The sequence below is a fragment of the Bacillus sp. FSL K6-1338 genome (assembly GCF_038006965.1).
Classification (GTDB): domain Bacteria; phylum Bacillota; class Bacilli; order Bacillales; family Bacillaceae_G; genus Bacillus_A; species Bacillus_A thuringiensis_S.
This window is the reverse complement of the sequence record NZ_JBBOWI010000001.1, coordinates 3,529,759-3,587,429: the sequence shown is the minus strand read 5'-3', so window position 1 is coordinate 3,587,429 and position 57,671 is coordinate 3,529,759. Positions and strand designations below refer to the sequence as shown.

Here is a 57,671-nt window from a genome sequence, read left to right as displayed (position 1 = left end):
ATAAGATATGAAGTAAGGTAGTGCTACAAATAACATACCCCCTACTAAATTTCCAAAGAAAACAAAAATAAAGTTTGGAAAATATTCAGCCCAAGTGAAATGACCGGCAAAAATCGCAGCTGGGATGACAAACATATTGGCTACAACGTGTTGAAATCCAATTGCAACAAAAGTCATAACTGGGAACCAAATACCGATAATCTTTCCGATAAATTCTTTACTTCCCATACTGAGCCAAACAGCTAAACAAACGAGCCAATTACATCCGATTGCAGAAATAAATGCTTGCAATGGTGTATCTTGTAGTTTCGCTTGAGCGATAGAAATAGTTTTCGCTAAAAAAGCTCCTTCAGTTAAGCCGACGATATGACCGAAAAAATAGGCTACGAATACAGCTCCTATGAAATTGCTAAATGTAACAATAACTAAATTTCGTATGAAATAAAATAAAGTAATTTTCTTTTGGAACCAGGCCATAGAAACTGTCATCATGTTACCAGTAACTAGTTCACCGCCTGCAAGAATAACGAGAATAAGACCAATAGGGAATACAGCAGCGCCTAGAAAACTAGAAAATGATCCCCAATATTTTGGCATTGTCCCAATAACATGATATCTAGTAAATACCCTAATGAGATAAAAGCACCACCAAAAAAACCAAGAATTAGTATAGGGAGCAATGATAAATGACCTTTTTTCCTTCCTGAATTCGCAGCAAGTTTCGTAATTTCTTCTGGTGTAAATACAGACATGAATAACCCCTCCGTAATAAAATGATGGAATGAATAGAAAAAATTCAAAAATCTACGTATTATAAAAATATGTTATGACTTCTGTATAAAATTGTCAAAGTGAATAGAGAGGGAACGACATATTGATAACATTGTTCATGTTGTCACATTAATGTAACAATAAGGATTTAAAGTGTTTCTAGAGGTGAAAACATGAATACGAATCATGTAAAAAAAGAACGAAAAAAATCAATCGTAAAGATATTTATTATTATTTTTATAAGTATATTAATGATACCAGTAAGTTTGTATTATTATGCGACAGAAATAGAACGAAAATTAGTAACAGTTACGTGGAATGAAATAGAAGCTTCTGCAATTCCTAAAGAATTTAATAATAAAAAAATATTACAGTTTTCAGATGTACATTTAGGACCAGAGTTTACACTGAAACAACTTGAACATTTAGTGGAGAAGATGAATGGATTACATCCAGATATAGTAGTTTTTACTGGAGATTTAATAGATAAATTTGGGTCTTATAGTGCGGAAAGAGAAGAAGCGAAGGCTATTTTGCAGAAAATTTACGCTCCCTTAGGGAAATATGCTGTGTTTGGGAATCATGATAGGGGCGGGGGCGGTAGTTTATTTTACAAAAAATATATGGAGGAAGCTGGTTTTTCTGTATTAGTAAATGAAGTGCAGAAAATTAAAGTGGAAAACGGCAAATATATTACAATATCAGGTTTGGATGATTTTCTATTAGGGAAGCCGCAAATAGATTCAACTTTAAAAAACTTGAAACAAAATGATTTCAACATGTTATTAGTACATGAGCCGGATGTTGTAACCAAAATCAATCGTTACCCAGTTGATCTTCAACTGTCAGGACATAGTCACGGAGGACAAGTCCAAATTCCTTTTGTAGGTCCGTTAATTACTACCAAACTAGCTGAGAACTATGTTGAAGGTATGTATGAAGTAGAGGGGAAGAGTAAGCCGTTATATTTATATGTAAATCGTGGCATTGGGACTACTAGGATGCCTGTTAGATTTTGGAGTGTACCTGAACTTTCAATTTTTGTGTTGAAGCAAAATAGTGACTAGAATAGTAGGAGGACTTTTAGAGAAAGTTCTCTTTTTTTAATAGTTAAATACTGAATATTATGTAAGTTTTGTTTAAAGTGTTAAATAAAGAAAGGGGAATTTCTAGGATAGAAACATGGCATAAAGAATTGGAAAGTTTATATAATCAAATAGTTTCATGACGAAGAGATTTTCATCAATATCCAGAGCTAGCGTTTCAAGAAATAGAAACGCCGAGAAAAATAGCTGAAATCTTAAAAAGTTTTCATATTGATGTGAAAACAAATATCGGGAGCAGAGGAGTAATCGGCGTAATTGAAGGTGGAAGACCTGGGAAGACGATAGCGCTACGTGCTGATTTTGATGAACAAGCAATGTTAATTGGTGGTAAATTACTTTTAAGTCTTGTGAATAGTTATGTAAGAGATGAAAAAGAATCTCTTCATCATGTAGAAGTGAAAAAGTAATTTACATAAATAAAAAACAACAATAGGTTATGTAACCTATTGTTGTTTTTTATTATTTTTGCAAGGAAAGATTATCAAAATATGTTCTGTAAGTATTAGAGAATTCAAAGTTGTTTTTTGCATCCCAATTAATAGACCAAGACATTAGGCCGCGGAATGCAGGATAGCCACTCTGATTTGAAAGTTTATACTTTCCTCCGAAAGGAATGCCCTTAATGATATAATCTAAAGCTTTTTTCATTTCAGTTGGAGAAATGTACCCGCCACTTGGAGCGGCCGCTGGAGCTGCAGGAAGTCCAATTATGACTTGATCCGAACGAAGAGCTGGGAAAATGTTATTTGCATTACCACCTACAGGAAAACCATGTAAGAGCATATCCGCCATAGCGACTTCGTAGTCTGCAGTACCTTGATTGTAGTTATTACCGTCCATTCCAATCCCGCTACCAGCATTGTAGTGTTGAACGTGAATGTATGTTAGTTTATCTTTCACTCCATAAATAATTGGTAAATATGCACCCCAGATGCTTCCGTATGCGCTATAACCGCCTTGAACATAAGCTGTTTCAGGAGCCATGCTTAATAGAAAATCTGGACCATAATGATCTGAGATTGTTCGAATAGCTGATATAAGATTTACGATTTGAGGAGTAGTTGGGTTTTTGAAATTAGTGTCATTTCCGTTTAAGTAAATACCCGATTCAAGGTCAATATCTATTCCATCAAAAGCATATTTATCAATCAGAGATTGTATGGAATTAATAAAACGTTGCTTAGCGGCATTGTCAGGGAGTAAAACGACCCCATTTTGTCCACCTATTGAAAGAACTACTTTCTTTCCTTTACTTTTTAAATAAGAAATATCTGATTTGAATTCTGCATCTGTACCATATACAGGGGAAAATTCAACAGTGGAACGATCACCACCAGTTTCACCGAAAGATACATTGATTACATCCCATTTTGGTGAAACGTCTCTTAATTTAATAATGCCAGTACCGTTATCGAAGTTATGCCAGTATCCAACGAGTAATTTTGAACCTAAATTGTTTGCTGCTTGTGTTTGGAGAGGGGATAACGGTAGTAGTAAGAACATTACTAAAATACAACAAAAAAATTTGAACTTGTTTAACATATTAACACTCCTATACAAAAAGTTGTCTAGATGTATAATCTTGTTTATTTAATGATATCTGAAAATTCTTTCTTTTGTAAGAGGACTATAATTTTCTCAACAATTGTGTATGGGAAAGTATTAAACCTAATGAAATAATTTTTGAAGGAGATTGAATTGCAATTGTTAAATTCAGAATATTTTGATATATTTTAAAGTATAGGACAAAATCTTTCGCACAGTACTCTTACATAAATTTCAAAATTTAGTTTGGAAGGGGATGTACAAGAGTTGGATAAAAATCTTAAGAAAGACCTCAAAATACGCCACATTACAATGATCTCAATTGGTGGCGTAATAGGAGCTGGTTTGTTTGTTGGAAGTGGTGCGGTTGTGCATTCGGCAGGACCTGGTTCTATCGTTTCATATGCATTAGCAGGGCTTCTAGTTATTTTCGTTATGAGAATGCTGGGGGAAATGGCAGCTATTAATCCGACAAGTGGTTCATTTGCAACATATGCAAGAGAAGCAATTGGTCCATGGGCAGGTTATACAATTGGGTGGCTATATTGGTTTTTCTGGGTAATTGTTATTGCAATAGAAGCTACAGCAGGTGCTGGTATTATTCAATACTGGATTCAGGAAATCCCACTCTGGTTATTAAGCTTAATATTAACGATTTTATTAACGTTGACGAATGTTTTCTCGGTGAAATCATTTGGAGAATTTGAATATTGGTTTTCATTTATTAAAGTAATAAGTATTGTTTTGTTCCTTTGCTTAGGTCTTGCTGTTATTTTAGGATTTGTACCAGGAACGGAAGCACCTGGCACTTCGAATTTAGTAGGGCAAGGAGGATTTATGCCAAATGGTATAAGTTCGGTGTTACTTGGAATTACCGTCGTTATATTTTCATTTATGGGATCAGAGATTGTTGCTGTAGCCGCTGGAGAGTCTGCCGAACCTGTAAAAGCAGTAAAAACAGCAACAAATAGTGTGATTTGGCGTATTCTCGTATTTTTCATTGGATCGATCGCTGTAGTTGTTACACTCCTTCCGTGGAATTCAGCGAACATACTAAAAAGCCCATTTGTGGCGGTATTGGAACATATAGGGATACCAGCGGCAGCACAAATTATGAATTTTATCGTTTTAACAGCTGTACTTTCTTGTTTAAATTCGGGTTTATATACGAACTCAAGAATGCTTTTTTCAATGGCAGAAAGAGGAGATGCACCAAAGGCATTTTTGAAATTGAATAGTAGTGGTGTTCCGGTTCGGGCGGTTTTATTTGGAACTTTCTTTGCTTACATTGGAGTTGTTTTTAGTTACATATCTCCAGATAAAGTATTTTTATTTTTAGTGAATGCATCTGGCGGTATTGCATTACTCGTTTATCTCGTTATAGCAATTTCACATTTCAAGATACGTAAAAAAATGAGGAAAGCAGAACAACAAAATTTGAAAGTGAAGATGTGGCTTTTTCCATATGTAACATATGTTACAATTGCTGCGATTATAGCAGTTTTAGTTGCAATGATCGCAATTGAATCTTTACGTTCACAGGCACTATTAATGATACTTGTTACTCTTCTTATAATAATTTCTTATTTTATTTTTAATAGAAATAAAAATAGTACAGTATTGAATTCCGAAAGTAAAAATGAGGAATCTGTTCGATTCTAATTTCTTGTTTTAGAAGAGAGTTACACCCAATCATTGCTATAAAAGAATCATATATAATCATAGAAACAAGTAATTACTATTGTCATAGTGAATATAAACTTTTTTCTTGACTTTTTATACGAAGGCGAGCAGAATGGTAAAAAAGGAAGGGGGGGATGATGTTGGAAGAGTACGTATTAGAGCTGTATAACTTGTTATATACGACAGAATGGCAAGATATTGTTTCGTTTCTAGGAATAGTATTTTGCATGAAAATTGTAATTGTATATATGGAAGAGCAAGGTATGTTCTATTCCTTCTCATCTCCGTTCGATGTGCAGCGCGAGCCGTTGCTAAACTATGCCAATGTGAATTACGAACAATTTCCTTTTGTACTATTCTTTATGATTCGATTTATAACAGCAATTGTAAAGAAGAAGGAAAGTGATGATGAAGAGTGCCACGCAACTTGTAAGGTAGCTAACGTTTTTTAAGCTAAATACAAGGAGGAGATTTATATGTGGTTTCGATTTCTTATGATTGGTTTCTTTTCATTAACAGCAATTTCATTAATGGGATATCAAGTGTCTGAAATTTTTCAAGCATATAGCGATACATTTTTTAACAAAAATTAATCGCGTTGCTATTTGAATAATAAAGCGATAAAATCCTTCTTAAGAAGTTTTATTAAGAAGGATTTTTTTCTTTGTCTTGTCTTGCTGTGTCAAACTATTGTCACATTTACACTGTGAATAATATGTTAAAATAGTGAGGTTATGTATACATACTCGAAGGAAGAGGGAGTGACCATTTTGGTGGATCAATCAACAAATCAGAAAAGCTATGCTCCTATTGTGATAACGCTTTCTGTAATTGTAAATGCGATTATTTTATTTTTGTTCTTTGGACCTGTTGGCTATGAAGGAGAAGTACATTTTGATGTAACAATTTTACCAATGTTAAATGCGATTTTTAATAGCTTTACGTTCGTATTCTTATTAGCAGCTTTATACTCTATTATTAAAAAGAATGTGAAAATGCACCGTGGTTTTATCCTCGCAGCATTTACAACGACGTTGCTATTTTGTGTTTCTTATTTATCGTATCATTACTTGGCGCCAGCAACACATTTTGGCGGAGAAGGATTCATTAAATATGTGTATTTCATCATTTTAATTACACATATTATCCTAGCAGCAATTATTGTACCACTTGCATTGTTTGCACTTGTATTTGGTTTTACAAATCAATTAACACGTCACCGTAAAATTGTACGTTGGACGATGCCAATTTGGTTATATGTAAGTTTATCTGGTGTTATTGTTTACTTAATGATCTCACCTTATTATCAATAAAAGTCTCAGCCCTTAGGCTGGGGCTTTTTTGTTAAGCAAATCTTTTTGTGAAATGAAAAAAATATGGTATACAAAAGTATAGTTGCTTTTCATATAGAAGGGATGGTAAAGAAATATGCAAAATTTTGTATTTCGTAATCCAACGAAACTTATTTTCGGTAAAAATCAATTAGAACAGTTAAAAACTGAAATTCCACAGTTTGGTAAGAAGGTTCTTCTCGTATATGGAGGAGGCAGTATTAAAAGAAACGGTATTTATGATAATGTAATTTCTATTTTAAACGATATTAATGCAGAAGTATTTGAATTGACGGGTGTTGAACCGAATCCTCGTGTATCAACTGTAAAGAAAGGGATTCAAATTTGTAAAGATAATGGAGTTGAATTTATTTTAGCAGTTGGTGGAGGAAGTGTAATCGACTGTACGAAAGCGATTGCTGCTGGTAGCAAATATGATGGAGATGTATGGGATATTGTAACGAAAAAAGCATTTGCTAGTGAGGCATTACCATTTGGCACTGTACTTACTCTTGCTGCGACAGGTTCTGAAATGAATGCAGGCTCGGTAATTACAAATTGGGAAACGAATGAAAAGTATGGATGGGGAAGCCCAGTTACATTCCCGCAGTTTTCAATTTTAGATCCAGTTCATACTGCATCTGTACCGAGAGATCAAACGATTTATGGTATGGTAGATATTATGTCACATGTATTAGAACAATATTTCCATCATGGAACGAATACAGAACTACAAGACCGTTATTGTGAATCTGTTTTAAGAACAGTCATTGAAACAGCACCTAAGCTTTTAAGTGATTTAGAAAATTATGAGCATAGGGAAACAATTTTATATTGCGGAACGATGGCGTTAAATGGCATTTTAGCGATGGGAGTAAGAGGTGACTGGGCAACTCATAATATTGAACATGCAGTTTCTGCTGTTCATGATATACCGCATGGAGGTGGGCTTGCGATTTTATTCCCGAACTGGATGAAACATGTTGTAGAGGAAAATGTAAGTCGTTTTAAACAGTTCGCTATTCGTGTATTTGATATAGAAACAGATGGCAAAACAGATAAAGAAGTGGCGTTAGAAGGAATTGAGGCACTGCGTCAATTTTGGACTTCAATTGAAGCACCAGCAACATTAGCTGATTACGGTATTGGAGAAAATGAAATTGATATAATGGCTAATAAAGCGATGGTGTATGGTGAATTTGGTAACTTTAAAAAATTAAATAAAGATGATGTTCTAAGTATATATAAAGCTTCTTTATAAGTGAATTTAGAAAAGAAACCTATTTGATTGTTTGATCGAATAGGTTTCTTTTTTGCTTTTTATAAGCGTTTATGAATGTTTGTGATTATTTTTGACTGTTTATGGTTGATTTTTGTGACCGTTTTCATTATACTGTAATCAAAGAAGAGGTGAATAAAATGTTAACTCCTGAACGTCATCAAATGATATTGCAACTTGTAAAAGAACAGAAAGTTGTAAAATTACAGCAATTAGTTGAAAGAACAGAAAGCTCTGAGTCGACAATTCGCCGTGATTTAGCACAATTGGAAAAGCAAAGGTTATTAAAAAGAGTTCATGGTGGTGCCGCTGTTTTAACAGGAAAAGGGCAAGAACCAACGATGGTTGAAAAATCATCCAAAAACATTCAAATAAAACAACGAATTGCTAATTATGCGGCTAGCGTTGTTGAACAAGGTGATTGTATTTATTTAGATGCAGGGAGTACAACATTTGAAATGATTCCATTTTTAATCAATAAAGATGTTACTGTCGTTACGAATGGACTTATGCATATTGAAGCTTTAGTTGAAAATAATATTCGTGCGTATTTACTAGGCGGAATGATGAAGAGTAGGACGAAAGCTTTAATCGGTGCTATGGCACAGGAAAGTATGCAGAAGTATCGCTTTGATAAATGTTTTTTAGGTGCAAATGGTGTACATGAACAGCTTGGCTTTACAACGCCAGATCCAGAAGAAGCGCTCCTAAAACAAATGGCATTAACATTAGCAAACGAAGGATATTTCTTAATTGATGAAAGTAAGTTTTCAGAAGTTGCGTTTGCGAAAATTGCAAATGTTGAAGATGCAAATATTATTACAAACCATTTAGAAATTGATTTAGAAAAATATAAAAAACAAACCAATGTAATTGAGGCTGATAAACAATGATCTATACAGTTACTTTAAACCCATCTATTGATTATGTAGTGCAAGTTCCTTCTTTTGATTTAGGAACAATAAATCGAGCGGAGAAAGATATGAAGTTTCCTGGAGGAAAAGGAATTAATGTTTCTCGTGTTCTTCAGCGTTTAGGTGTTAAAAATATAGCACTTGGATTTACTGGTGGATTTACTGGTCAATTTATTAAAGAGGTATTACAGACGGAAGGTGTAACAACAAACTTCGTCCAAGTAGATGAAGATACTCGCATTAATGTGAAAATAAAAGGGAAAGAAGAAACAGAATTAAATGGCCAAGGTCCTATTGTAACAAAAGAGCAGTTCGAACAGTTAATGAAAAAAATTGAGAGTATGCAACCTGGAGATTGTGTTGTACTCGCTGGGAGTGTACCAGTCTCTATTCCAAGTACCTTTTACGAATCAATTGCTGCGTTTGGAGCTGAAAAAGGTATTCGTGTAGTAGTAGATGCAAGTGGAAGTGCACTGCAACATGTAATTAAAAATAAGCCGTTTTTAATTAAGCCAAACCACCATGAACTTGGTGAGTTGTTTGGAGTGGAGCTTTCAACAGTAGAAGACATTTTACCTTATGGAAGAAAATTAATTGAACAAGGTGTAAAACACGTTATCGTATCGATGGCTGGAGAGGGAGCTTTATTATTTACGGCAGAAGGTATATATGAAGCGACTGTTCCAAAAGGTGTTGTAATTAATTCAGTTGGGGCCGGAGATTCTCTTGTTGCAGGGTTTGTAGGCAAATATGAACAGACAAAAGATATTGAAAAGGCATTTCAATACGGCGTTGCAACAGGGAGTGCAACAGCATTTTCAGCTGATTTATGTAAGAAGGAAAAAGTAGAAGAATTATTGTCGCAAGTAATTGTAGCTAAGCGATAGGGGGAAGCAACATATGAAAATTACAGAACTATTAAAAAGGGATACAGTCATTATGGATATGACAGCTTCAAATAAAGAAGCTGTCATAGATGAATTAGTTGAGAAATTAAACGGGGCAAATCGTTTAAATAGTAAAACGGAATTTAAAGAAGCTATTTTAAAGCGGGAGTCCCAAAGTACGACTGGAATAGGGGAAGGTATTGCAATACCTCATGCGAAGACAAAGGCTGTTAAACAACCATCGATTTGTTTTGGTAGAAGTGTAAGCGGTATCAATTATGAGTCGCTTGATGGACAACCGGCACACTTATTCTTTATGATTGCTGCAAGTGAAGGAGCGAATAATACTCATTTAGAAACGTTGTCTCGTTTATCGACATTATTAATGGATGAAGGGTTTCGCAAGCAACTATTAGAAGCGAAGGATGAAAGTGAGCTTCTTCAACTATTTGATGAAAAAGAGAATGAAAAAGAAGAAGAGATTGAAGTTGCAAAACCAGAAGGAAATGAACCGTACGTACTTGCTGTTACAGCTTGCCCAACTGGAATCGCTCACACATATATGGCGGCGGATAGCTTAAAAGCAAAAGCGGCAGAGTTAGGAATAGCGATTAAAGTTGAAACGAACGGATCAACAGGTATTAAAAACGGTTTAACGAAAGAGGATATTGAACGTGCAACAGCTATTATTGTTGCGGCAGATAAACAAGTAGAAATGAATCGTTTTGCTGGTAAACATGTCATTCAAGTGCCAGTTGCTGATGGGATTAGAAAAACGGAAAATCTGCTTAAACGAGCTGTCAAACAAGATGCACCAATCTTTAAAGGTGTAAAAGAGGATGGGAAAACAGAAAGTATTGAGAGAGAAAAAGGATTAGGAATTTATAAGCATTTAATGAGCGGTGTAAGTAATATGCTTCCATTCGTTGTTGGTGGCGGGATTTTAATAGCGCTAGCATTTTCGTTTGGTGGTATAAAGGCGGAAGGTCCTTTAGCTGAATTGTTCATGTCAATTGGTGGAGGAAAAACAGGTGCGTTTTTATTCCTTGTACCAATTTTAGCTGGATTTATTGCAAGCTCTATTGCTGATCGTCCTGGTTTTATGCCTGGTGTTGTAGGTGGATTTTTAGCGGCGAATGCGAATGCTGGATTTTTAGGTGGATTAATTGCTGGTTTCTTAGCTGGATATGTTGTTTTAGGGTTAAAAAGATTATTTTCAGGACTACCAGTACAATTAGAAGGAATTAAACCTGTTTTGTTATATCCAGTCTTTGGATTATTGATTACAGGAGTTGTAATGCAAAAAGTAGTAATTCCGCCTGTAGTAGCATTAAATGAAATGTTGACAGGGTGGTTAAATGGTTTAAATGGTACGAATGCTATATTACTAGGTCTTATTTTAGGTGGTATGATGGCAATTGATATGGGTGGTCCAATTAATAAAGCGGCATTTACGTTTGGTATTGCTGCAATAGAAGCACAGAATTTTGGAGTGCACTCAGCAGTTATGGCTGGTGGTATGGTACCGCCACTTGCGATTGCATTCGCAACTACATTCTTTAAATCAAAGTTTACAGAAGCGGAACGTAAATCTGGTTTAACAAATTATATTATGGGAGCATCGTTCATTACAGAAGGTGCGATTCCGTTTGCAGCTGCAGATCCGGTTCGAGTAATCGTAAGTTGTGTTGTTGGTTCAAGTATTGCAGGTGCGTTATCTATGTTATTCCAAATTACATTACCGGCACCGCATGGTGGATTATTTGTAATAGCATTAGTAAATAAACCGTTACTATATATTTTCTCTATATTAATTGGAACGATTGTCTCGGCTATTATGCTAGGTGTTTGGAAAAAGAAAGTTCAATAACAAATGAAAAGAGAGCAGCTTTTAGTAGCTGCTTTCTTTTTATTACAAAAAAATAGGTTAGCAATGGAATATTGATGCTTTTTGGTAAAAGATGTAATGAATTTTGGGTTTTTTGTAACAAAAAAGTAACACTGTAATTTTTTCTGGAAAAAGTTCTTGTGCTCGTATGTAAAAAATATATGAAAACCATTGGAGATTGTATTAAAAATACATTTTATTAATATGGAAATTTATGTTACAGCTCATTAATCGTATATTACGAATGCTTTGTAATTGTGTGATTTCTAAAAATTCTAAAAATCTGTTGCTATAATGAAAATACGAAAACAAAGCAAATGGAGGCTATTCATGAAAAAATTATTAAGTATAGCAACAGCAGCAGTTTTTGGTCTTGGGATTTTTGCAGGTTCTGCTAAAGCGGAAACAATTGTAACAACAGACGTATTAAATGTTAGAGAAAACCCAAATGTAGAGTCAAAGCTTGTAGGTAAAGTGTTAAGTGGGAATACACTAGATGTTATAAATACAGAAAATGGATGGACAAAAATTAAGTTAAACGGTAAGGAAGCGTTTGTAAGTGCTGAGTTTACAAGGAGCACATATTATGTAACGGCGGGCGTATTAAATGTTCGTGCTGGAGCGAATACTGATTCTGAAATTTTAGGTAAACTTAATAAAGATGATGTGATTGAAACGACGAATCAAGTTCAAAATGAATGGTTACAATTCGACTACAATGGAAAAGTCGGATATGTTCACGTGCCATTTTTAACAGGAACGGCACCTGTAATTGAAAAGAAAGAAGTTGTAGCTCAAGAAGAAGCGCCGGTTAAAAATAATACAGCAGTTAAGAATAAAGAGTCTGTTAAGAGTAACGATTCTATTAAGAATGTAGAATCAAGTAAACCTGTGGTAAAAGAAAAGCCGGCTGCAAAACCAGTTGCGAAATCTACTGAAAAAAGTGCGCCTACTGGTGGTCGTGAAATTACAGTAGAAGCGACGGCATATACAGCAGATCCGAGTGAGAATGGTTCGTATGGTGGTCGTGTATTAACTGCAATGGGGCATGATTTGACAGCAAATCCAAATATGAAAGTAATTGCTGTTGATCCGAAAGTAATTCCGCTTGGCTCAAAAGTATGGGTAGAAGGATATGGAGAAGCGATTGCTGGAGACACTGGTGGTGCGATTAAAGGAAATCGTATTGATGTATTAGTCGGTTCAGATGGTAGTGCTAATAGCTGGGGGCGCAAATCTGTAAAAGTGAAAGTTATACAATAGGTTATCGATATTAATATAAAAAGCGGTTGCTTGAAATTATGTAAGCAACCGCTTTTTATGGATTATTGAAAGGGATAAATAGTTTTACCTGTAATAATTTTATATGCACTGCAAAATTGTGTTTGTATATATTCTGTATTTTTATTTTCTGGATGTGATGTTGTTTCATGGAGAGTAGAATGAAAAGCCCGTAGTAAACAATTTAGGGCGAAGTATAATTCCTCTTGTGAACAATTTTGTTCTTTTGTAGAAGTAGCTAAAATGAGGTCTTTTGTCAAAGATGAAAAATTGATGGTGGATTGTTTCATAGTTAACTCATCCTCTCGAAACTATTTTTATCATGTATATGCAGAATTGGACAAACTATGTTCTTTTTTATATGTAATTTCATGTACCGAAATGAAAGAACTTGCAATCATGCCGTTAAAATTGGTAAGATTGGGTATAATCAATAGATGGAGTATATTACATAAAGAGAGTTGAATGCTATGGGAGAAGTGCAACGTGAAAAAGTTGCTGTCATCATTGGACCAACAGCTGTTGGAAAGACGAAGTTAAGTATCGATCTTGCCAAAGCGTTGAACGGTGAAATTATTAGTGGTGATTCCATGCAAATCTATCGAACGATGGATATTGGAACTGCAAAGGTAACACAAGCAGAGATGGACGGAATTCCACATTATATGGTCGATATAAAAAATCCGGAAGATTCATTTTCTGTCGCGGAATTTCAAGAACGTGTTCGCAAACATATTCGAGAAATTACAGAACGTGGTAAATTACCAATTATAGTTGGTGGGACCGGTCTTTATATACAATCTGTTTTATTCGATTATCAGTTTACAGATGATGCTGGTGATGTGATATACCGAGAGCAAATGGAAAAGTTAGCTTTAGAACGCGGTGTGGAATATGTACATAAAAAATTGCAAGAAGTAGATCCAGAAAGTGCAGAGCGTATTCATGCAAATAATGTACGACGTGTCATTCGGGCGTTAGAAATTTTCCACACGACGGGTGAAAAAATGAGTGACCAAATTGAGAAACAAGAAAAAGAGTTACTCTATGATGTTTCATTAATTGGCTTGACAATGGATCGAGAAATGCTATACGATCGCATTAACTTACGAGTGGATTTGATGATGGAACAAGGCCTATTAGAGGAAGTAGAAGGGCTGTATAATAGAGGGATACGAGATTGTCAATCTATTCAAGCGATTGGATATAAAGAAATCTATGATTATTTTGAGAATCGAGCCTCTTTAGAAGATGCGGTATCACAATTAAAGACGAATTCGCGTCGTTATGCAAAGCGTCAATTAACGTGGTTCCGTAATAAAATGGATGTCACGTGGTTTGATGTTACAGACGGTGAAAAAACGTCAGAAATTTTACGATACATAGAAGGAAAGTTACAAGTAAAGTCGAATAATAGTAAGTAGAGAAAAAGAGGAGGATTCGACATGAAGCAATCAATCAATATTCAAGATCAGTTTTTAAATCAACTCCGTAAAGAAAATACGTTTGTTACGCTGTACTTATTAAATGGTTTCCAGCTTCGTGGACTAATTAAAGGATTTGATAATTTTACAGTCCTACTGGAAACAGAAGGTAAGCAACAGCTTATTTATAAACATGCAATTTCTACATTTGTACCACAAAAAAATGTTTCAATTGAATTAGAATAGTAATGAATTATTGTACATAACAAAAAAAAGAGCGAGTTTCTCGCTCTTTTTTTATTTGTCATAAACAATATATAGTGAAATTTAAGCGATTCTAAATACAGTAAGGCGGATGTTAGTATTTCCTGTCGCAGGAATCGTAATCTCATTAAGAGTAGATTGGACAGAAATTCTTGCACCAGCTACTAATGTTTCGATTGTAGTAAATGAAAGTGAGTCGCCTATTAAATTTGAAGAGAAATTATCAGTTGCGACTGCTCCATTAATCGAAATTCCTACTCCGAGTGGAGCGCATCCTGGCGCAGTTGTAGAAATGGATACGCTAATTACATAAATACCACCGTTGATAACAGTAACTGTATCTGTGCCGTTGAAGATAATATTGTTTACGTTAATTGCAGTACTAAAAATAAAGTTATTAAATTGCAGTACTGTTTGCTGAATATTGTTTGTTACAACAATTGTTGCTACAGGGAAGCTAGGTCCAGTTGGCCCAGTAGGTCCGGTAGGCCCACCAGAAGGTCCAGTAGGTCCAGTAACTCCTATACCAGTAGCGCCGGTAGCACCCGTTGGTCCTTGAATGCCTTGAGGTCCAGTGGCACCCGTAGCACCAGCAGGTCCTTGAAGACCTTGAGGTCCAGTAGCACCAGTAGCACCTGTGTTACCTTGAACACCTTGAGGTCCAGTAGCGCCGGTAGCACCCGTAGCACCTGTGTTACCTTGAACACCTTGAGGTCCAGTAGCACCGGTAGCGCCTGTGTTACCTTGAGGCCCCTGAGGTCCGGTAGCACCGGTAGCACCCGCAGGTCCTTGAGCGCCTGTATTGCCGGTAGCGCCTGTGTTACCTTGAGGCCCCTGAGGTCCAGTAGCGCCGGTAGCACCCGCAGGTCCTTGAGCGCCTGTATTGCCGGTAGCGCCTGTGTTACCTTGAGGCCCCTGAGGTCCAGTAGCGCCGGTAGCACCCGCAGGTCCTTGAGCGCCTGTATTGCCGGTAGCGCCTGTGTTACCTTGAGGTCCCTGAGGTCCAGTAGCGCCGGTAGCACCCGCAGGTCCTTGAGCGCCTGTATTGCCGGTAGCGCCTGTGTTACCTTGAGGCCCCTGAGGTCCAGTAGCGCCGGTAGCACCCGCAGGTCCTTGAGCGCCTGTATTGCCGGTAGCGCCTGTGTTACCTTGAGGTCCCTGAGGTCCAGTAGCGCCGGTAGCACCCGCAGGTCCTTGAGCGCCTGTATTGCCGGTAGCGCCTGTGTTACCTTGAGGCCCCTGAGGTCCAGTAGCGCCGGTAGCACCCGCAGGTCCTTGAGCGCCTGTATTGCCGGTAGCGCCTGTGTTACCTTGAGGCCCCTGAGGTCCAGTGCGCCGGTAGCACCCGCAGGTCCTTGAGCGCCTGTATTGCCGGTAGCGCCTGTGTTACCTTGAGGTCCAGTGGCACCAGTAGCGCCTGCTGGTCCAGTAGGCCCAGTAGGTCCGGTAGGTCCTTGAATGAACGAAGCAGAATTAACTAGAGCAGTTTGTAATGCTGCTATTAATTTAAGAAGCTCTTGAAGTGTGCAAGGGTCAATTCGGAATAATTTTGTAATGTATAGTAAATAGTTAATGAGATTTTGAAGCTCAATAAATACAGCGCTTGCTACAAAGGTTGGATTTCTTAATATAGTTATTAAGTTTTTAATAATAGCTAACCCTTGTGCTTTCAGGGAGGAAGTAGCGTCTAGTGAACAAATAAATTTACTTAGTAGGTTCAATGTATCGATTAGATCTTCAATGTTTTGGGGAGATGGATTTGCGAAAAGTTTTGGGATTATTTTTGTTAAATCAATAATAATCGCACGAAATGTTCTAAGTTGAGCTTTAGTAATTGGGATTGATGGAGTATTTGGGATTCGTCCGGCGCTACTTGGAAAGCATGGTTTGGAGAATTTGTTTTGACTGTCGTTATAACGAGACATTAAATCTCTCCTTTCTCATGAAAATGTGAACGAAACTCATCATAGTAGATGCAGAAATTAGTTAAATGGTCATAGTAAAATCGTTTGTTTAAAGAAAAAATAGAAAAAACGCCTTACAATAAGGCGTTTTTTCTATTTTCTGCGTATTGATAATATCGCTTTAATGAAATTTTTGATTTGAATCCAGCGAGTTTTATAATTTCTGATTCAGGAGTTTCTTTTTTTATTAAGTTTAAAATATAGGTGTTACGAAAATGTTGTCCTGAAATTCCTTTACGTAAATTGGCTCTAGCCACTTCGAGGCGAATCATTTTTTGTATAGCAATTTCCGTTAATGCCTTTGGTGCATCATTTTCATATACCCACCTGTATGTTCCGCGGTTAAAATCAAATGCGACAAACAATGAATCATCACTATGATACTTAGGACGAACTGGTTCTGGGATACTTTTGTAATAATTATATAGTTGTTTTTTGTCTTCTTTTGCTAATGTAATTGTTCTTTCTACACCTGCGGTTGCTGGGATTGACAATGTGTTAGTTTCAAAGTGAACGTGATGCATTGTTAATGCTGTAAGTTCCTGTAAGGATAAACCGTAGTCGATCAATAGATTTAAAATAGCAATATTGCGATCCATTAATAAAGGGCGCACAGGAAGTTGTTTTTCTGAAAGTCCTTCTAATGAAGTGACTATATACTTTAATCTTTTTTCTTCATCAGGTGAAATGAAATCTTCGTTACGAAGTGTACGGTCTGGTTGAATAGATATTTCCATATTCTTCAATGGATTGGGAATGTTTAGAAAGTGATGCATTCTATTTAATACAGTAAATACACGATGCATCGTTTTTTCTGAGTAATGTCGATTCGTTTTTAAATCGGAAAAGTAATCTTCGTAGTCTTTTGTACAAAGTGTAGCCCATATATTACTGGAAGGGAGCTTTTTGTTTTTTTCTAACCAATGTCCGAAGTCTTCAACGTCATAAACATAACGTTTAATAGTTGAGGGTTTTCGGCCTTTATTCAATAAAAAAATAGAAAAGGCTTGTATTGTATCATGGAATTCCGTTGTCTCCATAGTCCCACCACCTTAATTATTTCTTATATTATAGCAAACTTTTCTGAAAATAGGCATTTACAAGGGGGACAGGAATAATAATATTTGGTGAGTGGATAAAGTGAAACTATAATCAGTGGGGATTTTGTTCATCCTCTGCGATTATTAGTTGAACCAATCGGGCATTTACGGGCGGTTATCTCCCGCTTAAATACCAAGCGTTTGCTGAATGTCGAGGTGGGAGTCTTACTGCCCGCAAATAGCGGGATAAAATGAGGTGATTGTATGGAACAATCGATGCGAAAGAAAAACAACAATCAAATTAATATTGTGTTAAACCATCGAAAGAAAATTTCTTTGCCAGCCACAGAAAATAAAACGGTAATTTCAAATGAAACTACAATTAAACATGAAATGCTGCAGAGAATTGAAGAAGAGATGGGGAAGCTTGTTGGGATGGATGATATAAAAAAGATAATAAAAGAAATATATGCTTGGATTTATGTGAATAAAAAAAGACAAGAGAAGGGATTGAAGTCTGAGAAGCAAGTCCTTCATATGTTGTTTAAAGGGAATCCGGGTACAGGGAAGACAACTGTTGCTAGAATGATAGGGAAATTGCTGTTTGAGATGAATATTCTATCGAAAGGCCACTTGGTTGAAGCTGAACGTGCTGATCTTGTAGGAGAGTATATCGGCCATACAGCTCAAAAAACAAGAGACTTAATAAAAAAAGCAATGGGAGGTATTTTGTTTATTGATGAGGCTTATTCTTTAGCTCGAGGAGGAGAGAAGGACTTTGGAAAAGAAGCAATTGATACGCTTGTAAAACATATGGAAGATAAACAACATGGTTTTGTATTGATTTTAGCTGGATATTCAAGAGAGATGAATCACTTTCTTTCATTAAATCCAGGGCTGCAGTCTCGTTTTCCATTTATTATTGAATTTGCGGATTACTCGGTAAATCAGCTATTGGAAATTGGAAAGAGAATGTATGAAGATCGTGAATATCAGTTATCAAAAGAAGCTGAATGGAAATTTAGGGATCATTTACATGCGGTGAAGTATTCGTCGCAAATTACATCGTTTAGTAATGGGCGGTATGTACGGAATATTGTTGAAAAATCAATTCGTACACAGGCGATGCGGTTGTTGCAAGAAGATACGTATGATAAAAATGATTTAATTGGAATATCGAGTATGGATTTGATGCTCGAAGAGGAGACGCACAGTACATAAACTGTGCGTCTATTTTTGTGTATAAGTTCGTTTACTCTTTTTTTGCTTTTTCTTGGTGCGCTTTATGGAAGCGTTCCATTTTAGCGCTCTTTTCGTGTGCTGAATTAGGGTCGTGTCCAAATTGGTTTACTGAACTTTTTTGAGCTCCTTTATTAACGTGGTTTGTCATTTGTATTCACCTCACTTTAAAAATTAGTATAAACATTATATAAAGAAAAAATCGTTAGAAAAGAAAAACCTCTTTACGATATGTAAAGAGGTTAGATTGCTATTTATGCATTGAACGTTCTTTCGTTTCGATACGTCTGTGCGGTAAATGCCATTTGTAATGAATAGAAACCATGCGGAAGCAAACAATTAAAATGAATAAAATGTAAAGAGCCCAATCGCTAACAATAATTTGAGCGCCAATTAAGAAACCTGCTAAAATTGTCCAAAAGGCATATACTTCAGCTCGAAGAACGAGAGGTTTTCTGCGGGCTAAAAGGTCGCGAATGATACCGCCGCCGATACCAGTTAAAACAGCTGCCACGATTGTGGCGCTAATTGGTAAATTTAATTTTTGAGCATATAATGCTCCTTGTACAGCAAATGCTGATAAGCCGATAGCGTCAGTGATATTTTCCCACTTTTTCCAATGTCTAATTAACTTATTTGGAAAAAGAAAAATAATAGTCATTGATAAAAGTGCGATTTGGAATAACATGTCTTGTTGCCAAAACGCGACAATCGGATAACCGATTAATAAATTACGAAGGGCACCTCCCCCAAATGCGGTTGCCATTCCTAAAATATACACCCCGAAAATATCATAATCCTCTTCCATTGCAACAATGGCTCCGCTTAGTGCGAAAGCGATTGTGCCTATGATGCTAAAAATCTCCCATGCCATGAATTTTCTCCCCCGCTAACTAGATGAAATGTGCTTCCTCTGCTATTATATTAGAAGGTTTAAATTTCGAAAAGGATGAGTGAACATATTTGATGGAAGAAAAAGAAAAAGTCATATTAGTAGGCTGTCAATTGCCGCAAGATGATGATGAAAAATTTATGCATTCCATGAAAGAGCTTGCATCACTAGCTAAGACTGCGAGAGCGGAAGTGTTAGTTTCAACAACGCAAAAACGACCAAAGTTTCATCCGGCAACTTACATAGGTAAAGGGAAATTAGAAGAGCTTACAATGCTAACTGAAGAATTAGAGCCGGATGTTATTGTATTTAATAATGAATTAACGCCGAGTCAAATTCGGAATTTATCCTCAGTATTAGATGCGAGAGTAATTGATCGAACGCAACTAATACTAGATATTTTTGCGCAACGTGCGAAGTCGAGGGAAGGTAAGCTTCAAGTAGAATTAGCTCAGTTGCAATATACAATGCCACGTCTTATGGGTCAAGGGTTGTCTTTATCACGTCTTGGTGGTGGTATTGGAACGAGAGGACCGGGTGAGACGAAACTTGAGACGGATCGTCGTCATATTCGATCGCGTATTGATGAAATAAAGAAACAACTTGCAGTTGTTGTGGAACACCGAAAAAGATATCGTGAGAGAAGAAAAGACAATAAAGTATTTCAAGTTTCATTAATAGGCTATACAAATGCAGGGAAATCGACACTGTTTAATAGATTAACGGAAGCTAATACGTTTGAAGAAAACCTTCTGTTTGCAACACTAGACCCAACGACGAGGAAGATGCCGTTACCTTCTGGTTATACAGTATTACTAACTGATACTGTTGGTTTTATACAAGATTTACCCACTTCATTAATTGCTGCTTTTCGTTCAACACTGGAAGAAGCGGGGGAAGCAGATGTTATTTTACATGTAGTTGATTCTGCGGATCCTAACTACATAGGGCATGAAAGAACAGTAAAACGATTATTATCAGAACTTGAAATTAATCATATTCCTATTATTACGTTATATAATAAAAAAGATGAATTACATCAAAACTTTATTCCGTTTCCGAAAAGTGATTTCTTAATGACTAGTGCTTTTGAAGAAAGTGATTTATTGCGTATAAAAGAAGCGATAGAAATGAAAATGAAGAAAGAAATGGATCGTTATCGAGTAGAAATCCCTCCGAGTGAAGGTAAGTTATTAACGCTTTTAAAGACGGAAACGCTATTAGCAAAGATGGAGTTTCTGGAAGATAAATTTGTATATGATTGTGCAGGGTATATTTTTACTCATTCATCGCTTAATGTGCAATTAAAGAGATTTTTAGTGGAAGAAGGAGAAAATAAAAATGTTTGATCGTTTGAAAAATGGAGAAAAAATTGCTCCAATCGTAAAAGAAGTAGAGAGTCAGATTACAGAAGTACATAAACGTGCGGATGAAGTAATTGAAAGTAATCAGTTTCGTGTATTAGAAAGTTTTCGTAAACATAAAATTAGTGACTCGCATTTTATCCCGACGACAGGTTATGGTTATGATGATATTGGCCGTGATTCGTTAGAAAAAGTGTATGCTGATGTGTTTGGAGCGGAAGCTGGACTTGTTCGTCCGCAAATTATTTCAGGTACTCACGCTATTTCTACAGCGTTATTCGGTATTTTACGTCCAGGAGATGAGTTATTGTACATCACTGGAAAACCGTATGATACGTTAGAGGAAATCGTTGGCGTGCGTGGGAAAGGTGTAGGTTCATTTAAAGAATATAATATTGGTTACAATGCAGTTCCGCTAACTGAAGGTGGGCTTGTTGATTTTGAAGCTGTTGCAGCAGCGATTCATAGTAATACGAAAATGATCGGTATTCAGCGTTCGAAAGGTTATGCTACTCGTCCATCGTTTACTATTTCTCAAATTAAAGAGATGATCGCGTTTGTTAAAGAAATTAAACCTGATGTTGTTGTGTTTGTAGATAACTGTTATGGTGAGTTTATTGAAGAGCAAGAGCCGTGTCATGTTGGTGCAGATTTAATGGCGGGTTCGCTTATTAAAAACCCAGGCGGGGGAATTGTAAAAACTGGTGGTTACATTGTCGGTAAAGAACAGTATGTTGAAGCGTGTGCATATCGTTTAACATCTCCGGGAATTGGTGCGGAAGCTGGAGCGTCTTTATACAGTCTGCAAGAAATGTATCAAGGGTTCTTCTTAGCGCCACATGTTGCAGGACAAGCGCTGAAAGGTGCAATTTTTACAGCTGCGTTTTTAGAAAAGTTAGGAATGAACACGTCACCAGCGTGGAATGCACCAAGAACAGACTTAATTCAATCTGTTCAATTTGATGATAAAGACCGTATGATTGCCTTCTGCCAAGCGATTCAATATGCATCTCCAATTAATTCGCATTTTACTCCGTATGCAAACTATATGCCAGGTTATGAAGATGATGTAATTATGGCGGCGGGAACATTTATTCAAGGTGCAAGTATTGAATTGTCTGCTGATGGTCCGATTAGACCACCGTACGTTGCATATGTGCAAGGTGGATTAACGTATTCGCATGTTAAAATTGCGATTTGTTCTGCGATTGATGAATTGATTGAAAAGAATTTATTAACAATTTCTTAAAGGGGAGCTGTCGATATCGGCAGCTTTTTTCGTATAAAAGTAACGATTTATGCGATTAGAAAAAAGAATGAAAAAATTTATAAAAAAATCATGTAAGAAAAGCTAACATCTATTGACACTAAACATAACATGTTATAAAATGAGAAGCAGTTAAGGCGAAGGAGGAACTGAAAAATGAAAGAAGATAGACGTTCTGCCCCGCTGTTTCCAATTGGTATTGTTATGGATTTAACACAATTGTCTGCACGTCAAATTCGCTACTATGAAGAGCATAATCTTGTTTCTCCAACCCGTACAAAGGGGAATCGTAGATTATTTTCATTTAACGATGTAGATAAGTTGTTAGAGATTAAAGATTTGTTAGATCAAGGCTTGAATATGGCTGGTATTAAGCAAGTGTTACTAATGAAAGAAAATCAAACAGAAGCAGTGAAAGTAAAAGAAGAAACAAAAGAAATTTCAAAAACTGAGCTTCGCAAAATACTTCGAGATGAACTACAACATACAGGTAGATTCAATCGAACTTCATTGCGACAAGGTGACATTTCAAGATTTTTTCACTAAAGATAACTGATTCTGAAGGCGATTAGAGGGACTAAGGAGGAATTTATAATGTCTAGATACACAAAAGAAGATATTTTCCGTTTGGCGAAAGAAGAGAATGTAAAGTATATCCGTTTACAATTTACGGACCTTTTAGGGGTAATTAAAAACGTAGAGATTCCAGTGAGACAATTAACGAAAGCTCTTGATAACAAAATGATGTTTGATGGATCTTCGATTGAAGGTTTCGTACGTATTGAAGAATCTGATATGTATTTATATCCTGATTTAGACACTTGGGTAATTTTCCCTTGGACAGCTGAAAAAGGTAAAGTAGCTCGACTAATCTGTGATATTTACAATGCAGATGGCACTCCATTTGATGGAGACCCACGTAACAACTTAAAACGTGTGTTAAAAGAAATGGAAGCTTTAGGATTTTCAGACTTCAATCTTGGACCAGAGCCAGAATTCTTCCTATTTAAGGTTGATGAAAAAGGAAATCCAACATTAGAATTAAACGATAACGGTGGATACTTCGACCTTGCGCCGATGGATCTAGGGGAAAACTGTCGTCGTGATATCGTTCTTGAACTTGAAGAAATGGGATTTGAAATTGAAGCATCTCACCATGAGGTTGCTCCAGGGCAGCATGAAATTGACTTTAAATATGCAAATGCAATTCGCTCATGTGATGACATTCAAACATTCAAACTTGTTGTAAAAACAATTGCTCGTAAACATGGTTTACACGCAACATTTATGCCGAAACCACTATACGGTGTGAACGGTTCAGGTATGCACTGTAACTTATCATTATTTAAAAATGGTGAGAACGTATTCTTTGATGCAAACGGTGACTTACAACTAAGTGATGATGCTCGTCACTTCATCGCAGGTATTTTAAAACATGCACCAGCATTTACAGCGATAGCAAATCCAACTGTAAACTCATATAAACGTCTAGTACCTGGATATGAAGCGCCTTGTTACGTAGCATGGTCTGCACAAAACCGTAGCCCGTTAGTACGTATCCCTGCATCTCGTGGTATTAGTACACGCGTAGAAGTGCGTAGTGTTGACCCAGCCGCAAACCCATATTTAGTAATGGCTACATTATTAGCTGCAGGTCTTGATGGAATTAAAAACAAATTAACTCCACCAGCTGCAGTAGACCGTAACATCTATGTAATGACAAAAGAAGAGCGCGAAGAAGCAGGTATCGTTGACTTACCAGCAACATTAGCGCAAGCGTTAGTTACATTACAATCTAATGAAGTAGTATGCGGTGCACTAGGAGAACACTTACTTGAGCACTTCATCGAAGCGAAAGAGATTGAGTGGGATATCTTTAGAACACAAGTTCACCAATGGGAACGCGATCAATATATGTCTCTATACTAAGAGGCTTGAACCCTTGATACAACTCGTATCAAGGGTTTTTTAATTCCCTATTATTACAATTTTATATGGTTGCAAAATGAAAAACAGCCACATAAAAGCCAATAATTAATAACAAGTAGTGATATCATAGAAAAATATTATCAGATAAATGTAAGTTTTATATAATTTGTGAAATGAAAAAGCCTTGATACTACGGTATCAGGGCTTTTTTAGTGAAGTTATTGGATATGTTAACTACTAGATAATGGATTGTTTTTGGTTATTTTGAATCATGTTACTAAGAAAATCTTTTCAAAAGAATTGATCTTATCTTTTTTAATCACTTGTGCTATAACTTAATAATTCTTTACTGCCTTGTACAACGCGAGCGATGATTTTTATGTCCTCATCTGCAAGGCTATAAGTTTGTGGCTTGTGAATCAGATTATTACTCAATGATATTAACGTAATGATGCTCAGTTATAACACAGTCTTATTCAGAATTTCGTTAGTTCATTTTCTAAATTTAGGGAATAAATATAGTTTAGTACCTTGCAATAAATAATACTAAGTGGTATATTGTGGATAAAACAGGTACCGTGTATTGAACAGTACTAAGATAGGAAAGGAGGATGACACTTGAACGTTCAGTTTAAAAAAGGTGTGCTTGAACTTTGTGTATTAGCACTTGTAAAACGTAAAGATAGTTACGGTTATGAACTTGTTCAGCAAATTTCTAATAAATTTTTAATATCGGAAGGGTCAGTATATCCTTTGTTACGTCGTTTGACGAAAGAAGGGTATTTTCAAACGTATTTAAAGGAATCTACGGAAGGGCCACCTCGTAAATATTATCAATTAACAGAGCAAGGGGAGACGCAATTTCATTTGTTAGTAACAGAATGGCGTGATTTTGCGAAAGGGGTACAAGAAATTATTGAAGGGGTGGAATGGGATGAGTAAAGAAGGGTTTCTTAAAGAATTATCAAGTTATCTTAGAAAGTTACCAGAGGAAGAGAGGCAAGATATTTTATTGGATTATGAAGAGCACTTTCAGTTTGGATTAGAAGAGGGGAAAACTGAATCAGAAATAATTCAGGGCCTTGGTTCTCCGAAAGTAATCGCAAAAGAGTTACTTGCGATGTATCGCTTCGATGAAATGAAAAAAAATCCATCGACTTCAAATGTGACAAGAGCTGTTATGGCAGCGATTGGACTTAGTTTGTTTAATTTTATTATTGTGTTAGGCCCGTTAGTCGCAATTGTTGCTTTTATATTTTCTTTTTGGATTGGTGGCATTGCTAGTGTAGTAACACCATTTTTCGTTATTGGAAAAGTATTTATGGGTACTTTTATATGGTTGGATCTTTTCGTTAGTATAACGTTTGTTGGAGTAGGTTTGTTGTTATGTATTATCGCTTTTTATAGTACAAAGTGGTTTAAGAGATTGTGTGTACGATACGTAATATGGAACTTCAAAATGATAAAAGGAGAGTAAATGATGAAAAAACTATTTTTAATCGCTATCGCTTGTATCATTATTGGAGTAATAGGAATTTCCCAAACATATGAAAAAGCAGTACAAACTGCTGAAAAAGGCGATAAAGAAGATGTAATTAAAAACGAAACATTAAAAAATATAGAAGTTAAGTTAGATGCCGGAGATATTGTTATCCAAAAATCTCCTGACTCTTCTTTTTATGTAAAGCAATCAGGAGATGTACGTAAACAAGAGATTCGTATTGCAGAAGATGGTGACACATTAAAAATTATTGGGGAAAGAGAAAAAGGTGCTTCATTTGATTTTTCTTTTTACGATTTTAGGTTCCAAACGTCTAAATTGACTCTCCTTGTGCCCGAACGCTCTTATCAAGATGTAAAAGTAAATTCATCTGCTGGACAAATCGAAATGAGTGATGTGAAAAGTGATAGTGTAAGTGTTAGAACACTTGCTGGAGAAGTAGAGCTGAAACAAGTAACGTCTAAGAATGTGGAGGGATCTACAAAAGCTGGTGAGGTGAACTTTAAAAAAGTAATAGGGAAAGTGACCGCAAAAACAACAAGTGGGGAAATAAATATTCAAGATCATGATTCTAAGTATAATCTAGAAGCAAGTTCAACTGCGGGAGATATAGATATTACTTTATCGGAAAAACCACAAGATGCGGTAATTACTGGGCAAAGTGCTGCCGGAGATGTAACAATTTTTAATGAAGAAAATAATAACGTAACAATTGGAAATGGTAGTAAAAAGATTAGCGGTAAAACGGCTGCTGGAGATGTCACGATTGAAACTCGTTAATAAGAAATAGAGTGCATGGAAATCTATCAAAATACAAAAAGAAGATAATTACCGTATATAAATAAGGTAATTATCTTCTTTTTATTATTTTTAATGTAAATCACGATATACGCCAATTACTTTCCCGATAACTGACACTTGTTTTAAAATGATAGGTTCTAATGAAGAGTTTTCTGGTTGTAGACGGAAATGGTCTTTTTCTTTATAGAAACGTTTAACAGTTGCTTCGTTATCTTCTGTTAAAGCGACTACAATTTCACCATTATATGCAGACTGTTGTTGGCGAACAACAACTAAATCTCCATCGAAAATACCAGCTTCAATCATACTATCTCCAGAAATACGTAACATGAACACTTGGTCTGCTCCGGAAACAATGCTAGCTGGAAGTGGGAAATGTTCCTCTACGCTTTCGACCGCTGTAATTGGTAAACCAGCAGTAACTTTTCCGACAATTGGAACTTGAATAACAGATTGTGTTTCCGTATCCATTCGGTCTTCGCCTAAAATTTCAATGGCACGTGGTTTTGTTGGATCGCGTCGAATGTATCCTTTTTCTTCTAATCGTGATAAATGTCCGTGCACTGTAGAACTAGAAGCGAGGCCGACTGCTTGACCAATTTCACGTACGGAAGGTGGATATCCTTTTTCTTGTACTTTTAGCTTAATAAAGTCGAGAATGTCTTGCTGGCGTTTCGTTAACTTTTCCATGTTTTCTAACACCTCATTTTCTTTCATTTTTCTTATTAATAAGTATAACATGTGAAAAAATATTCTACAAACATAAGTTCGAACAAATGGCAGATTTATGTTACACTATAGGGAAATGATAGGGAGAAAGAGGGGTTCAAAATGAATGCAATTATTTATGCACGTGTGAGTACAACGAAAGAAGCGCAAGAAACATCATTATTACGTCAAAAAGATGAATTATTGCATTTAGCTGAGCGCTATCAAATGAATGTTACGAAGGTGATTGAAGAGCAGGCTAGTGGGTATACAATTGAACGTGACGGTATATTAGAGGTGTTAGATACAATTCGGGACGAACAAATTGATGTGTTACTTATACAAGATGAAACGCGCCTTGGTAGAGGGAATGCGAAGATTGCATTAATGCATTGTTTACATAAAGAAGGCATAAAAGTATATACACATACACATAATGGTGAATTACAATTGTCGGATTCTGATTCGATGGTATTAGATATTATTGGTATTGTTGAAGAATATCAAAGGAAGATTCATAACTTGAAAATTAAACGAGGTATGCAACGTGCAGTAGAAAAAGGTTATCGTCCAGAAAATAATTTAAAAAATCGTCATTTAAGTGTAGGAAGAGAGAAAAAAGAAGTGCCAATTGAGGAAATTGTACGTTTGCGAAAAAGTGAACTCACGTTTGAAGAAATTGCAGCAACACTACGTGGATTTGGTCATAATGTTTCAAAGGCGACTGTACATCGTAGATATGTAGAGTATACGAAGCAATTGCTTGATAAAGAAGAGTAACTATTGTATGATAATAATCAGTTTTGATTAGAAGGGGGATTCGAGATGATTAATCACGAACTCGTTGAACGCATTAACTTCTTAGCGAAAAAAGCAAAAGCTGAAGGTTTAACTGAAGAAGAGCAACGTGAGCGTCAATCGCTACGTGAACAATATTTAAAAGGATTTCGTCAAAATATGTTAAACGAACTTAAAGGTATTAAAGTTGTTAACGAAGAAGGTACAGATGTTACACCGACGAAATTAAAAGCTTTAAAAAAGCAAGATAATGCAAAATTAAATTAAAAGATGGGCGAAGCCCATCTTTTTTATTTGTAAAAATCCTTATTTAATAACTTTCCAGTTGTTATTAACGGTTGCTTCTATCGTTCTATGTTCCAATATATAATTAGCGATAAGTTCAGACATATCAGTGGGTATATCTTTTACTATCGGTTTGTTTTGAAACATAAAGAAATTTCCCCCGCCACTTGCACGATAATTATTCATTACAACGTCATATTCGTCATTCATATTAAGAGGAGCACTTTTATGCTGTAAAGATTCTACTCTTTCACCAATTGGTTTTGAAATGTTTAATACATATGAAATCCCTTCCCACATATCATAATTATAATGTTGTGGTTTTGGTTCTATGTAGGTAGGGCTTACGATGATGGATCCATCTGTTTTTAATGTGAAATAAGAAGCAGAGAGTTCAAGAGCATCTTTTATATCTGCTCCAGTTATTCTAATTACTTTTAATGTGTTTGGATAAATATAATTAGAAACGATGTCACGCATTGTTACATGTTCTGGGAAGCCTGGAGATGTATTATGGAACAAACTTGTACAAGAAATTGATACATTAGCTATATCCATCTGTATTTTATTTATGAACTCGATAAAAGGATGATCATGCAAACGAGTTTGCATAGCATCTGAAATTTTCATGTCCCCCTCAATAATTCCAATAGGTTGATCAAGCCACTTTTGTGTTTTCTCTTCGTAATCGGCTACCAATGAAAGTACATCTTGGTCCGCTTCAACCCCTTGTACAGATAATAATTCAGAAGAACTCTCTTTTTTCACCCATTTATGTTTCATTTTTTCGAATGTTACTTTTACTTTTCCAACTGAGTGTCCATTGCATCCGGTCTGTAAAATTGTTACACCGTTAGCCATTGTGTGAGAAATGTCTCGGTGTTGATGACCTGTTAGTAAAAGATCTATGCCTTCAATTTCCTGGCACATTGCATATCCTTGGTTTTCACCTGTTAACACTTCAGTCGGTTCCCCGGTTTGTAAATCACTTTCAAATCCACCGTGATAGGCTACGACTAATAAATCTGGTTTCTCGTGTTCGTGAATATAAGAAACCCATTTTTTTGTAGTCTCTAATGCATCTTCAAATAGTAAATCTTTAATATGATGGGCCTGTTCCCAATTTGGGATGTAATGTGTTGTTACCCCTAAAATAGCAATTTTTATATTTGATTCAATCTGTTTGATTATATAAGGTTTTCCGAAATAGGGTTTCTTTATGTTTTTATCTAAAATGTTTGCTGATAGGTACGGGAAGTTCGCAGTAGTCACAGCATTATTTAATATGTCCATCCCGTAATTAAATTCATGATTGCCGATAACTGCAGCATCATACTGTAGGTAATTCGCTAATAAGGACATTGGGTTTTTTTTGTTTTTTTCGTATGTAACATAATGATAAGTAAATGGTGTTCCTTGAATGAAGTCACCATTATCAATTAAAAGAACGTTTGTATTTTGGGAACGTTCTTTTTTTATAAGAGTAGAAATTTTAGCTAAACCAAGTTCTGCCGGGGAGTTATCTTGGTAGTAAATGGGATAAACAGTGCCATGTATATCGCTTGTTAATAAGATGTTTAAAGTTACAGTTTGATTTTGTTCCAATATGACTCACCTTTTCTATTGTTATCTTCCAATTCATCATATCAAATATGTGAAGTGAATTTTGATGTGAATGTATAGAATGTGTAAAGATTCTGTAAATAACAAATTGTGCATCAAAATATGTGATATATTTCTTCATGTTTACGGAAGCTTATTTCATAACAAGAAAAATGGAGGCATTAATATGTTGAAAAAAGTTTTTGCAATGAGTACAACAGTTGTACTAGCGGCGGGATTATTAAGTGGCTGCGGAGCGAAAGAATCAAGTGCAAGTAAAAATGAAGATACGAAAAAAGGTTATGTACCAAAGACCTTAAATGTTCAATTTGTTCCTTCTCAAAATGCGGATACTCTAGAGGCGAAGGCAAAACCATTGGAAAAGCTATTAAGCGATAAATTAAATATTCCGGTAAAAGTTAGTATTTCAACTAACTACAATACAATTGTAGAAGCGATGGCATCTAAACAAGTAGATGTAGGGTTTTTACCGCCAACAGCGTACGTGTTAGCACATGAAAAGAAGGCTGCTAATGTAATTTTGCAAGCACAACGTTTTGGAGTAGAGGATGAAACAGGAGCTCCTACAAAAGATTTAGTAGACTATTATAAATCTGAGTTTGTTGTTAAAAAAGACTCTAATATAAATAGTGTAAAAGATTTAAAAGGTAAAAAAATTGGTTATCAAGATGTAACATCATCAGCAGGATATGTATGGCCTGCAGCTGTTCTATTAAAAGAGGGAATTGATCCGCTAAAGGATGTGAAACCTGTTACATTAAAAGGCCATGATCAGTCACTTATTGCACTTTTAAATGGTGATGTAGATGCAGCTGTTGTATTCCAAGATGCTCGTAATATTGTAAAAAAAGATTATCCGAATATATTTGATCAAACGAAAATAGTGAAATTTACTGAGAAAATTCCGAACGATACAATTTCTGTACGCTCGGATTTAGATGCAGAGTGGAGTAAGAAATTACAAGATGCTTTCATTGAAATTGGAAAAAATGAGGAAGGCCGTAAAATCATTAAAGAAGTATATTCCCATGAAGGATATATTAAATCTGATGATAGTAAATTTGATATTGTTCGTGAATATGGAAAGACAGTGAAGACGCAATAATACATAGTGAAATGGCGGCTAGCTGGAAGGTGTGAGATTTCAGTTAGTTTGCCGTTTTTTAGTTATTGATAATACATTGAAAGTAGGTAAGATGTGTGATAGAGTTTCGAAATGTTTCCAAAATGTATCCGAATGGCACAAAGGGATTGAATAATATAAATTTAAAGATTCAAAAAGGTGAGTTTATTGTAATGGTCGGATTATCCGGAGCCGGAAAATCTACACTTCTCAGATCCGTAAATCGTCTTCATGAGATTACCGAAGGAGAAATTATTATTGAAGGTGAGTCTATTACTTCTGCGAAAGGAAAAGGATTAAGGCGTATGCGCCGGGATATCGGTATGATCTTCCAAAGTTTTAACCTTGTAAAGCGATCAACAGTATTAAAAAATGTATTAGCTGGTCGTGTTGGATATCATTCCACACTACGTACAACGTTAGGTTTGTTTCCGAAAGAAGATGTGGAGCTCGCATTTCAAGCATTAAAAAGAGTGAATATTTTAGAAAAAGCATATGCACGTGCTGATGAATTATCAGGAGGACAACAGCAACGTGTATCGATAGCTAGAGCATTGGCGCAAGAAGCAAAAATCATATTGGCAGATGAGCCTGTTGCATCGTTAGATCCACTTACGACAAAGCAAGTGCTAGATGATTTGAAAAAAATTAATGAAGATTTTGGAATCACGACAATTGTAAATTTACATTCTATTGATTTGGCTAGACAATATGCGACACGCATTATCGGATTACATGCAGGAGAAATTGTTTTTGACGGTTTAGTAGAAGAAGCAACGGATGAAAAATTTGCTGAAATTTATGGGGACGTTGCTCAGAAAAGCGAATTATTAGAGGTGGCAGTAAAATGAATGACATGACGATATATTCAAATGAAATACCGAAGCCGCCGAGTAAATTGAAACATATGTTAACGTTTATTTTAGTTATTTTAATGCTGTGGAGTAGTAGTGTACAAGTAGATGCATCATTTTCAAAACTGGTAGACGGTTTTCCAAATATGGTAGATCTATTGAAAGAAATGGTGCCACCTGATTGGAGTTATTTTCAAGTTATTACAACAGCGATGTTAGATACAATACGTATGGCGATTATTGGGACGACCTTAGGAGCGATTTTAGCTATTCCACTTGCATTGTTTGCAGCAAGTAATGTGTTTACTAACACATTTTTATATAGTCCAGCTCGAATGATTTTAAATTTTATACGAACGATACCAGATTTATTATTGGCGGCTATTTTCGTAGCGATTTTTGGAATTGGGCCACTTCCAGGTATTTTGGCTCTTACTTTTTTTTCAATTGGACTTGTAGCGAAATTGTTGTATGAATCAATTGAATCAATTGACCCTGGCCCACTAGAAGCGATGACAGCTGTAGGGGCTACTAAGGTGCAATGGATTGTTTATGGAGTCATTCCACAAGTAAAAGCACACTTTGTTTCCTATGTACTATATACATTTGAGGTGAATGTACGTGCAGCGGCTGTCCTAGGTTTAGTAGGAGCAGGTGGTATTGGACTATATTATGATCGTACACTTGGATTTTTACAATATCAACAAACTGCTTCTATAATTATTTATACCCTTATTGTTGTTTTGTTAATTGACTACATTAGTACATTGTTGCGGGAGAAACTATAATGAATAGAACGACGATGATTGTGCCAAAACCAAAGAAACTGAGTTTATATCGCTGGGTTATTTTTATAGCAATTACATTTGTTTATGTTTGGGCCTTTTCAGGAGTACCATTAGAAGGGATAAAGGACACAGCAGGTGAAATCACGAAAGCAATTATGACAGGGGTATTGAATCCAGACTGGTCGTATGTATCTTTGCCAGATGGTGAAGATTTATTGCATGGATTAATTGATACGTTGGCAATTGCGATATTAGGTACATTTATTTCTGCATTTTTATCTGTTCCGTTTGCCTTTTGGGCGGCAACGAATATGAGTAGTGGAAAATTAACTTCAGGATCTGGAAAATTTGTACTTAGTTTTGTTCGTACGTTTCCTGAATTAGTTATGGCTCTTTTATTTATAAAAGCTGTTGGTCCAGGCTCTTTTGCAGGAGTATTAGCCTTAGGATTACATTCTATTGGAATGTTAGGAAAACTATATTCAGAAGGAATTGAAAACATAGATAAAGGACCGACGGAAGCGTTACTAGCAACAGGAGCAAACCGTTTTCAAATACTTTGGTATGCAGTGTTACCACAAGTGTTACCAGACTTTCTATCGTATACGTTATACAGATTTGAAATTAATGTACGATCCGCTGCGATTTTAGGGGTTATCGGAGCAGGAGGGATTGGTACACCTTTAATTTTTGCGCTGAGTTCACGGAATTGGTCTCGTGTTGGGATTATTTTATTAGGTATTATTTTAATGGTAATTATAATTGATTTGATTTCAAGTTCGATTCGCAAACGGATTGTTTAACTTATTTGAAAAGCATCGAAGTTAGATGCTTTTTATATTTTTAAAAACGTATTTAAAAACGTAAGTATAGAAGAAATTTGTATAAATATACAGATAATTCTCTTTCTTTTTAAAATAAAAATAATGAAAAAGTATGTCATATTGAATGCCCATACATTCCCGGAAACATTGATTTTTTTATAAAAAATCAAAAAAATATCAACATATTTGTCGATACATGTTGTATAATCTTGCGTGGGAAGCTATCATATAAATGTATAAAACGTTTACTAATATAAGCGAAGGGAAGAATAGCATGTCACATTCAATCGAACAACTTTCTATCAACACGATTCGCACATTATCCATCGATGCGATTGAAAAAGCAAACTCTGGTCACCCAGGAATGCCAATGGGTGCAGCACCAATGGCTTATACATTATGGACTCAATTTATGAAACACAATCCAAATAACCCAACGTGGTTTAACCGTGATCGTTTCGTATTATCTGCAGGTCATGGTTCAATGTTATTATACAGCCTACTTCATCTATCTGGTTATGATGTAACAATGGATGACTTAAAGAACTTCCGTCAATGGGGAAGCAAAACTCCAGGACATCCTGAGTACGGTCATACAGCTGGTGTAGATGCAACGACTGGTCCACTTGGACAAGGTATTGCAACTGCTGTAGGTATGGCAATGGCTGAAAGACATTTAGCTGCTAAATATAACCGTGATGCGTATAATGTAGTAGATCATTATACATACGCTATTTGTGGTGATGGAGATTTAATGGAGGGCGTTTCTGCTGAAGCATCTTCATTAGCTGCTCATTTACAATTAGGTCGTCTTGTTGTGCTTTATGATTCAAACGATATTTCATTAGATGGCGATTTAAATCGTTCATTCTCTGAAAGTGTAGAAGATCGTTACAAAGCATACGGATGGCAAGTGATCCGTGTTGAGGATGGAAACGATATTGAAGCAATCGCGAAAGCAATTGAAGAAGCGAAAGCTGACGAAAAACGTCCAACGCTAATTGAAGTAAGAACGACAATTGGTTTCGGTTCTCCAAACAAATCAGGAAAATCAGCTTCACATGGTTCTCCACTTGGTGTAGAAGAAACAAAATTAACGAAAGAAGCATATGCTTGGACTGCTGAACAAGACTTCCACGTAGCAGAAGAGGTATACGACAACTTCCGTAAAACAGTACAAGATGTTGGTGAAACTACGCAAGCAGAGTGGAACACTATGCTAGGTGAATATGCGCAAGCATACCCAGAATTAGCAAACGAATTCCAAGCAGCAATGAACGGTCAACTTCCAGAAGGTTGGGAGCAAAACTTACCAACTTATGAATTAGGATCAAAAGCAGCAACTCGTAATTCTTCTGGTGCTGTAATTAATGCAATTGCAGAGTCTGTACCATCATTCTTCGGTGGATCTGCTGACCTTGCTGGTTCTAACAAAACATACATGAATAACGAAAAAGACTTTACAAGAGACGATTACAGCGGTAAAAACATTTGGTACGGTGTACGTGAGTTCGCAATGGGTGCAGCAATGAACGGTATTGCATTACATGGCGGTTTAAAAACTTACGGTGGTACGTTCTTCGTATTCTCTGATTACTTACGTCCAGCAATTCGCCTTGCAGCATTAATGCAATTGCCAGTAACGTATGTATTCACACATGACAGTATCGCTGTTGGTGAAGATGGTCCAACACATGAACCAGTCGAACAATTAGCAGCGCTTCGTGCAATGCCGAACGTTTCTGTTATCCGTCCAGCTGATGGTAACGAATCTGTTGCAGCTTGGAGACTGGCTTTAGAATCTACAAACAAACCAACTGCTTTAGTATTAACTCGTCAAGACCTTCCAACATTAGAAGGTGCAAAAGATGATACGTATGAAAAAGTAGCAAAAGGTGCATATGTAGTTTCTGCAAGCAAGAAAGAAACGGCTGATGTTATCTTACTTGCAACTGGGTCTGAAGTAAGCCTAGCTGTTGAAGCTCAAAAAGCATTAGCAGCGGACGGCGTTGACGCAGCTGTTGTCAGCATGCCATCTATGGATCGTTTTGAAGCTCAACCTGCAGAGTACAAAGAATCTGTATTACCAAAAGCAGTAACAAAACGTTTCGCAATCGAAATGGGTGCTACATTCGGATGGCACCGTTACGTAGGTCTTGAAGGAGATGTGTTAGGTATCGATACATTCGGTGCTTCTGCTCCTGGTGAGAAGATTATGGAAGAGTATGGATTTACTGTAGAGAACGTTGTTCGTAAAGTAAAAGAAATGCTTTAATGATTTCAGAAAAATCTCTCCGGCATGGAGAGATTTTTCTATGTAAATGAGTTTTTTCGACAGAAAAAGTTTTTTATCTCTCCGCAGTCAGACAATCATTGCAAATTTTCTTATATATAATGAAGGGAAAAGGTTGTCCAGATTGGGAGGGGAAAAATGAAAACGTATGAATTGTATTTAATTCAAGAGGATATTGCGAAATCTTATTTTGGTCGTGAATATTTGTTTTTTGATTTATTTGCTCGATTTTCAGAATCTGGGTCCCTTTCGGAGAAAAAAGTGTTATATAAACAAATGATGTATATAACGAAACCATTGCAAGTAATGAAAATTCATCATAAATTAGAACAAGCTTTGCGCGTTCTTGGTAAATATGATAGAACACATCATACACATACACTTTATACGGGAGCGGAGTACGGTGAAATAATGGTGAAACCACACTATATTCGTATGAATACCTCTGGAAATGTCTCTATGGAAACGACTTTCTTTGAGGTGTTAAGAAAGTGTGAATTAACATTTTTAGCTATGGATTATGAAAATACAAAGTACGGATGGCTGAATCCTCTAAAACAAGTACGAACATATGTGTAAAAAATGTCGAATTGTATCTTGTCTTATTGAAAAGGTTTTAGTACACTGTAAGGTAGACAACATGAAGGAGGAAAATATATGCCAATTTGGTTAGGTATTCTAGTGGGCGTAGTAGCACTAGTAGCAGGCGTGGCGTTAGGATTTTTCATTGCCCGCAAATACATGATGAATTACTTACAAAAAAATCCACCAATTAACGAACAAATGTTAAAAATGATGATGATGCAAATGGGACAAAAACCTTCCCAAAAGAAAATCAATCAAATGATGAGCGCGATGAACAAGCAACAAATGAAATAAGCGCTAAAAGACACTCACTAAGAGTGTCTTTCTTTTTGTTAGTTACAGTTTTTAAAACTTTTAAAAATTCTGTATTTTTGGTAAACTGAAAACATCGCTCATTTTAAGGGAGGAGGAAAAAAATGAAAGTGTTTATGAATTTAGCGTGGTTTTTTAAACAAGAAAAACGAGCGTACATAACCGGAATTATTTTATTATTTGGCGTTGCACTTTTAGAGCTCGTAGCACCAAAAGTAATTGGAATCGTTGTAGATGAAATTAATGATGAAACATTGACGACCGATAAGTTACTAAAATGGGTTGTACTATTAGTAATTGTAGGTATTACGATGTACATATTGCGTTACATATGGCGTATTATGATTTTCGGGTCTTCGTTAAAATTAGCTCGCCAATTACGAAAAAATTTATATGAACATTTTACAAAGATGAGTCCATCTTTCTATCAGTCAAATCGAACAGGTGATTTAATGGCACATGCGACTAATGATATTCAAGCAATCCAGCAAACTGCTGGAGCGGGTGTTTTAACGCTTGTTGATTCATTAGCTGTTGGGGGATGTGTACTCGTAGCGATGGGTTTTACAATTAGTTGGAAGTTAACATTGTTAAGTTTAATTCCGATGCCGATTGTAGCCATTTCGACAAATTATTATGGAACGTTATTACATAAAAGGTTTCATAAAGCACAGCAATCGTTTTCGGAAATTAATGATAAAGTGCAAGAGAGTATGAGTGGAATGAAAGTGATTCGATCGCTTGGACAAGAGAAAGAAGATTTGCAGGCGTTTCGAAAAAAATCAGAAGATGTTGTGCATAAAAATGTGTTAGTTGCACGTATTGATTCGTTATTTGATCCGACAATCGCTCTTATCGTTGGATTTTCTTTTTTAATTGCAGTATGTTACGGATCGGTATTAGTTGTAAGAGGTGAATTAACAGTAGGTGATCTCGTTACATTTACGACATATTTAGGTACCCTCGTTTGGCCAATGTTAGCGTTTGGATGGTTGTTCAATATTATGGAGCGTGGGCGTGCTTCATATGACCGTGTAGAAAAAATTCTTTCACAAAAATCAGATGTAGTAAATAGAGAAAATGCTGTACATACGATAGCGAGCGGTAATGTTTCATTTGCCATTGATTCATTTTCGTATAAGAAAAATGAACTGTTACATTTAAACGATATTCACTTTGATTTGAAGAAGGGCGAAACGCTAGGAGTTGTAGGACGTACAGGTGCAGGGAAAACGACTTTATTAAAATGTTTAATCCGTGAGTATGATCATTTTAATGGTGAATTAAAAGTTGGGGAGCGAGATATTCGAGATTTAACACTTCATGGTGTCCGTTCTGCCATTTCATATGTGCCGCAAGATCATTTTTTATTTTCAGCAAGTATTGGTGAGAATATTGCCTTTGGAAAGGCGGATGCTACATATAATGAAATTACCCAAGCTGCAGAGATTGCTTGTATTCATAATGATATCCTCCAATTTTCAGAAGGATATGAAACAGTAGTAGGGGAAAGAGGCGTTTCGTTATCTGGTGGTCAAAAACAGCGAATCTCTATTGCTCGTGCTTTATTAACAAATGCTGAAATTTTAATTTTGGATGATTGTTTATCAGCGGTAGATGCAAAAACAGAAGAGACAATTTTAAGTGCCTTAAAGAGGGAAAGAGCAGGGAAAACGACGATTATTACTGCACACCGATTAAGTGCAATTCAGCATGCTAATCTTATTCTTGTTGTTGATGAAGGTAGAATTGTACAAAGAGGTACACATGAGGAATTAATGAAGGAAAACGGCTGGTATAAGGAAATGTATGAAAGCCAGCAATTAGAAGCTTTAGTCGAGAAAGGAGGCGTATGATGGTAGAGAAGAAGCGAAGTGATTTAAGTAGATTGCTTTCTTATATGAAGCCATATAAAGGGTTGCTATCTTTAGCATTTATCTTTTTAGTTGGTGCGACAGTAACGGAAATGATGGGGCCTTTTTTAATTAAACAATTCCTTGATGAACACCTAGTACCGCGGGATTTTGAACGATCAGCACTCGTTACTTTATTTGTAATTTACATAGTTGCTCATTTATTAAAGGTATTATTTACGTATTTAAATCTATTGTACTTTCAGAACATTGCTTTTAAGATTGTTCAAGATATGCGAGTTGAAGTATATGAACATGTTCAAAAGCTGTCATTAAGTTTCTTTGATCGTACGCCAATTGGTACGCTCGTATCTCGTATAACGAATGATACGGAAGCGATTAAAGATTTTTATGTCAGTGTATTATCAACATTTGTGAAAAATGTAGTCTTTTTAGTAGGTATTTTAATAGCGATGTTTTTATTAGATGTAAAATTAGCGTTATTTTCTCTCATATTAATTCCGATAATGTTCGCGATTATGGTATTATATCGCCGGAAAAGTGCAGCTTTTTATTTAGAAGTACGTAATCAACTAAGCGTGTTAAATGCAAAATTGAACGAGTCCATACAAGGAATGAATATTGTTCAAGTGTTCAGACAAGAAAAACGTATGAGAAAAGAGTTTGAAGAAGTGAATAATAAACATTATAGTGCAGGGCGACGTACTTTGAAGTTAGACGCATTACTTTTACGACCAGCTACGGATTTAGTACATATTGTAGCTATTGCGTTAGTACTAGGTTTATTTGGGATTGATGCTTTAAAGAGCCCTGTTGAAGTAGGAGTTTTATATGCTTTTGTTAACTATATACATCGTTTCTTCCAACCTGTAAATGAGATGATGATGAAATTGTCCTTTTTCCAACAGGCACTTGTTTCGTCATCACGTGTATTTCATTTAATGGACGAGAAAGATTTAGCACCGGTTCAAAAAGGCAATGAGAATCCTCAAGTTGTCGATGGAGATATTGAATTTAAAAATGTTACTTTTTCATATGATGGAAAGCGTGACGTTTTAAAAAATGTATCATTTCACGTGAAACAAGGGCAAACGGTTGCTTTTGTTGGGCATACTGGTAGCGGAAAAAGTACGATTATGAATTTGTTAATGCGATTTTATAATATTAAGTCGGGAAATATTGTAATAGACTGTGTAGATTTAGAAAAATTTGAAGAACGAGAAATTAGAAAGAAAATAGGACTCGTATTGCAAGATGCATTTTTATTTGCTGGAAATGTAAAGCAAAATATTCGTATGTATAATGAAGAAATTACGGATGAAGAAGTAAAAGAAGCTGCTCGATTTGTGCAAGCGAATACGTTTATTGAAAAGTTACCAGAGCAGTATGAAACAGAAGTAGTAGAAAGAGGTGCAGCATTTTCAAGCGGTCAACGACAATTAATTGCTTTTGCTAGAACGATAGCAACGAATCCGAAAGTATTAGTATTAGATGAAGCAACAGCTAATATCGATACAGAAACAGAAGAGGCTATTCAAACAGCGTTGCAACAAATGCGAAAAGGTAGAACGACGATAGCCATTGCGCATAGGTTATCTACAATTCAAGATGCAGATCAAATTTTTGTGATGCATGATGGAGAGATAGTAGAAAGAGGAACACATCAAGAATTACTAAGTGAGCAAGGTTTGTATTATAATATGTACTTGTTACAAAATAAAGGGAGTTTGCAAAAGGCCTTGTAAATACAAGGTCTTTTTTATTTTGTATACAAAATATATTTACTCTTTGTTTCTATAGCATAAATGTCGTGTCCTCTTATGAAATTTGTACATATTGTATGTATACGAAGTAAAAAAATTAATAGGAGATTTTATATGCAAAACAGATCGAGTTCAAATGTTACGTTAATTGATGTGTCTCATTGGGAAGGGAATATTGATTGGAATGCAGTGAAGGCATCTGGAATTCCAGCAGCGTATGCAAAAGCGACAGAAGGTGTAAATTACATTGATCCTACTTTTACTAAAAATGTACAAGCAGCCCGAAGTGCGAATGTATTAATTGGTGCATACCATTTTGCACGTCCAGAACAAAATGATGCAATTTCAGAGGCGAAATATTTTGTGAGTATATTACAAAGTAACCAGACAGACTTAATGCCAGTTCTGGATTTAGAATCACCAAAAGATCCGAGTAATAGTAATTTAACTGGTAGCGCTATATCGAATTGGGCAAGAAGCTTCATAAATTATGTGAAACAGGCTACTGGAAAAGATGTAATGTTATATACAGGAGTTTGGTATATTAATGAGTTCGGAATTAGCGGATTAAGTGATATTCCACTTTGGATTGCTAAATACTCGAGTACACCGCCTGCTGATGCTGGTGGATGGACAGCGTGGACAGCATGGCAGTACACAGATTCTGGACAAATTTCAGGTGTAGGAAATTGTGATGTATCAGCTGCAGTTTCACTAGAAGCTTTACAAGGGAATGGAGCAAGTGGTGGAGGGAATGTTTCCCCGCCTAATAATGCAACTCCAGTGTACGGGGTTGCTATAATTAATGGAGATAATGTGAATTTGAGAAGTGGACCATCTTTGCAGTCTAGTGTAATTCGCCAATTGAATCGTGGCGAAACATATGAAGTTTGGGGAGAACAAGATGGATGGCTTTGTTTAGGGACAAATCAGTGGGTATATAATGATCCGAGTTATATTCAGTATAAACATTATGTGGCGACTATTACTGGTGATAATGTAAATTTACGTGACGCTCCATCATTAAAAGGAAATGTTATAAGACAGTTACATCATGGTGAATCGTATCGAGTATGGAGTAAGCAAGATGGATGGCTTTGCTTAGGGACAAATCAATGGATATACTACGATCCAAGTTATATTCAGTATGGTGTACAATAGAGTGAAAATAAAAGGTGCCCCGTCAGAGGTGCCTTTTATCCCGCATTAACTGGCGGTAAGACTCCCACCTCAAAATTCAGCGGAAGCAAAGAAGTTAGGGGGGATCAATTGCCAGTAAACGCCCGATTGGTTCAACTAATAATCAGTGGGGAAGGAACAAAACCCCACTGATTAAAGTTTCACTTTATTAAAAATATACAACTTTTACAAAGTCTATATCGAAACCATAGTATACTATAGTAGATATATTTTAAAAAAATAATAGAAAATGAAATAAAGGGGTAAAAATATGAATTATGTGCTAATAGGTGCGGTTTTAATATTATTAGCTGTAGTATTTGTGCTGTTTTATAAAAATAAACAGTTAGAATCAGAGAGTCAGCAAGTAGAATTTGAAAAGAAACAAGCGATTGAAACGTATAAAAATGAAATTGCAGCTACGGTGATAGAGCATACAGAACAACAAAATAATTTGAAAAATATGGAACAGAAAAAATACAATGATTTACAAGTAAGTGCAAATAGAGAAATTGAAAATATGCGTATGATGAAAAATCAATTAGCTGTGCAGCATAGTAAAGAACGTAGTGAAATACAAAATAAACATAATAATGAAATACATATGTTTCAAAAATTAATTGCAAATTTACGAGAATATACTAAAAACGGCGCTGAAATGAATACGTACGAAACATTACATTATATGAAGCGAGGATTCATAGAGCAAGGCATCATATTAGATGCTGAAATTCAAATCATGCCGAATGTTTTTATTAAAAATAATAGTGAAATAAACGATAATCGGATCCATCATCTCATCTTGTGCAAAACTGGTATTTATCTACTTGAGACGAAAGAATGGGAAGAGAAATTAGTTCATGGTTTAACGAAAGAAAATGCTGGTATATATTCATTTATGATTGATGAAATGGGTAAGTATCAACAAGAAGTTGAAAAAGAAGAGACATTTGAATATATAGTAGGTAAAGATTCGTCAACTATACAAGTGAAAAATGAAGGGAATCCAGTATATAAGGCGAAGAAACTATCTCAAATTTTATACAATTGTTTGAAAGAAATGCAGACTAATAGTATAAAAGCAAAGGTAAAACCAGTTGTATATTTTTATAATGAAAATGGAAAAGAAATAATAGATCTTTCTAGTGAGGAAACACCTAGATTAAAAGATCGGGAGCAAATTGTAACGTTCTTCAGAAATGAAATCTTAGCAGGGAAAATAGTATATACAGTGCAAGAATTAGAACAGATTCGAGAAATGATTAGCAGGATGAATTATATAGTGAGTTAAAAGGGGGGATCTTTCTGAGCGCTATGCTATGTGGCATTTTGTATGTCTATTTTTGTTTGTATATAGTAATGTACATTCTATTTATATTCGTCATCGATATGATCCATATGCCCTTAAGTGTAAGGAGCATTTTTGTAGTATTCATACCATTTGTTTTATTAGTCATGGTTCAAAGGGTTATTTTATATGCTTCTAAAAATCGTAATGAAGAAAAGAAGCAAATGTCTGGGGTTTTAATAGTAGCACTCATACCATTAATAGTATGCACTGTACAACTAAGTGTAAATGAATATACGTCAAAGTTTAATCAAAATAGATGGTTAAATCATGCAGAGAAACGGATACATATGGTAGATGATCTATTACAAAAATATAAATTAATAGGGAAATCAAATGAAGAAATTACACAATTGTTAGGCGCTTCAACGGACACGAGAAGTGGGGAAGAAGGAGTTATCACTTTGTATTATCTTGGGACTGAACGTGGCTTTATTCCAATAGATAGCGAACAGCTTGTTTTCCAATTTGATAGAGATGGAAAAGTCATGGAATATACGGTGCATAAAGATTAAAGAAATGTAGAGGGAAGCTATATGTTATAGCTTCTTTTTTATTTTTCAATATGTCACGGAAGGGGGAGAAGGTTTTTGAGTGGAATAAGGAATGAAAGCGGAGGTGATGCATATATATAGATGCATTGGGTGATTATTAGTCCGATTGGTGAGGGGTAATAATTAATAAGTACGGAAAAAACCCCCACTGATTAAAGTTTCATTTTATCATATTGTATAAATGAAAAGGAGGTAAGACGGTGAAAGCAATCCCGACTGATGTCCTGAGTAAAGAATTGATGGAAAGAGAAGGAGTTATCTCTATTACAGTAAAGGAATTTGAAAAGATAGAAGTAGCTGGAGTGGTGGTCGCTGGTCCAGCAGTTATTTTGATTAATCAAGATTAAGTACATATCATTGAAATAAAAAGCATCCGTCTAGGATGCTTTTTATTTGTATGTAAGGATAAATATGATGGATAATTGTGTTACTGGAGGGAAAGTCTGTGGCAATTATTATAACAATGTTAGTAATGGGTATTTTATTAGGATTTGTTGGAGCTGGAGGAGCTGGATTTATTATCGCGATACTCACTTTGGTATTTCAAATTCCTATTCATGTTGCTCTTGCAACATCTTTAACTGCAATGGCATTTACGACATTATCAGGTGTTGTAAGTCATTACCGTGAAGGCAATGTTGCACTTATTATAGGTGGGATTGTTGGGGGATTTGGCGCAATTGGCTCTTATATTGGTTCTAAATTTGGTTCACTTATACCAGCACATCTTCTTCATTGGTTTACAGCTGGGATGTTATTTTTATCGGCAATTTTTATGTTTATTAAATTAATTATGTTCCAAAAAAAAGAACAGTCGTCTTTATATAAACATAAAGAGTTTTCCGTGAAATACTTGTTGAAATGTGTATGCCTTGGATTAGTTACTGGAATGATGGCTGGTTCATTTGGGATTGGTTCTGCACCGTTTATTCAACTTGGATTAATGGTTCTATTGGGACTTACGATTCAGCAATCTGTAGGGACAACAATGCTTGTTATATTACCGATTGCAATTGGAGGCGGGCTAGGATATAGTTCGGAAGGATATTTAGATTATATATTGTTATTGCAAGTATTGATTGGGACCATGTTAGGGGCATACATTGGTGCGAAGTTTACAAATTATGCACCGCGAACGCTTTTGAGGTTTTCGATGATTATGACACCGGTTTTAGCTGGATGTATGCTATTGATGGAATAAAGTGAAATTATAATCAGCAGGGGGTTACTGCCTACAAATAGCGGGATAAAATTAATATAGCAAACTATTAATATATTTTACGAATGAATTATATAGGTAATTCATATTTCCCATATAAAAGGATTTGTTTTAATATTATGAGTGTAAAGTTCGAGTATTCGAAGTACTACTTGAATTATATCCCTATCCCTTTTCTAAAAATGCGAACAAGTTTTGCCCTATTCTATTCAATAGTTAATTGCATAGAAATATATTGTTCGATGACCATTATGGAACGTACATAATGGGAAAATCCCGATCCTTAAAGAGGATGCCCCTAATCTTCATGTGAAAATATGATCGGATATGAAAGCTGACCAATTTATGGTCAGCTTTCTTTTTGTTCGAAAATTATTTCTTCTTTAATTTCTGTTTGCAATAATACAGTTTTTCCGAAGCGACGTTTGCATTCCGCGCGCACTTTTTCAAGGGCTAGTAGCTGAGTAGTGGCGGGAACTGTGACAATAGCTTGGCGAGGTTTTCGATTTTCTTCACAAAAGACACATTCCACAACATAATTAGAAATCATATTTTCATCCTTCCAGTTTTAATTTCTAAGAAGGGATTGTCTATGAAGTTGATGTAACTTTTCGTCGTTGTTTTATTATTTTCCTCTTTTTTTCAAGGGGAAAATAATAAAGAAGGCGAATTTTAGTAGGGGAGGGATGTTTATGGAGAGATGGATAGGTAGTGCAGCGGTATGTGTAAATGAAAAAAATGAAGTTTTAATGGTATTGCAGGGCAAAGAGGGAGAAGAAAAAAGGTGGTCTGTCCCAAGTGGAGGACTTGAAAAGGGAGAGACACTAGAAGAATGTTGTATCAGGGAAGTTTGGGAAGAAACGGGTTACAATGTGGAAGTTGTAAATAAAATATATGAAAAAGAGGGTATTACATACGGAATTCCAGTGTATGTCCATTATTATTTTGTTAAACAAATAGGCGGTAATATGAAAATCCAAGATCCTGATGAGTTAATACATGAAATTGCTTGGAAAGGGATACATGAAGTTGAACAATTGTGTTTAGCTTTTCCAGAGGATTATGAATTGCTGTGCCAATATATAAATAAAGAAGCAAGTATGTAAATACTTGCTTCTTTAATGTATCCAAGACAAGAAAAGCGGAACGATAACCAAACTAGCGCCTGCTGTTAAAAGCATGGATAAACTTGCAATTGTTCCTTCCACAGGACCGATTTCGAATGCTTTTGATGTACCGGTTCCATTTGCGCTCGTTCCTAACATAATACCTTTTGCGATTGCTGTTTTAATACGGCAAATACGTATGAGAGAAGGACCGAGCAATGCTCCTGTTAAGGCAGTTAAAACGACAAATACAGCAGTTAATTGTGACATACCACCAATCATTTCTGAAATAGCCATTGCGATTGGTGTTGTTACGATATGTGGCGCTAAACTATGTTCTAGTGATGAATCAATTTGAAAATAATTTGCTAGTAGTGCTGAAGTAATGACTGATAAAAACGAACCGACAATGACATTAAGTAAGATAGCCATTCCATGTTTCTTTAATAAATCAAAGTATTTATAGATTGGCCATGCAAAAGCAACTGTTGCGGGTTTTAATAATTCAGTTAACCAGTGACCACCAGATTCATATGTTTCATAAGGTGTATCTAATCCGAGCAATAAAGCAATTAAAATAATGGGACAGACGAGAAGAGGAGAAAGTAGACTCCAATTCCAGCGTTGATACATTTTTTTTGATATCCAATATGTGAATAGTGTTAATAGTAAACAAAGAAATCCGATCATTGCGTTGATCCTTTCCGCTTTAGTAGCAATTCTGTTAAAAGTCCTGTAACTAAGGTAACGCAAAGAGTGCTAATCATAATAATTAAAATGAGATCGATTCCATATTGTGTTAGTGTATCTCTGTAACGTATGACAGCGACTGCAGAAGGGATGAAAAATAAAATAAGTTCTTTTAATAAAAAATCTGCTCCGTCCTGTATCCATTCTTTTTTAACTAGGTTAAATTTTAATGAAATTAATAATAAAAAAATACCGATTATACTTCCTGGAACTGGGAGGTGTGCCTGTTTTGCAATCCATTCACCTGTCCAAGCGAAACAAAATAGTAACAAAATTTGTCCGCTTAACTTCCACCATTTCATACAGTAACCACCTCTTTCTTTTTTTACATAAAAATTGTAAAAAAGAATTAACAATTTCTACTATACGTTCATTCAAAATATTTGTCTAATATATAAATTATATGTTATTAATATATTAGACATATTAATCGAAAGTGAAAAGGGTGTCCAAAAATGGAATTACGGCATTTGCAATATTTTGTTGTTGTGGCAGAAGAGTTACACTTTGGACGGGCGGCTGCTCGTTTACAAATGACACAGCCACCACTTAGTCAACAAATACAGCAATTAGAAAAAGAAATGGGAGTTACATTATTTTCAAGAACGAAAAGAAAGGTTGAACTAACAGAAGCAGGAGAAATGTTTTTAAAAGAAGTAAAAAAAGCGTTTGAACAAATTGAAAAAGCAGTAGAAGTTGCACAAAGTGCGCAAAGGGGAGAAGTGGGATCACTTTCAATTGGTTTTGTAGGTGCAGCGATATACGATATTTTACCATCAATTGTTAGGGAATATAGAAAGAAATTTCCGAGAGTGTCTGTTGCATTACATGAATTGTCAACACCAGATCAAGTTCATGCACTTCATGATAACCGTATTGATATTGGCTTTTTACGTCCGCCAATTCCAACACAATTATTAGAATTAGAGCCAATTCAAAGGTTATCTTGCACCTTATGTTTACCAAAGGCACATCCGCTTGCAGAGAAAGATGAAATACATATAGAAGATTTACGAGATGAGCCGTTTGTATTTATTACGAGACCAGTATGGCCAGCTTTATATGATACAATTTTATCTCTTTGCAGAGAAGTTGGATTTAGTCCGCGTATTGTACAAGAAGCAACAGAGTATCAAACAGTTATGGGGCTTGTAGCAGCAGGAATTGGAATTACAGTAATACCCGTGTCGGCAAATAAGTTATATAAAACAGAAGTTGTATATAAAGAGTTATATGATTCTAATTTTGTTGCAGAAATGTCAGTGGCTTACAAAAAAATGAATAGTAATCCAGAGCTACTAGAGTTTTTAAAAATTGCAAGAGAGAAGAAAAGAATAGAAGTTGAAGATGAGTAATAGTAGTAACAGAAAATGGATTTAATTCAGATTCATAAAAGTACACCTTATTAAACAATAAAGCGGAAATGCAACTTAAGTTGCATTTCCGCTTTATTGTTCTTTTTTTAGCTCGATACTAAATAGATAAACGTGTTCATTTTCTTTTAAGAGTAGATCAATGCCTGTTTCTTCATCAATGATAGGAACGATTACAGTTTCTTTACTGGTTTGGATTACAGCAGCTAAAATCGTTTTTTGATTGTATTTTAAATTTTTTATAGATTGGATTGTAGTAGTTGCAGAGCTATTTACGATTGGTGGCGCTTCTTCAGGAACAAGTGTTGCACCACCATTAATATTAATATACCATTGCCCTTTTTCTGGTACATCTTCATTAAAGTAGGGGTATGGCGATATGAAAGAGAGTTTTATTTTCTTTTCTAGAAAATGTGAGGTAGCAATGTAAGCAATTTCTTTTGTTTTTTTACCATTGTTATAATAATCAATTGTAGCATTTATTTCATCTTTATCATTTTTAAGCGTAATGTTATAAAACATGCTATTTCCTTCTTGAAAAGGAGTCATTTGTAAAATAGAAGCTTGCTCTTTTGTTAATTTGTATGGCTCAACAATGGCAACTTCATTGTTTTTTAGTGGGCTACAACTTGTGAGTAATAATAAAGACAAGATTGATAGTAATTTTATACGCATGCAATCTCCTCCTTTTTACAATTATATTCTAAATGTGATTTTTTTATCATTTCGTTTTCTAGGACTAAAGACTTAGAAGAAATTCCGATTGTAGTGCGATGTTTAAAATGTCATATTTTTATACACTAGTAGTATAGAATGCGTATGTAATAAGGTAGGGGAAGAATTTTATGTCTTTATGTCGGCTAGCGAGAAAAAATATTAGAACATTTGCTACCAAAAGGATGAAGCAATTTATTTGGATTGCTATGAGTACTATGATTTTGTTTTTTATGATATCGTTACAATTTAATGAAGGAGCCATTTGGAAAGTAGGGGATACATTTGTATTTCAAATGTATTTTTACACGCTGTTTATTGTACTAATTTTGATATGTATTTTTACTACATATCAAATGATGTACTCCCTTTTGCATGTGAGGAGAGAGGAGTTTACATCTTATGTAGCAGAAAATATGAAAAGAAAAGAAGTGCTATGTTTATTATTTCAGGAGCAATTATTCATTTATGGAGCAGCATTTGTTTTCGGATTAATTAATGGGATGCTATTTTTAAAATTATTTACGGTTATCTTTATGAAAATCGCAGGGATACAAGGAGTAAATAGTGCGCCAATTACAATATATGCAATAGTAGTAGTGAGTATAATTATGATTGTTATCCTTCTATTATCGATGGTGCAATGTTTTCGATTTGTTCAAAGTTTACAAGATAAAAATTCGTTGCATTTCAAGAAAAAGGCATGAGAAATCATGCCTTTTTCTTGAAATGCCTTTTGAGAGGACTCCCACCTCTAAACGTAAATGAAGGTGGTGAGGTGAATCGAAAGAAATATTTTATTTTCAAGAAAAACAGAAACGTACGTTCTTTTTTGCTATAATATCCTTAACAAGGAGGTGAATAAAATGACAAAGGAAAATCCATCAAACTATAAAACTCTTCAAATTTGGATTAAAAAAGGGCATCGTATGTATTCTTATTTTCAAGAATGTTGTCATAACGCTAAGAATATGTATAACACCACAAACTTTTATATACGCCAGGTGTACACTGGATTAACACAAGAAAAAGAGTTACAGCCTTTGCAAAAAGAAGTTCTGGATAATATTCATAAAAATATTGATAAGATGAATGACACACAACTTCTTGCCTATCGGAAGAAATTGGAAAAAGAGAAATTAAAGCCTAAAGAAGAACAGAAAGAGATTACATGTAATTTGTTTTCAGAACCTAATTTTGAAAAACCTTATGTAGATTACAACTTTCTAGATGCACTATTTAAGGCTATGATTCAAAATGATTATCGAGCTTTGCCTACGCAATGTAGCCAGTCAATCATGAAGGGTTTGTTCCAAAATTGGAAATCTTTTTTTGCTAGTTTAAAAGACTATAAAAAGAATCCAAACAAATATGCTGGAACGCCTAGGATTCCAAAGTATATTCGTTCTTCTGAAAAAGAGATTCTGTATACAAACCAAGATTGTATCATTAAAAACGATAGATTTTTAAAGTTTCCAAAGACGAAATTACAATTAAATATTGGGAAACTAGGTTTCACTGAAGGTAAACTGAAACAAGTTCGTGTGATTCCCAAATACAATGAATATGTAGTGGAATTGGTAATTGATGTTCCTTCTGAACAACAAATGATTGAAGAGAATGCTCGTTATATGAGTATTGATTTAGGGATTGATAACCTTGCAACCATCGTAACAAACACAGGTATGAAACCTGTCCTTGTTAAGGGCAAACATGTCAAAAGCATAAATCAATATTACAACAAAATGAAGAGTCATTTTACAAGCATTCTTAGAAATGGAAAACAAACGAATGAAGGACCTTTTACTTCTAAAAGGATAGAAAAACTTCATCAAAAACGTTACTTGAAAATAAAAGACGTCTTCCATAAAGTTAGTCACCATATCGTAAAACTAGCTCAAGAAGAAGAAGTTTGTAAAATCGTTATTGGTCAAAACAAAAGTTGGAAACAAGAAACGAATATGGGAAAAAGAAATAACCAATCGTTTTGTCATATCCCGCACAATTTACTGATTCAAATGATTACATACAAAGCAAATGCTGTAGGCATTCAAGTTGTTGTAACTGAAGAATCATATACATCGAAAGCAAGTTTTCTGGATAACGACTTCATTCCAACGTATGGAGAAAATGACCAAAATACAACTTTTTCAGGAAAACGAATAGAGCGCGGCATATATCGTTCAGCAAATAAAACTTTAATTAATGCTGATGTAAATGCTGCGGCTAACATTTTACGAAAAGTAATCCCAAATGCATGGACAAATGGGATAGAGGGGTTAGGCGTGAAACAGCTCGCTAATGTGTTAACTCCTCTGACGTTAATCGTCCGTTAGGTCGAAACGTTAGAAACCCCCACTTCAAGCTTTGCTAAGTGGGGGAGTGTTCATTTTACACATAAAAATAATCATGTTACAGTGAAAAGACCTGACAAAGAATGGGAAGGAAAGGTTGTATAGAATGACAAATGAACAATCAATTGTAAAAGTCGATCGGTTAACGAAGCGAATTGGCTCAAAGACACTTGTACAAAATATTAGTTTTGAAGTGAAAAAAGGCGAGGTTGTCGGTTTACTCGGACCAAACGGTGCTGGAAAAACGACTTTAATGAGAATGATGGTTGGTATGATCCGTATGACAGAAGGTGAAGTATGGATTGATGGTCAATCTGTGAAACAGCAATTTGAAAAAACCGCTGCGAAAATTGGGGCGGTAATTGAGACACCCGAATTTTATCCTTTTTTGAGCGGGTATGAAAATTTAACATATTTCGGACGAATGAATGGTAATGTGACCGAAGAACGTATCGATGAAGTAGTGAAATTGTTAGGAATGGGACAAGTAATTAATCGTAAAGTAAAAGCATATTCACTTGGCATGAGACAACGTTTAGGAATCGCTCAGGCGCTTATTCACGATCCGGATGTGTTGGTACTAGATGAACCGACGAATGGATTAGACCCTAGTGGAATACATGAAATGAGAATGTACATAAAAAAAATTGCACATGAACAAGGAAAAGCTGTACTTGTATCGAGTCACTTACTTTCAGAAGTTGAATTAATGTGTGACAGAGTTATCATTATTCAGCACGGGGAATATGTGGCTACGCAAAACATTCAGCATAGTCAAAGTGAAGAGATGGAGACGATCCGTATACGTGTAGATGATGCGAATAAAGCAGCGGAAATGTTAGGGCATGATGTTTTAGTAAAAGATAATGAATTAATTATTAACGTAAAAGATGAAGAAATCCCAAATGTTATTCGTACATTGCTTGAGAAAAACATTCAAGTGTATCGTGTATATGAAGAAAGAAAAACGTTAGAAGAGCAATTTTTAGAATTAACAGGGGGAAAAGATATTGTTTAATTTAGTATATAACGAACTGTATAAAATATTTAAGCGGAAGCGAACGATTATTCCATTTGCGGTTATTGCAGTATTAATAATCGGATTAGGGTGGGTTACGGTAAAGTATTTTGAACCGGAAACAAAAGGATGGAAAGTAGATTATACAGAACGTACTGTAGAAATTGAGAAAAAGCTTGGCATGAAAAAAGAAGCTATTTTAGCAGAAAAATCAGGGGATGAGCTTGTAAAAGAATACCAGCTTAAGATGAAGCATTTAGATACGGATACAGCACCGGCAAGCAGTTCTCCACTTTCTTTCATGAGAGATACAGGTTTTATCGTATTTCCAATTTTGCTCCCATTTATCCTCGTGTATGCAAGTACAATTTTTGCGAATGAATATAGCTGGGGAACATATAAATTTTTAACAATCCGTCCGGCGAGTCGATTTAAAATTTTAACAGCAAAGTTTTTAGCAATCGTTATATTTGCAGCTTTATTGTTTATATTTAATATGATTTTCTCCGCTTTATGTGGACTTGTTATTTATAAATTCCAACAGCCTGCATGGAGTGAGTTTATTTTCCAAGATGGAAATATAATAAAACAAAATATTTTTGTGGAAGCAAGTAAATATTATGTTTTATCGTGGTTACCAACGGTTGTGTATGCATCGTTTGCATTTATGATTTCTGTGTTAACGAGATCTAGTGGAGGTGCAATTGGTATTTCACTATTCCTTGCTTTATCAGGCAATATTGCGTTATTAGCAGCCACTAGATATAACTGGGCGAAATATTTATTGCCAGCAAACACAGATTTATATAGTATTTCAAAGAATGGAAGTTTTATTGATGGAGTAACATTCCCGTTTGCATCATGTATGTTACTACTTTATTTGTTCGTATTTTTATGTATTTCATATACTGTGTTTTTAAAACGTGATTTAACTTAATAAGAAAAGCCGTTCAGGGTGCTGAGATGCACTTTGAACGGCTTTTTTTATGAGAATTGTTTAAGTGCTCTTTCGGCTAGTAAAGCAAAGTATTCGGCACTTATAGGCAGTGCCTCTTCATTAATTGTAAAAGCAGGATGATGCCATTCATGTGTACCGCTCGTTCCCATAAAGACGAATGAACCTGGTATTTCCTGTTGGTAAAATGAAAAATCTTCTCCAGCCATTGACGGACTAGGCGAGATGATATTAAGATTCATCTTTGTGGCAACGTGAGTAGATAAGTCTGTAAGAGCTTTATCGTTGTGAACAGCAGGAGGACCTGAATAAAAACGAAATTCCGTTTTTACACCTAATGCATGAGATACACCTTTAATAATACGCTCCATGAGTGCTGGGATCTTTTCACGTGTTTCAGCTTGGAACGTGCGAATAGTTCCTTCTAACGTAGCTTTTGCAGGAATCACGTTCCACGTATTTCCCGCATGAATATTTGTAACACTAACAACTGCATTATGAGATGAACTTATATTTCGGCTTACAATTGTTTGCAGTGCCATCACAATTTGAGAGGATGCGACAATAGGATCTACGCCAGCATCTGGTACAGCCGCGTGTGTACCAACTCCGTGAATTTCAATTTCAAATCGATCAACTCCGGCCATCAGTGGACCATCTTTAATGCCAATTGTACCTACTGATAAATCAGGTTTATTATGCATGCCGAAAATCGCTTGCACATTACGTAAATGTCCAGCATTAATAACTTTGCAAGCGCCATTACTACTTTCTTCAGCTGGTTGGAATATGAAGCGAACCGTTCCATTTAGGGAAGATTCTCTTTCTTTTAATAAGAAAGCAGTACCTAAAATAGCAGCTGTATGAAAATCGTGTCCACAAGCATGCATTTTCCCTGGTACTTTAGATGCATAGGACAAATGTGTTTCTTCTTGAATAGGAAGGGCATCAATATCAGCACGAACTGCTACAATTGGTCCGTTTTTATTACCAGACACTTCAGCGATAATTCCTGTTTCTAAATTGGAATCAATGATAGTAATGTTTTTTTCTTCTAACCAATTTTTTATTGCTTTTGTTGTTTCGAACTCTTCATATGATAGTTCTGGATACTCATGTAAATGTCGACGGATGGAAATAAGTTTTTCTTTTAGTTGATTTGAAATAGATACCATGTAGTATGCCTTCTTTCTTCAGCAAAATCTTTACTATAAGTATACAACAATAAAAGAGAGGATTTTCAAATGAAAATCCTCTCTCGTTCATGCTGCTATTTTTTTATGCGTATGATGTTTACGATAACGTCCGCGTCCACGCATTGCGTATGCAATTTGCGGGATTGCAATCCCGATTAAAATAAGTGATACACCGAACCATTGTGAAGATAGTACAGCCTCTTTTAAAACGAATACTGACATAATTGTTGTAACCGGTAGTTCCGCTGCACCAAGAATAGTCGCTAAGCCAGAACCGATTTTTGGAATTCCGATTGTAAAGGCAATAGATGGAATTACGATACTAAATGTTCCTAATCCTAAACCGTATTTCCAAAGACCTTGAGAAATGGCACCATTAAAAATAAATGTTGGTGGAAATACAATCATGACTAAAGTTAAAGCACCAGTCATTAAGAGAACACCGCGCGGTAATGAAGGTACTTCAACAGCAACTTTTCCGCTCACGAAAATGTATGTTGCGAATGTAACAGCAGATAATAAACCTAAAATGATTCCAGTCGTATCGAAAGCACCTGCTGATTGTTCTAGTAAACCACTGGATAAAAATGTCCCTACAAGTAAGAAAATAACAGAAATAACTTTTTCTCTTGAAGGTAATGTTTTTGTTGCGACTGCTTCAATGATAATTCCGACCCAAACGAATTGGAATAAAAGAATAATTGCAATAGAAGCTGGTACAGTTTTTAATGAAGCATAATAAAAAATTCCGGTAAAACTTGCAGATGTTCCTGCAACGAATAAAAGTAATGCTTGCTTTAAAGGAACGCGATGTCTAGAAAATAGAAGTGTAATAGCAAGCAAAATAATCCAACCGAACAAATATTGGCTGCCAATTACTTCTCCAAGTGAAAATCCTTCTGCATATGCAAGCTTAACAAAAATAGCTAAAATTCCATAACTACACGCTCCTAATAAAACTAAAAGAGAATAACGAAGCATGAAAAATTCCTCCCATCTATATGAAGTTGTTCCGTATCGAAAATATATAACTAGAGGGAAGTATACAAAATTAGAAATAAAGGGTCAAATGAAAGAAAAGTATGACATTTTATAGAATAATAATAAAAGTATGATATTTATGCATAATCTTGAAATTATTAATAGTAGAAGTATTATAAAATCAACTTTGCATTGTATAGAGACAGCATTTGAAAAAAATATTTTTTAAACCAATATGTAAATAGGCGTACTAGTAGCGTGCTAATTATTTGAGAAACTATGTTACCTTTGTTATGTTAATAACAATTAAAGGAGTTTTATAATCCATTTGAGTTTTTTCTATATAATAGAAGGAAATGAAAACGTTTTATTAGAAACTGTGGGGAAGTGTGGTTTTTCTTATTGCCACGTTGTAAAAGTGATTTCACGAATTGTTCATAGTATTTTTATGTGTTTTTGTTACAATATTTAGGGAGAGGAGTGGAATGATGCAAGATATTAGTATTTTTTTAGCGTTTGGCGCCGGGTTCTTATCATTTATTTCCCCATGTTGCTTACCGCTTTATCCGGCATTTTTATCGTACATAACAGGTATGTCGGTTTCTGAATTGAAAGAAGAAAATGCAATGCTTCGCAAAAGAAGTATGATACATACAGCGTTTTTCTTACTTGGATTTTCAATTATATTTATTGCAATTGGATTTGGTACAAGTTTTATTGGAGGAATCTTTACTGACTATAAAGATTTAATCAGACAGTTAGGTGGTATCTTTATCATCGTGTTCGGCTTAATTATTGTCGGGGTGTTTAAGCCGAAATTTTTAATGCAAGACCGTAAATTTACATTTAAAAATCGTCCAAGTGGCTATTTTGGATCAGTACTAATTGGATTAGCCTTTGCAGCAGGATGGACGCCATGTACCGGACCAATTCTAGTGTCCGTAATTGGATTAGCAGCAACAAACCCAGAATCTGCAATGATTTACATGATTGCTTACATACTTGGATTTGCTATCCCGTTTTTCGTACTGTCATTCTTTATTACGAAAATGTCTTGGATTAAAAGAAATAGTATGGCCTTCATGAAAATCGGAGGATATATTATGATTGTTATGGGTGTCTTCTTATACTTTAACTGGATGACGAAAATTATCGTATATTTCTCAAGTTTATTTGGTGGTTTTACCGGTTTTTAGTATTATTCTGCGAAAATGTTGGAAATACTAACGGAAAAGCATATAATGAAAGTATATTTTGCATATAGCCACAAAAAAGGATGAGAAAATATGAACATAGTTGTTTTATCCAGTATCGTTGCTGTTTGTATGGCTGTCGGTGCGATGTTTATTCGTTTAAAAGCAGCTAAGAAACCTGCAACATTGAAAAAAATTATACTTCCACCATTTTTTATGAGTACGGGCGCATTGATGTATGTTTTTCCTGAATTTCGATTAACTCCAGCAGAAATGTTAGAAGCAATTGGTGTCGGTTTGATTTTCTCTATTTTTCTTATTAAAACATCTAAATTTGAAATTAGAGGACAAGAGATTTATTTGAAGCGTTCAAAAGCCTTTGTTTTTATATTAATTGGATTACTTGTAGTGCGGATTGTATTTAAAACATACTTAAGCCAATCTCTTGATTTAGGACAACTTAGTGGCATGTTCTTCTTACTTGCGTTTGCGATGATTGTGTCATGGAGAATTGCAATGTATCGTTCCTTTACGAAATTACAGAAGGAAATGGAAAAAGAAGATGGTTTTTATAATGAAAAAGATATGAAGCTAACTTAAAAACTGTATATGTACCAAATAAAAAGACAGCGTCAAAGGCGCTGTCTTTTTTATCGAAAATAATATGAAGTTACTTTGCGAGTAAAGATTGATAGTTAGAATAATCAATCTTTTTTTCTTGTAGTTTTTTAATTAAAAATTTATGATCACGCTTTGGTGTGGCAATGATATATCCTTTAATAATTAAGTCTTGTGTAATTTGAGAGGCATTTTCTTGTAATGCAAGTTCCCCAATTTTGCCAGCGATTTTTGATTTTGCAACATCGCGAAATAGTTCTGGAACAGGACTTACAAGCTCTTCTAACAATTGTTTTTGTTCGTCAGCCCATAAATGTCTCGTTTTATTTATGTAGTGTTCTTCCCAATCCAAAATGGACATGCCGTCTTCTTTTGGTAATCGTTTTAAAAATTTTCTGAACATAAAGTATCCACCGATAGACATAAGTCCTAATAAAATAACCGTCCATAATACAATGAACCAACTGAACCATCCTTCGAGCAAGCATATCCCCCCTTAATGATTACGGTTTTCTTTTATTCATATTATATACAGTGAGATTAATAGAAAGCAAGAACGCTTGGTCAAAATGACCAAGCGTTATAGTTTAAACGAAGTATAGTTGTTCAACACATAAATTATTATTATCGTCTTCAACATACTCAATAATAAGTGTGCCAACTTTACGATCTTTATCTTCAGTTGTGAAAATAGAGTAAGAAGTAAAACGTGTTTTTGATAGGCCGCTTATATGTGTAGGTAAAGAAATGTAGTCGTTATCGCGGAAGAATTCCATCAGTTCAATATCCTCAAATTCTTTTCGGTCAACTTGTTTGTTTGTATAACGGCGTTGAAGTTGTTTTAAAGATTCATTCCAAGAAATTGCTTTTGTGTCGTATACCATTGTTCTATCTCCTTACTGTATGTAATCAT

General features: G+C 35.3%; 59 protein-coding genes and 3 pseudogenes (1 of these 62 running past the window's edge). 45 read left to right on the top strand and 17 right to left on the bottom strand.

Annotated elements, in window-relative coordinates; genetic code table 11:
* A pseudogene (locus NZ044_RS18300) lies at nt 1-752 on the bottom strand (formate/nitrite transporter family protein) (it extends 63 nt beyond the left edge of the window).
* Between the two features lie 192 nt (nt 753-944).
* Here NZ044_RS18300 and NZ044_RS18295 point away from each other — a divergent pair.
* Complete coding sequence (locus NZ044_RS18295; protein ID WP_098505705.1) at nt 945-1,838, top strand: metallophosphoesterase; 894 nt, start codon at nt 945-947, stop codon at nt 1,836-1,838.
* A gap of 107 nt (nt 1,839-1,945) precedes the next feature.
* Nucleotides 1,946-2,182 (top strand): annotated as a pseudogene (locus NZ044_RS18290) (amidohydrolase); the annotation flags it as partial.
* A 154-nt stretch (nt 2,183-2,336) separates the two neighbouring features.
* Here the strand turns inward: NZ044_RS18290 and NZ044_RS18285 are convergent.
* Entirely contained in the window at nt 2,337-3,419 is a 1,083-nt protein-coding gene (locus tag NZ044_RS18285) for a chitinase (protein ID WP_044782938.1), read from the bottom strand.
* Between the two features lie 270 nt (nt 3,420-3,689).
* Between NZ044_RS18285 and gabP the strand changes: the two genes are divergently transcribed.
* From gabP to entD, 8 genes are all read left to right on the top strand, one after another.
* Nucleotides 3,690-5,084, top strand: a complete 1,395-nt coding sequence (gabP, locus tag NZ044_RS18280; protein WP_118961873.1) for a GABA permease — start codon at nt 3,690-3,692, stop codon at nt 5,082-5,084.
* A 158-nt stretch (nt 5,085-5,242) separates the two neighbouring features.
* Entirely contained in the window at nt 5,243-5,557 is a 315-nt protein-coding gene (locus NZ044_RS18275; RefSeq protein WP_002162598.1) for a hypothetical protein, read from the top strand.
* A 318-nt stretch (nt 5,558-5,875) separates the two neighbouring features.
* On the top strand, nt 5,876-6,418 hold the full coding sequence (locus NZ044_RS18270; protein ID WP_000228316.1) for a DUF420 domain-containing protein: 543 nt from the start codon (nt 5,876-5,878) through the stop codon (nt 6,416-6,418).
* A gap of 115 nt (nt 6,419-6,533) precedes the next feature.
* A complete protein-coding gene (locus NZ044_RS18265; protein WP_001179115.1) occupies nt 6,534-7,697 on the top strand; it encodes an iron-containing alcohol dehydrogenase in 1,164 nt (387 codons plus the stop codon).
* Between the two features lie 158 nt (nt 7,698-7,855).
* On the top strand, nt 7,856-8,608 hold the full coding sequence (locus NZ044_RS18260; protein ID WP_063675610.1) for a DeoR/GlpR family DNA-binding transcription regulator: 753 nt from the start codon (nt 7,856-7,858) through the stop codon (nt 8,606-8,608).
* On the top strand, nt 8,605-9,516 hold the full coding sequence (pfkB, locus tag NZ044_RS18255; RefSeq protein ID WP_000640856.1) for a 1-phosphofructokinase: 912 nt from the start codon (nt 8,605-8,607) through the stop codon (nt 9,514-9,516). Before NZ044_RS18260 ends, pfkB begins: the two co-directional genes overlap by 4 nt.
* Before the next feature lie 13 nt (nt 9,517-9,529).
* Entirely contained in the window at nt 9,530-11,386 is a 1,857-nt protein-coding gene (locus NZ044_RS18250) for a PTS fructose transporter subunit IIABC (protein ID WP_000704616.1), read from the top strand.
* 348 nt (nt 11,387-11,734) lie between these two features.
* Complete coding sequence (gene entD / locus NZ044_RS18245; RefSeq protein WP_000735455.1) at nt 11,735-12,667, top strand: cell wall-binding protein EntD; 933 nt, start codon at nt 11,735-11,737, stop codon at nt 12,665-12,667.
* A gap of 62 nt (nt 12,668-12,729) precedes the next feature.
* Here entD and NZ044_RS18240 read toward each other — a convergent pair whose 3' ends face one another.
* A complete protein-coding gene (locus tag NZ044_RS18240) occupies nt 12,730-12,975 on the bottom strand; it encodes a hypothetical protein (RefSeq protein ID WP_000814431.1) in 246 nt (81 codons plus the stop codon).
* 180 nt (nt 12,976-13,155) lie between these two features.
* On the opposite strand from NZ044_RS18240, the gene miaA reads away from it, so the two are divergent.
* Together miaA and hfq are read left to right on the top strand one after the other, a co-directional pair.
* Complete coding sequence (gene miaA, locus NZ044_RS18235) at nt 13,156-14,109, top strand: tRNA (adenosine(37)-N6)-dimethylallyltransferase MiaA (RefSeq protein WP_000504954.1); 954 nt, start codon at nt 13,156-13,158, stop codon at nt 14,107-14,109.
* A gap of 21 nt (nt 14,110-14,130) precedes the next feature.
* On the top strand, nt 14,131-14,355 hold the full coding sequence (hfq, locus tag NZ044_RS18230) for an RNA chaperone Hfq (RefSeq protein WP_000813896.1): 225 nt from the start codon (nt 14,131-14,133) through the stop codon (nt 14,353-14,355).
* An 81-nt stretch (nt 14,356-14,436) separates the two neighbouring features.
* Here hfq and NZ044_RS18225 read toward each other — a convergent pair.
* Nucleotides 14,437-16,298 (bottom strand): annotated as a pseudogene (locus NZ044_RS18225) (Gly-Xaa-Xaa repeat protein).
* Between the two features lie 113 nt (nt 16,299-16,411).
* Nucleotides 16,412-17,377 (bottom strand): tyrosine-type recombinase/integrase, encoded by a 966-nt coding sequence (locus tag NZ044_RS18220; protein WP_000450330.1) that lies wholly within the window; start codon nt 17,375-17,377, stop codon nt 16,412-16,414.
* A gap of 264 nt (nt 17,378-17,641) precedes the next feature.
* On the opposite strand from NZ044_RS18220, the gene spoVK reads away from it, so the two are divergent.
* Nucleotides 17,642-18,598, top strand: coding sequence for a stage V sporulation protein K (gene spoVK / locus NZ044_RS18215; RefSeq protein ID WP_000438196.1), 957 nt, complete (start codon nt 17,642-17,644; stop codon nt 18,596-18,598).
* A gap of 31 nt (nt 18,599-18,629) precedes the next feature.
* On the opposite strand, the gene NZ044_RS18210 is transcribed toward spoVK, so the two are convergent.
* Together NZ044_RS18210 and NZ044_RS18205 are read right to left on the bottom strand one after the other, a co-directional pair.
* Nucleotides 18,630-18,767 carry a hypothetical protein gene (locus NZ044_RS18210; protein WP_000181505.1) on the bottom strand — a complete coding sequence of 46 codons (138 nt, stop codon included), beginning with the start codon at nt 18,765-18,767 and terminating at the stop codon, nt 18,630-18,632.
* A 99-nt stretch (nt 18,768-18,866) separates the two neighbouring features.
* Complete coding sequence (locus NZ044_RS18205; protein ID WP_000312267.1) at nt 18,867-19,490, bottom strand: trimeric intracellular cation channel family protein; 624 nt, start codon at nt 19,488-19,490, stop codon at nt 18,867-18,869.
* A 92-nt stretch (nt 19,491-19,582) separates the two neighbouring features.
* Here NZ044_RS18205 and hflX point away from each other — a divergent pair, with 92 nt between their 5' ends.
* From hflX to NZ044_RS18170, 7 genes are all read left to right on the top strand, one after another.
* A complete protein-coding gene (gene hflX / locus NZ044_RS18200) occupies nt 19,583-20,857 on the top strand; it encodes a GTPase HflX (RefSeq protein ID WP_000391414.1) in 1,275 nt (424 codons plus the stop codon).
* Nucleotides 20,850-22,121 carry a methionine gamma-lyase family protein gene (locus NZ044_RS18195; protein ID WP_000460287.1) on the top strand — a complete coding sequence of 424 codons (1,272 nt, stop codon included), beginning with the start codon at nt 20,850-20,852 and terminating at the stop codon, nt 22,119-22,121. The genes hflX and NZ044_RS18195 overlap by 8 nt, the downstream gene beginning before the upstream one ends.
* A 174-nt stretch (nt 22,122-22,295) precedes the next feature.
* Nucleotides 22,296-22,685 (top strand): transcriptional repressor GlnR, encoded by a 390-nt coding sequence (gene glnR, locus NZ044_RS18190; protein ID WP_000656783.1) that lies wholly within the window; start codon nt 22,296-22,298, stop codon nt 22,683-22,685.
* A 48-nt stretch (nt 22,686-22,733) separates the two neighbouring features.
* Nucleotides 22,734-24,068, top strand: a complete 1,335-nt coding sequence (glnA, locus tag NZ044_RS18185; RefSeq protein WP_000092763.1) for a type I glutamate--ammonia ligase — start codon at nt 22,734-22,736, stop codon at nt 24,066-24,068.
* Nucleotides 24,069-24,686: 618 nt separating this feature from the next.
* Entirely contained in the window at nt 24,687-25,010 is a 324-nt protein-coding gene (locus tag NZ044_RS18180; protein WP_001102628.1) for a PadR family transcriptional regulator, read from the top strand.
* Nucleotides 25,003-25,545: a DUF1700 domain-containing protein gene (locus NZ044_RS18175; protein WP_000031386.1), complete on the top strand. Its 543-nt coding sequence runs from the start codon at nt 25,003-25,005 to the stop codon at nt 25,543-25,545. The genes NZ044_RS18180 and NZ044_RS18175 overlap by 8 nt, the downstream gene beginning before the upstream one ends.
* Nucleotides 25,546-26,349 carry a DUF4097 family beta strand repeat-containing protein gene (locus NZ044_RS18170; RefSeq protein WP_003279471.1) on the top strand — a complete coding sequence of 268 codons (804 nt, stop codon included), beginning with the start codon at nt 25,546-25,548 and terminating at the stop codon, nt 26,347-26,349.
* Nucleotides 26,350-26,439: 90 nt separating this feature from the next.
* Here the strand turns inward: NZ044_RS18170 and lexA are convergent, their stop codons facing one another.
* Nucleotides 26,440-27,060 carry a transcriptional repressor LexA gene (gene lexA / locus NZ044_RS18165; protein WP_000413739.1) on the bottom strand — a complete coding sequence of 207 codons (621 nt, stop codon included), beginning with the start codon at nt 27,058-27,060 and terminating at the stop codon, nt 26,440-26,442.
* A 141-nt stretch (nt 27,061-27,201) separates the two neighbouring features.
* Between lexA and NZ044_RS18160 the strand changes: the two genes are divergently transcribed.
* Together NZ044_RS18160 and NZ044_RS18155 are read left to right on the top strand one after the other, a co-directional pair.
* The gene (locus tag NZ044_RS18160; RefSeq protein WP_000991471.1) at nt 27,202-27,858 is read left to right on the top strand and encodes a YneB family resolvase-like protein; all 657 of its coding nucleotides are present in this window, start codon (nt 27,202-27,204) and stop codon (nt 27,856-27,858) included.
* A 45-nt stretch (nt 27,859-27,903) separates the two neighbouring features.
* Complete coding sequence (locus tag NZ044_RS18155) at nt 27,904-28,143, top strand: DUF896 domain-containing protein (RefSeq protein WP_000607015.1); 240 nt, start codon at nt 27,904-27,906, stop codon at nt 28,141-28,143.
* Nucleotides 28,144-28,182: 39 nt separating this feature from the next.
* Here NZ044_RS18155 and NZ044_RS18150 read toward each other — a convergent pair whose 3' ends face one another.
* The gene (locus NZ044_RS18150; protein WP_000437465.1) at nt 28,183-29,766 is read right to left on the bottom strand and encodes a bifunctional metallophosphatase/5'-nucleotidase; all 1,584 of its coding nucleotides are present in this window, start codon (nt 29,764-29,766) and stop codon (nt 28,183-28,185) included.
* Nucleotides 29,767-29,950: 184 nt separating this feature from the next.
* Here NZ044_RS18150 and NZ044_RS18145 point away from each other — a divergent pair, with 184 nt between their 5' ends.
* From NZ044_RS18145 to NZ044_RS18080, 14 genes are all read left to right on the top strand, one after another.
* Nucleotides 29,951-30,889 (top strand): phosphate/phosphite/phosphonate ABC transporter substrate-binding protein, encoded by a 939-nt coding sequence (locus NZ044_RS18145; protein ID WP_000915042.1) that lies wholly within the window; start codon nt 29,951-29,953, stop codon nt 30,887-30,889.
* Nucleotides 30,890-30,984: 95 nt separating this feature from the next.
* Nucleotides 30,985-31,758, top strand: coding sequence for a phosphonate ABC transporter ATP-binding protein (gene phnC / locus NZ044_RS18140; protein ID WP_000569232.1), 774 nt, complete (start codon nt 30,985-30,987; stop codon nt 31,756-31,758).
* Nucleotides 31,755-32,549, top strand: coding sequence for a phosphonate ABC transporter, permease protein PhnE (phnE, locus tag NZ044_RS18135; protein ID WP_016077368.1), 795 nt, complete (start codon nt 31,755-31,757; stop codon nt 32,547-32,549). Before phnC ends, phnE (NZ044_RS18135) begins: the two co-directional genes overlap by 4 nt.
* Nucleotides 32,549-33,352 (top strand): phosphonate ABC transporter, permease protein PhnE, encoded by an 804-nt coding sequence (gene phnE / locus NZ044_RS18130; RefSeq protein WP_098505499.1) that lies wholly within the window; start codon nt 32,549-32,551, stop codon nt 33,350-33,352. Before phnE (NZ044_RS18135) ends, phnE (NZ044_RS18130) begins: the two co-directional genes overlap by 1 nt.
* A 295-nt stretch (nt 33,353-33,647) precedes the next feature.
* Entirely contained in the window at nt 33,648-35,648 is a 2,001-nt protein-coding gene (tkt, locus tag NZ044_RS18125) for a transketolase (protein WP_000019774.1), read from the top strand.
* Between the two features lie 156 nt (nt 35,649-35,804).
* Nucleotides 35,805-36,245: a sporulation inhibitor of replication protein SirA gene (sirA, locus tag NZ044_RS18120; protein WP_000860652.1), complete on the top strand. Its 441-nt coding sequence runs from the start codon at nt 35,805-35,807 to the stop codon at nt 36,243-36,245.
* A gap of 78 nt (nt 36,246-36,323) precedes the next feature.
* Nucleotides 36,324-36,545, top strand: coding sequence for a YneF family protein (locus NZ044_RS18115; protein WP_001123317.1), 222 nt, complete (start codon nt 36,324-36,326; stop codon nt 36,543-36,545).
* 122 nt (nt 36,546-36,667) lie between these two features.
* Entirely contained in the window at nt 36,668-38,419 is a 1,752-nt protein-coding gene (locus NZ044_RS18110; RefSeq protein ID WP_000862447.1) for an ABC transporter ATP-binding protein, read from the top strand.
* Nucleotides 38,419-40,182, top strand: coding sequence for an ABC transporter ATP-binding protein (locus NZ044_RS18105; protein ID WP_000229515.1), 1,764 nt, complete (start codon nt 38,419-38,421; stop codon nt 40,180-40,182). Before NZ044_RS18110 ends, NZ044_RS18105 begins: the two co-directional genes overlap by 1 nt.
* Nucleotides 40,183-40,314: 132 nt before the next feature.
* The gene (locus NZ044_RS18100) at nt 40,315-41,361 is read left to right on the top strand and encodes a GH25 family lysozyme (protein ID WP_001181414.1); all 1,047 of its coding nucleotides are present in this window, start codon (nt 40,315-40,317) and stop codon (nt 41,359-41,361) included.
* 289 nt (nt 41,362-41,650) lie between these two features.
* Nucleotides 41,651-42,670, top strand: a complete 1,020-nt coding sequence (locus NZ044_RS18095; RefSeq protein ID WP_016077369.1) for an NERD domain-containing protein — start codon at nt 41,651-41,653, stop codon at nt 42,668-42,670.
* 23 nt (nt 42,671-42,693) lie between these two features.
* Nucleotides 42,694-43,242, top strand: coding sequence for a hypothetical protein (locus NZ044_RS18090; protein WP_016077370.1), 549 nt, complete (start codon nt 42,694-42,696; stop codon nt 43,240-43,242).
* A 239-nt stretch (nt 43,243-43,481) separates the two neighbouring features.
* Nucleotides 43,482-43,628, top strand: coding sequence for a BC1881 family protein (locus NZ044_RS18085; protein WP_000644411.1), 147 nt, complete (start codon nt 43,482-43,484; stop codon nt 43,626-43,628).
* A 98-nt stretch (nt 43,629-43,726) separates the two neighbouring features.
* The gene (locus tag NZ044_RS18080; RefSeq protein WP_000974664.1) at nt 43,727-44,482 is read left to right on the top strand and encodes a sulfite exporter TauE/SafE family protein; all 756 of its coding nucleotides are present in this window, start codon (nt 43,727-43,729) and stop codon (nt 44,480-44,482) included.
* Between the two features lie 367 nt (nt 44,483-44,849).
* On the opposite strand, the gene NZ044_RS18075 is transcribed toward NZ044_RS18080, so the two are convergent.
* Nucleotides 44,850-45,050, bottom strand: coding sequence for a DUF3903 domain-containing protein (locus NZ044_RS18075; protein WP_000625226.1), 201 nt, complete (start codon nt 45,048-45,050; stop codon nt 44,850-44,852).
* 142 nt (nt 45,051-45,192) lie between these two features.
* Between NZ044_RS18075 and NZ044_RS18070 the strand changes: the two genes are divergently transcribed.
* Nucleotides 45,193-45,606, top strand: a complete 414-nt coding sequence (locus NZ044_RS18070; RefSeq protein WP_000442973.1) for an NUDIX hydrolase — start codon at nt 45,193-45,195, stop codon at nt 45,604-45,606.
* 12 nt (nt 45,607-45,618) lie between these two features.
* Here the strand turns inward: NZ044_RS18070 and NZ044_RS18065 are convergent, their stop codons facing one another.
* Nucleotides 45,619-46,296, bottom strand: a complete 678-nt coding sequence (locus tag NZ044_RS18065) for an LrgB family protein (RefSeq protein ID WP_000578954.1) — start codon at nt 46,294-46,296, stop codon at nt 45,619-45,621.
* Nucleotides 46,293-46,658: a CidA/LrgA family holin-like protein gene (locus NZ044_RS18060; protein WP_000872365.1), complete on the bottom strand. Its 366-nt coding sequence runs from the start codon at nt 46,656-46,658 to the stop codon at nt 46,293-46,295. Before NZ044_RS18060 ends, NZ044_RS18065 begins: the two co-directional genes overlap by 4 nt.
* A 153-nt stretch (nt 46,659-46,811) precedes the next feature.
* Between NZ044_RS18060 and alsR the strand changes: the two genes are divergently transcribed.
* A complete protein-coding gene (alsR, locus tag NZ044_RS18055) occupies nt 46,812-47,711 on the top strand; it encodes an acetoin biosynthesis transcriptional regulator AlsR (RefSeq protein WP_000423234.1) in 900 nt (299 codons plus the stop codon).
* Between the two features lie 93 nt (nt 47,712-47,804).
* Here the strand turns inward: alsR and NZ044_RS18050 are convergent, their stop codons facing one another.
* Nucleotides 47,805-48,404 carry a hypothetical protein gene (locus tag NZ044_RS18050; protein WP_001220622.1) on the bottom strand — a complete coding sequence of 200 codons (600 nt, stop codon included), beginning with the start codon at nt 48,402-48,404 and terminating at the stop codon, nt 47,805-47,807.
* A 170-nt stretch (nt 48,405-48,574) separates the two neighbouring features.
* Here NZ044_RS18050 and NZ044_RS18045 point away from each other — a divergent pair, with 170 nt between their 5' ends.
* The 4 genes from NZ044_RS18045 (at nt 48,575) to NZ044_RS18030 (ending at nt 52,752) form a co-directional block, all read left to right on the top strand.
* Entirely contained in the window at nt 48,575-49,150 is a 576-nt protein-coding gene (locus tag NZ044_RS18045; protein WP_017763513.1) for an FtsX-like permease family protein, read from the top strand.
* A gap of 159 nt (nt 49,151-49,309) precedes the next feature.
* Entirely contained in the window at nt 49,310-50,779 is a 1,470-nt protein-coding gene (locus NZ044_RS18040; RefSeq protein ID WP_098505508.1) for an RNA-guided endonuclease InsQ/TnpB family protein, read from the top strand.
* Nucleotides 50,780-50,903: 124 nt separating this feature from the next.
* A complete protein-coding gene (locus NZ044_RS18035; protein WP_000180626.1) occupies nt 50,904-51,815 on the top strand; it encodes an ABC transporter ATP-binding protein in 912 nt (303 codons plus the stop codon).
* Entirely contained in the window at nt 51,808-52,752 is a 945-nt protein-coding gene (locus NZ044_RS18030; RefSeq protein WP_000482759.1) for an ABC transporter permease, read from the top strand. Before NZ044_RS18035 ends, NZ044_RS18030 begins: the two co-directional genes overlap by 8 nt.
* A 47-nt stretch (nt 52,753-52,799) precedes the next feature.
* On the opposite strand, the gene NZ044_RS18025 is transcribed toward NZ044_RS18030, so the two are convergent.
* Both NZ044_RS18025 and NZ044_RS18020 read right to left on the bottom strand, forming a co-directional pair.
* Nucleotides 52,800-53,945, bottom strand: a complete 1,146-nt coding sequence (locus tag NZ044_RS18025; RefSeq protein ID WP_118961763.1) for a M20 peptidase aminoacylase family protein — start codon at nt 53,943-53,945, stop codon at nt 52,800-52,802.
* An 87-nt stretch (nt 53,946-54,032) separates the two neighbouring features.
* Nucleotides 54,033-54,947, bottom strand: a complete 915-nt coding sequence (locus NZ044_RS18020) for an EamA family transporter (protein WP_000947042.1) — start codon at nt 54,945-54,947, stop codon at nt 54,033-54,035.
* A gap of 322 nt (nt 54,948-55,269) precedes the next feature.
* On the opposite strand from NZ044_RS18020, the gene NZ044_RS18015 reads away from it, so the two are divergent.
* From NZ044_RS18015 to NZ044_RS18005, 3 genes are all read left to right on the top strand, one after another.
* The gene (locus NZ044_RS18015; protein WP_074790237.1) at nt 55,270-55,419 is read left to right on the top strand and encodes a peptidase T; all 150 of its coding nucleotides are present in this window, start codon (nt 55,270-55,272) and stop codon (nt 55,417-55,419) included.
* A gap of 16 nt (nt 55,420-55,435) precedes the next feature.
* Complete coding sequence (gene ccdA / locus NZ044_RS18010; RefSeq protein WP_001152674.1) at nt 55,436-56,143, top strand: cytochrome c-type biogenesis protein CcdA; 708 nt, start codon at nt 55,436-55,438, stop codon at nt 56,141-56,143.
* Nucleotides 56,144-56,233: 90 nt separating this feature from the next.
* On the top strand, nt 56,234-56,740 hold the full coding sequence (locus tag NZ044_RS18005; protein WP_001028640.1) for a CcdC family protein: 507 nt from the start codon (nt 56,234-56,236) through the stop codon (nt 56,738-56,740).
* Between the two features lie 70 nt (nt 56,741-56,810).
* On the opposite strand, the gene NZ044_RS18000 is transcribed toward NZ044_RS18005, so the two are convergent.
* Both NZ044_RS18000 and NZ044_RS17995 read right to left on the bottom strand, forming a co-directional pair.
* Nucleotides 56,811-57,242: a DUF2621 domain-containing protein gene (locus tag NZ044_RS18000; RefSeq protein WP_000889371.1), complete on the bottom strand. Its 432-nt coding sequence runs from the start codon at nt 57,240-57,242 to the stop codon at nt 56,811-56,813.
* Between the two features lie 103 nt (nt 57,243-57,345).
* Nucleotides 57,346-57,642 carry a hypothetical protein gene (locus NZ044_RS17995; RefSeq protein WP_000262400.1) on the bottom strand — a complete coding sequence of 99 codons (297 nt, stop codon included), beginning with the start codon at nt 57,640-57,642 and terminating at the stop codon, nt 57,346-57,348.
* Nucleotides 57,643-57,671 lie beyond the last annotated feature (29 nt).

Bases quoted from the DNA above. Each gene is read 5' to 3' on its own strand.
- NZ044_RS18005 (WP_001028640.1), top strand. From the start codon at position 56,234: ATGAACATAGTTGTTTTATCCAGTATCGTTGCTGTTTGTATGGCTGTC.
- ccdA (WP_001152674.1), top strand. From the start codon at position 55,436: ATGCAAGATATTAGTATTTTTTTAGCGTTTGGCGCCGGGTTCTTATCA.
- NZ044_RS18250 (WP_000704616.1), top strand. From the start codon at position 9,530: ATGAAAATTACAGAACTATTAAAAAGGGATACAGTCATTATGGATATG.
- NZ044_RS18160 (WP_000991471.1), top strand. From the start codon at position 27,202: ATGAATGCAATTATTTATGCACGTGTGAGTACAACGAAAGAAGCGCAA.
- tkt (WP_000019774.1), top strand. From the start codon at position 33,648: ATGTCACATTCAATCGAACAACTTTCTATCAACACGATTCGCACATTA.
- entD (WP_000735455.1), top strand. From the start codon at position 11,735: ATGAAAAAATTATTAAGTATAGCAACAGCAGCAGTTTTTGGTCTTGGG.
- sirA (WP_000860652.1), top strand. From the start codon at position 35,805: ATGAAAACGTATGAATTGTATTTAATTCAAGAGGATATTGCGAAATCT.
- NZ044_RS18145 (WP_000915042.1), top strand. From the start codon at position 29,951: ATGTTGAAAAAAGTTTTTGCAATGAGTACAACAGTTGTACTAGCGGCG.
- NZ044_RS18195 (WP_000460287.1), top strand. From the start codon at position 20,850: ATGTTTGATCGTTTGAAAAATGGAGAAAAAATTGCTCCAATCGTAAAA.
- NZ044_RS18075 (WP_000625226.1), bottom strand. From the start codon at position 45,050: ATGATTTCTAATTATGTTGTGGAATGTGTCTTTTGTGAAGAAAATCGA.
- glnA (WP_000092763.1), top strand. From the start codon at position 22,734: ATGTCTAGATACACAAAAGAAGATATTTTCCGTTTGGCGAAAGAAGAG.
- glnR (WP_000656783.1), top strand. From the start codon at position 22,296: ATGAAAGAAGATAGACGTTCTGCCCCGCTGTTTCCAATTGGTATTGTT.
- NZ044_RS18260 (WP_063675610.1), top strand. From the start codon at position 7,856: ATGTTAACTCCTGAACGTCATCAAATGATATTGCAACTTGTAAAAGAA.
- NZ044_RS18265 (WP_001179115.1), top strand. From the start codon at position 6,534: ATGCAAAATTTTGTATTTCGTAATCCAACGAAACTTATTTTCGGTAAA.
- NZ044_RS18170 (WP_003279471.1), top strand. From the start codon at position 25,546: ATGATGAAAAAACTATTTTTAATCGCTATCGCTTGTATCATTATTGGA.
- spoVK (WP_000438196.1), top strand. From the start codon at position 17,642: ATGGAACAATCGATGCGAAAGAAAAACAACAATCAAATTAATATTGTG.
- NZ044_RS18105 (WP_000229515.1), top strand. From the start codon at position 38,419: ATGGTAGAGAAGAAGCGAAGTGATTTAAGTAGATTGCTTTCTTATATG.
- NZ044_RS18065 (WP_000578954.1), bottom strand. From the start codon at position 46,296: ATGATCGGATTTCTTTGTTTACTATTAACACTATTCACATATTGGATA.
- NZ044_RS18020 (WP_000947042.1), bottom strand. From the start codon at position 54,947: ATGCTTCGTTATTCTCTTTTAGTTTTATTAGGAGCGTGTAGTTATGGA.
- pfkB (WP_000640856.1), top strand. From the start codon at position 8,605: ATGATCTATACAGTTACTTTAAACCCATCTATTGATTATGTAGTGCAA.
- NZ044_RS18275 (WP_002162598.1), top strand. From the start codon at position 5,243: ATGTTGGAAGAGTACGTATTAGAGCTGTATAACTTGTTATATACGACA.
- hflX (WP_000391414.1), top strand. From the start codon at position 19,583: ATGGAAGAAAAAGAAAAAGTCATATTAGTAGGCTGTCAATTGCCGCAA.
- NZ044_RS18070 (WP_000442973.1), top strand. From the start codon at position 45,193: ATGGAGAGATGGATAGGTAGTGCAGCGGTATGTGTAAATGAAAAAAAT.
- NZ044_RS18210 (WP_000181505.1), bottom strand. From the start codon at position 18,767: ATGACAAACCACGTTAATAAAGGAGCTCAAAAAAGTTCAGTAAACCAA.
- NZ044_RS18295 (WP_098505705.1), top strand. From the start codon at position 945: ATGAATACGAATCATGTAAAAAAAGAACGAAAAAAATCAATCGTAAAG.
- NZ044_RS18285 (WP_044782938.1), bottom strand. From the start codon at position 3,419: ATGTTAAACAAGTTCAAATTTTTTTGTTGTATTTTAGTAATGTTCTTA.
- NZ044_RS18115 (WP_001123317.1), top strand. From the start codon at position 36,324: ATGCCAATTTGGTTAGGTATTCTAGTGGGCGTAGTAGCACTAGTAGCA.
- NZ044_RS18045 (WP_017763513.1), top strand. From the start codon at position 48,575: ATGTCTTTATGTCGGCTAGCGAGAAAAAATATTAGAACATTTGCTACC.
- NZ044_RS18025 (WP_118961763.1), bottom strand. From the start codon at position 53,945: ATGGTATCTATTTCAAATCAACTAAAAGAAAAACTTATTTCCATCCGT.
- NZ044_RS18100 (WP_001181414.1), top strand. From the start codon at position 40,315: ATGCAAAACAGATCGAGTTCAAATGTTACGTTAATTGATGTGTCTCAT.
- alsR (WP_000423234.1), top strand. From the start codon at position 46,812: ATGGAATTACGGCATTTGCAATATTTTGTTGTTGTGGCAGAAGAGTTA.
- phnE (WP_098505499.1), top strand. From the start codon at position 32,549: ATGAATAGAACGACGATGATTGTGCCAAAACCAAAGAAACTGAGTTTA.
- phnE (WP_016077368.1), top strand. From the start codon at position 31,755: ATGAATGACATGACGATATATTCAAATGAAATACCGAAGCCGCCGAGT.
- hfq (WP_000813896.1), top strand. From the start codon at position 14,131: ATGAAGCAATCAATCAATATTCAAGATCAGTTTTTAAATCAACTCCGT.
- NZ044_RS18155 (WP_000607015.1), top strand. From the start codon at position 27,904: ATGATTAATCACGAACTCGTTGAACGCATTAACTTCTTAGCGAAAAAA.
- NZ044_RS18240 (WP_000814431.1), bottom strand. From the start codon at position 12,975: ATGAAACAATCCACCATCAATTTTTCATCTTTGACAAAAGACCTCATT.
- NZ044_RS18090 (WP_016077370.1), top strand. From the start codon at position 42,694: ATGCTATGTGGCATTTTGTATGTCTATTTTTGTTTGTATATAGTAATG.
- miaA (WP_000504954.1), top strand. From the start codon at position 13,156: ATGGGAGAAGTGCAACGTGAAAAAGTTGCTGTCATCATTGGACCAACA.
- NZ044_RS17995 (WP_000262400.1), bottom strand. From the start codon at position 57,642: ATGGTATACGACACAAAAGCAATTTCTTGGAATGAATCTTTAAAACAA.
- NZ044_RS18060 (WP_000872365.1), bottom strand. From the start codon at position 46,658: ATGAAATGGTGGAAGTTAAGCGGACAAATTTTGTTACTATTTTGTTTC.
- NZ044_RS18110 (WP_000862447.1), top strand. From the start codon at position 36,668: ATGAAAGTGTTTATGAATTTAGCGTGGTTTTTTAAACAAGAAAAACGA.
- NZ044_RS18040 (WP_098505508.1), top strand. From the start codon at position 49,310: ATGACAAAGGAAAATCCATCAAACTATAAAACTCTTCAAATTTGGATT.
- NZ044_RS18175 (WP_000031386.1), top strand. From the start codon at position 25,003: ATGAGTAAAGAAGGGTTTCTTAAAGAATTATCAAGTTATCTTAGAAAG.
- NZ044_RS18035 (WP_000180626.1), top strand. From the start codon at position 50,904: ATGACAAATGAACAATCAATTGTAAAAGTCGATCGGTTAACGAAGCGA.
- NZ044_RS18050 (WP_001220622.1), bottom strand. From the start codon at position 48,404: ATGCGTATAAAATTACTATCAATCTTGTCTTTATTATTACTCACAAGT.
- NZ044_RS18205 (WP_000312267.1), bottom strand. From the start codon at position 19,490: ATGGCATGGGAGATTTTTAGCATCATAGGCACAATCGCTTTCGCACTA.
- NZ044_RS18095 (WP_016077369.1), top strand. From the start codon at position 41,651: ATGAATTATGTGCTAATAGGTGCGGTTTTAATATTATTAGCTGTAGTA.
- lexA (WP_000413739.1), bottom strand. From the start codon at position 27,060: ATGGAAAAGTTAACGAAACGCCAGCAAGACATTCTCGACTTTATTAAG.
- NZ044_RS18220 (WP_000450330.1), bottom strand. From the start codon at position 17,377: ATGGAGACAACGGAATTCCATGATACAATACAAGCCTTTTCTATTTTT.